42 protein-coding genes and 1 tRNA gene (1 of these 43 running past the window's edge) are annotated in these 57,671 nt (G+C 37.7%); 22 read left to right on the top strand and 21 right to left on the bottom strand.

All coding sequences use genetic code 11. The annotated features are described in order from the left end of the window. Nucleotides 1-411: the 5' portion of a zf-HC2 domain-containing protein gene (locus tag OM074_RS00215; RefSeq protein ID WP_301197248.1), read on the bottom strand. Its footprint begins 39 nt before the window's first position; the window shows 411 of its 450 coding nt (coding positions 1-411); the start codon lies at nucleotides 409-411; its stop codon lies off the left edge, out of view. Between the two features lie 185 nt (nucleotides 412-596). Next, nucleotides 597-1,202: an RNA polymerase sigma factor gene (locus OM074_RS00210; protein WP_301197247.1), complete on the bottom strand. Its 606-nt coding sequence runs from the start codon at nucleotides 1,200-1,202 to the stop codon at nucleotides 597-599. Between the two features lie 218 nt (nucleotides 1,203-1,420). Between OM074_RS00210 and OM074_RS00205 the strand changes: the two genes are divergently transcribed. The 4 genes from OM074_RS00205 to OM074_RS00190 all read left to right on the top strand — a co-directional run bounded on the left by OM074_RS00205 (nucleotide 1,421) and on the right by OM074_RS00190 (nucleotide 8,057). Then, nucleotides 1,421-1,996, top strand: a complete 576-nt coding sequence (locus tag OM074_RS00205) for a hypothetical protein (RefSeq protein WP_301197246.1) — start codon at nucleotides 1,421-1,423, stop codon at nucleotides 1,994-1,996. A 188-nt stretch (nucleotides 1,997-2,184) separates the two neighbouring features. After that, nucleotides 2,185-3,993, top strand: coding sequence for a methyl-accepting chemotaxis protein (locus OM074_RS00200; protein WP_301197245.1), 1,809 nt, complete (start codon nucleotides 2,185-2,187; stop codon nucleotides 3,991-3,993). Nucleotides 3,994-4,524: 531 nt separating this feature from the next. Next, nucleotides 4,525-5,562 (top strand): PAS domain-containing protein, encoded by a 1,038-nt coding sequence (locus OM074_RS00195; RefSeq protein ID WP_301197244.1) that lies wholly within the window; start codon nucleotides 4,525-4,527, stop codon nucleotides 5,560-5,562. A gap of 260 nt (nucleotides 5,563-5,822) precedes the next feature. Next, nucleotides 5,823-8,057: a RagB/SusD family nutrient uptake outer membrane protein gene (locus tag OM074_RS00190; RefSeq protein ID WP_301197243.1), complete on the top strand. Its 2,235-nt coding sequence runs from the start codon at nucleotides 5,823-5,825 to the stop codon at nucleotides 8,055-8,057. A 159-nt stretch (nucleotides 8,058-8,216) separates the two neighbouring features. On the opposite strand, the gene OM074_RS00185 is transcribed toward OM074_RS00190, so the two are convergent. The 8 genes from OM074_RS00185 to OM074_RS00150 form a co-directional block, all read right to left on the bottom strand. Next, on the bottom strand, nucleotides 8,217-8,876 hold the full coding sequence (locus OM074_RS00185; protein WP_301197242.1) for a hypothetical protein: 660 nt from the start codon (nucleotides 8,874-8,876) through the stop codon (nucleotides 8,217-8,219). 342 nt (nucleotides 8,877-9,218) lie between these two features. Next, the gene (locus tag OM074_RS00180) at nucleotides 9,219-11,639 is read right to left on the bottom strand and encodes a zinc-dependent metalloprotease (RefSeq protein ID WP_301197241.1); all 2,421 of its coding nucleotides are present in this window, start codon (nucleotides 11,637-11,639) and stop codon (nucleotides 9,219-9,221) included. 70 nt (nucleotides 11,640-11,709) lie between these two features. Further along, entirely contained in the window at nucleotides 11,710-13,206 is a 1,497-nt protein-coding gene (locus OM074_RS00175) for a hypothetical protein (protein WP_301197240.1), read from the bottom strand. Beyond that, nucleotides 13,190-14,659, bottom strand: coding sequence for a RagB/SusD family nutrient uptake outer membrane protein (locus OM074_RS00170; RefSeq protein ID WP_301197239.1), 1,470 nt, complete (start codon nucleotides 14,657-14,659; stop codon nucleotides 13,190-13,192). The genes OM074_RS00175 and OM074_RS00170 overlap by 17 nt, the downstream gene beginning before the upstream one ends. A 15-nt stretch (nucleotides 14,660-14,674) precedes the next feature. After that, nucleotides 14,675-17,749, bottom strand: a complete 3,075-nt coding sequence (locus OM074_RS00165; RefSeq protein ID WP_301197238.1) for a SusC/RagA family TonB-linked outer membrane protein — start codon at nucleotides 17,747-17,749, stop codon at nucleotides 14,675-14,677. A gap of 281 nt (nucleotides 17,750-18,030) precedes the next feature. Beyond that, nucleotides 18,031-19,506 (bottom strand): T9SS type A sorting domain-containing protein, encoded by a 1,476-nt coding sequence (locus OM074_RS00160; protein WP_301197237.1) that lies wholly within the window; start codon nucleotides 19,504-19,506, stop codon nucleotides 18,031-18,033. 142 nt (nucleotides 19,507-19,648) lie between these two features. After that, nucleotides 19,649-21,553, bottom strand: a complete 1,905-nt coding sequence (locus OM074_RS00155; RefSeq protein WP_301197236.1) for a 4Fe-4S binding protein — start codon at nucleotides 21,551-21,553, stop codon at nucleotides 19,649-19,651. Nucleotides 21,554-21,969: 416 nt separating this feature from the next. After that, entirely contained in the window at nucleotides 21,970-23,016 is a 1,047-nt protein-coding gene (locus OM074_RS00150) for a helix-turn-helix domain-containing protein (protein ID WP_301197235.1), read from the bottom strand. 285 nt (nucleotides 23,017-23,301) lie between these two features. Here OM074_RS00150 and OM074_RS00145 point away from each other — a divergent pair, with 285 nt between their 5' ends. The 13 genes from OM074_RS00145 to OM074_RS00085 all read left to right on the top strand — a co-directional run bounded on the left by OM074_RS00145 (nucleotide 23,302) and on the right by OM074_RS00085 (nucleotide 39,254). Beyond that, a complete protein-coding gene (locus OM074_RS00145) occupies nucleotides 23,302-24,855 on the top strand; it encodes a tetratricopeptide repeat protein (protein WP_301197234.1) in 1,554 nt (517 codons plus the stop codon). Nucleotides 24,856-25,102: 247 nt separating this feature from the next. Further along, nucleotides 25,103-26,272, top strand: a complete 1,170-nt coding sequence (locus OM074_RS00140; RefSeq protein WP_301197233.1) for an AIR synthase related protein — start codon at nucleotides 25,103-25,105, stop codon at nucleotides 26,270-26,272. Between the two features lie 271 nt (nucleotides 26,273-26,543). Next, nucleotides 26,544-27,629, top strand: a complete 1,086-nt coding sequence (gene prfA / locus OM074_RS00135) for a peptide chain release factor 1 (protein WP_301197232.1) — start codon at nucleotides 26,544-26,546, stop codon at nucleotides 27,627-27,629. 80 nt (nucleotides 27,630-27,709) lie between these two features. After that, nucleotides 27,710-28,054, top strand: coding sequence for a four helix bundle protein (locus tag OM074_RS00130; protein ID WP_301197231.1), 345 nt, complete (start codon nucleotides 27,710-27,712; stop codon nucleotides 28,052-28,054). Between the two features lie 108 nt (nucleotides 28,055-28,162). After that, nucleotides 28,163-28,990 carry an orotidine-5'-phosphate decarboxylase gene (gene pyrF / locus OM074_RS00125; RefSeq protein ID WP_301197230.1) on the top strand — a complete coding sequence of 276 codons (828 nt, stop codon included), beginning with the start codon at nucleotides 28,163-28,165 and terminating at the stop codon, nucleotides 28,988-28,990. A 468-nt stretch (nucleotides 28,991-29,458) separates the two neighbouring features. Beyond that, nucleotides 29,459-30,736 carry a DUF2851 family protein gene (locus OM074_RS00120; RefSeq protein WP_301197229.1) on the top strand — a complete coding sequence of 426 codons (1,278 nt, stop codon included), beginning with the start codon at nucleotides 29,459-29,461 and terminating at the stop codon, nucleotides 30,734-30,736. Then, nucleotides 30,733-31,761 (top strand): potassium channel family protein, encoded by a 1,029-nt coding sequence (locus OM074_RS00115; protein ID WP_301197228.1) that lies wholly within the window; start codon nucleotides 30,733-30,735, stop codon nucleotides 31,759-31,761. Before OM074_RS00120 ends, OM074_RS00115 begins: the two co-directional genes overlap by 4 nt. Nucleotides 31,762-31,839: 78 nt before the next feature. After that, the gene (locus OM074_RS00110; RefSeq protein WP_301197227.1) at nucleotides 31,840-32,427 is read left to right on the top strand and encodes a hypothetical protein; all 588 of its coding nucleotides are present in this window, start codon (nucleotides 31,840-31,842) and stop codon (nucleotides 32,425-32,427) included. Nucleotides 32,428-32,560: 133 nt separating this feature from the next. Next, a complete protein-coding gene (rpsO, locus tag OM074_RS00105; protein ID WP_301197226.1) occupies nucleotides 32,561-32,830 on the top strand; it encodes a 30S ribosomal protein S15 in 270 nt (89 codons plus the stop codon). A 228-nt stretch (nucleotides 32,831-33,058) separates the two neighbouring features. After that, a complete protein-coding gene (gene pnp, locus OM074_RS00100; RefSeq protein ID WP_301197225.1) occupies nucleotides 33,059-35,194 on the top strand; it encodes a polyribonucleotide nucleotidyltransferase in 2,136 nt (711 codons plus the stop codon). Nucleotides 35,195-35,273: 79 nt separating this feature from the next. Next, complete coding sequence (locus OM074_RS00095) at nucleotides 35,274-35,765, top strand: hypothetical protein (RefSeq protein WP_301197224.1); 492 nt, start codon at nucleotides 35,274-35,276, stop codon at nucleotides 35,763-35,765. Between the two features lie 246 nt (nucleotides 35,766-36,011). Continuing rightward, nucleotides 36,012-37,733, top strand: coding sequence for a tetratricopeptide repeat protein (locus tag OM074_RS00090; RefSeq protein WP_301197223.1), 1,722 nt, complete (start codon nucleotides 36,012-36,014; stop codon nucleotides 37,731-37,733). 108 nt (nucleotides 37,734-37,841) lie between these two features. Next, nucleotides 37,842-39,254, top strand: coding sequence for a C1 family peptidase (locus OM074_RS00085; protein WP_301197222.1), 1,413 nt, complete (start codon nucleotides 37,842-37,844; stop codon nucleotides 39,252-39,254). Nucleotides 39,255-39,389: 135 nt separating this feature from the next. Here OM074_RS00085 and OM074_RS00080 read toward each other — a convergent pair whose 3' ends face one another. After that, nucleotides 39,390-39,926, bottom strand: a complete 537-nt coding sequence (locus OM074_RS00080; protein ID WP_301197221.1) for an RNA methyltransferase — start codon at nucleotides 39,924-39,926, stop codon at nucleotides 39,390-39,392. A gap of 171 nt (nucleotides 39,927-40,097) precedes the next feature. Here OM074_RS00080 and sucC point away from each other — a divergent pair, with 171 nt between their 5' ends. Then, complete coding sequence (sucC, locus tag OM074_RS00075) at nucleotides 40,098-41,291, top strand: ADP-forming succinate--CoA ligase subunit beta (RefSeq protein ID WP_301197220.1); 1,194 nt, start codon at nucleotides 40,098-40,100, stop codon at nucleotides 41,289-41,291. A 117-nt stretch (nucleotides 41,292-41,408) separates the two neighbouring features. On the opposite strand, the gene OM074_RS00070 is transcribed toward sucC, so the two are convergent. Beyond that, nucleotides 41,409-42,374 carry a GDP-mannose 4,6-dehydratase gene (locus OM074_RS00070; RefSeq protein ID WP_301197219.1) on the bottom strand — a complete coding sequence of 322 codons (966 nt, stop codon included), beginning with the start codon at nucleotides 42,372-42,374 and terminating at the stop codon, nucleotides 41,409-41,411. 283 nt (nucleotides 42,375-42,657) lie between these two features. On the opposite strand from OM074_RS00070, the gene lepA reads away from it, so the two are divergent. Beyond that, a complete protein-coding gene (lepA, locus tag OM074_RS00065) occupies nucleotides 42,658-44,445 on the top strand; it encodes a translation elongation factor 4 (RefSeq protein ID WP_301197218.1) in 1,788 nt (595 codons plus the stop codon). A gap of 92 nt (nucleotides 44,446-44,537) precedes the next feature. Here lepA and rprY read toward each other — a convergent pair whose 3' ends face one another. From rprY to OM074_RS00040, 5 genes are all read right to left on the bottom strand, one after another. Next, nucleotides 44,538-45,221: a response regulator transcription factor RprY gene (gene rprY, locus OM074_RS00060; RefSeq protein ID WP_301197217.1), complete on the bottom strand. Its 684-nt coding sequence runs from the start codon at nucleotides 45,219-45,221 to the stop codon at nucleotides 44,538-44,540. Beyond that, entirely contained in the window at nucleotides 45,194-46,801 is a 1,608-nt protein-coding gene (locus tag OM074_RS00055) for a sensor histidine kinase (protein WP_301197216.1), read from the bottom strand. Before OM074_RS00055 ends, rprY begins: the two co-directional genes overlap by 28 nt. 90 nt (nucleotides 46,802-46,891) lie before the next feature. Further along, a complete protein-coding gene (rnc, locus tag OM074_RS00050; RefSeq protein ID WP_301197446.1) occupies nucleotides 46,892-47,635 on the bottom strand; it encodes a ribonuclease III in 744 nt (247 codons plus the stop codon). 6 nt (nucleotides 47,636-47,641) lie between these two features. Next, a complete protein-coding gene (gene fabF / locus OM074_RS00045) occupies nucleotides 47,642-48,889 on the bottom strand; it encodes a beta-ketoacyl-ACP synthase II (RefSeq protein WP_301197215.1) in 1,248 nt (415 codons plus the stop codon). 35 nt (nucleotides 48,890-48,924) lie between these two features. Beyond that, on the bottom strand, nucleotides 48,925-49,161 hold the full coding sequence (locus OM074_RS00040) for an acyl carrier protein (RefSeq protein WP_301190098.1): 237 nt from the start codon (nucleotides 49,159-49,161) through the stop codon (nucleotides 48,925-48,927). Between the two features lie 172 nt (nucleotides 49,162-49,333). Here OM074_RS00040 and purN point away from each other — a divergent pair, with 172 nt between their 5' ends. Next, on the top strand, nucleotides 49,334-49,906 hold the full coding sequence (gene purN / locus OM074_RS00035) for a phosphoribosylglycinamide formyltransferase (protein ID WP_301197214.1): 573 nt from the start codon (nucleotides 49,334-49,336) through the stop codon (nucleotides 49,904-49,906). A 112-nt stretch (nucleotides 49,907-50,018) separates the two neighbouring features. Further along, the gene (locus tag OM074_RS00030; RefSeq protein WP_301197213.1) at nucleotides 50,019-50,744 is read left to right on the top strand and encodes a DUF169 domain-containing protein; all 726 of its coding nucleotides are present in this window, start codon (nucleotides 50,019-50,021) and stop codon (nucleotides 50,742-50,744) included. A 65-nt stretch (nucleotides 50,745-50,809) separates the two neighbouring features. Here the strand turns inward: OM074_RS00030 and OM074_RS00025 are convergent, their stop codons facing one another. The 4 genes from OM074_RS00025 to leuS all read right to left on the bottom strand — a co-directional run bounded on the left by OM074_RS00025 (nucleotide 50,810) and on the right by leuS (nucleotide 57,139). Continuing rightward, nucleotides 50,810-52,081 (bottom strand): M23 family metallopeptidase, encoded by a 1,272-nt coding sequence (locus OM074_RS00025; protein WP_301197212.1) that lies wholly within the window; start codon nucleotides 52,079-52,081, stop codon nucleotides 50,810-50,812. Between the two features lie 90 nt (nucleotides 52,082-52,171). Next, nucleotides 52,172-53,032: a YitT family protein gene (locus OM074_RS00020; RefSeq protein WP_301197211.1), complete on the bottom strand. Its 861-nt coding sequence runs from the start codon at nucleotides 53,030-53,032 to the stop codon at nucleotides 52,172-52,174. Between the two features lie 21 nt (nucleotides 53,033-53,053). Beyond that, nucleotides 53,054-53,914, bottom strand: a complete 861-nt coding sequence (locus OM074_RS00015) for a YitT family protein (RefSeq protein ID WP_301197210.1) — start codon at nucleotides 53,912-53,914, stop codon at nucleotides 53,054-53,056. Between the two features lie 438 nt (nucleotides 53,915-54,352). Then, the gene (gene leuS / locus OM074_RS00010) at nucleotides 54,353-57,139 is read right to left on the bottom strand and encodes a leucine--tRNA ligase (protein ID WP_301197209.1); all 2,787 of its coding nucleotides are present in this window, start codon (nucleotides 57,137-57,139) and stop codon (nucleotides 54,353-54,355) included. A gap of 299 nt (nucleotides 57,140-57,438) precedes the next feature. Between leuS and OM074_RS00005 the strand changes: the two genes are divergently transcribed. Beyond that, nucleotides 57,439-57,510: transfer RNA gene (locus tag OM074_RS00005), tRNA-Arg, on the top strand. The last annotated feature ends 161 nt before the right edge of the window (nucleotides 57,511-57,671 follow it).

Here is a 57,671-nt window from a genome sequence, read left to right as displayed (position 1 = left end):
ATTTAAAGACTCCATGGATGCATCATCCATTAGCATAAGTTCTTCAGGAACTCTGTTTTGGGCTGTTGTTGTTGGTAAACTATTGCCGGCATATATCCCAATAAACAAAGCCAAAACAATTGATGCGGTTAATGCCGCAGGTTGCAATAGGCGAAAAATGCTATATCCGGGAGTGGCATAAAAACCTTCATCCTTCAATTCAATCTGATTCATTACTCTTGTTGCAAGAAATGGATTGGATTGTAAAACTTTCTCCTGGTTGATAATTTTTTCCGCCATAAGTATAGTAGCATATGTTTTGTGGCATTGATGGCACTCTTTAAGATGAGTCCTGACACTTTTTTTTACATCCCCTGGCAAATTTCCTGAGATGTATAAATCCAATTTTTTTTGACATGATGCACAATTCATTTTTAAGCGTTTTTTTATTAGACTATATTGAATAGATATAGTTTAAAACCAATTGATTTTATAAGTTAGACACTAGTTGGAAAGATTTCCTACGGGTAGGGTGATGTTTTTTTTTAAAAAAAAGTAGTGTGGCTGTAGTTGGTTGAAAGATAGGAGATAATGGAAGGGTGTTGTGTGTTAATAAATTAAAAACACATTAAAATCATCTGTAGGGTGGTATCGTTACTTTGGTTTATTTTGTTTTTTAACCGCTTTTGTAAATTAGTTTTTGCCCGCTGTATTAATGATTCCACTGCACCTTCGGTAATTTGCATAATTTCAGCAATCTCCTTTTGAGGTAGTTCATCATACTTACTTAAAATAAAAGCAGTTTTTTGCTTTGGTGAAAGCCTGTCAATTTCAATAAAAATAACCTTCTTATGTTCTTCGGTAATTAAAATTTCTTCCGGATTTGAGTAATCTGGAATCTGTAATTTGTGGTTAGAGGTGACAGAATCTATTGCATTTTCAATCCGGTCAATGATATTCCCTTTTTTCTTTCTGATATAATTTAGGCAAATATTAACAGCAATACGGTAAATCCATGTTGCAAAGGACGATTTGAATTTAAATGTGTTTAAACTCAGGTAGGCTTTAATAAAAGTCTCCTGAGTTAAGTCATTGGCATCATCCTCATTGTGAACATATCCCATGCAAACATGAAAAACCCGGTCTTGATATTTCTGTACAAGTACACGGTATTTATCAGTATTTCCGTTGATAATTAGCTTTATAATGTCAGAGTCGAGCATAGGGTATGCTTTTAAACCATTCTAAATGTAATAAAATTGTAGGTAAACGCCATTGATGTGTTGAGTACATATATTTAGATAAAATTGTTAGATAATGGAAAATAGGTAAGGAATTGATTTGAGAGATGTTTATATTTATTAAATCATCATTGGGTGATGTTTAATATTCTTGAATAAAGAATCTCAGCAAAGTACTAACAATATAATTTAGTTTAAAAATGGGTGCACTTATATTAAAACAGTTGATGGCAGCAAAAGAAAATAATGAACTGGTTGCCATAAGATCCGGGGATAAAGGGTCTGGTCGTTATAGTGTTGGGTATATTTTAATGTGTACCGATGTGGTTGTGAGTATTAAGGCGATAAATCCCAAAGGTTTGGTTGATGGAATTTTTACAATTAAAACAGATGATATCTTTGGTTTGGATATGGACGACAAATACATCAATAGGCTTCAGGACAAAATGGAATTTGCGGATCAGATTTATGAGCCCGTTGAAGTACCTGTGTTTTTCAGTAATGAAGAAACCGATGTGAAAGCTTTCCTGGAAATGGCAAAGGATGAAGAGCAACTAATCCATATTAGTCTTTATAAAAAAATAGGAATGTTTGGTTATGTGCAGGACGTATCTGACGAAGAATTTCAGCTTATGGTTTATAACGATGCCGGGGAGTATGATGGTGTATCGGTTTACTATATCGATGATATAAAAAATATTTCGTGGGACGATGAAGATATTCGCCTGGTTGAAGTGTTGATCCAAAGAAGTAATTTAATTGGGGGAGTAAATTGATTCTCTGTAAGGTGTAAAAATGAGTATTGTTTTTGATTGATGAAGGTTTAGTAGTTTTTATTTGAATTATATCAAACAAAAAGTGATTTTCATCGTAGTAGCTGTATCATCTGTCAAAATAAAGTAAAATAATTTTGATAGGTGATTTTTTGTTCTATAGATTGGGAAATAGTAAAAACAAAACTGCAATGAAAATTAAAAGTATTCGACTCAAATTGCTTGGGGCTTTTGGGATTTTAATTATTGTTGGTATCGCTGTACTTAGTGTTACCATTTTTTATTCTGTGAGCTCAACACTTAAAAGGGATATAAGGGAAAAGCAACTTTTTGCCTTTATTGAATCATCGCAGAGTGATTTAAGGAATGAATTTGAAAATGCCATTGAAACTTCTGTAAGTTTGGCGTCAGATCCAACTTTGATAAAGTGGTTTGTGAGTGGGGAAGAAGAGACTCTTACGCAGCTGGCGTTAGATAAGCTTGATATGATTGTGAAAGAATTTGGGTATTTCACTATTTTTGCCGTAAACGATGTAACAAAAAACTACTGGGCTCATGAGCATAAGCTGGTTGATGTTGTGTCGGAGAGCGATCCTGATGATAGTTGGTATTTTGGTTCAATCAAATCCGGTGTTAAAGTGCAAACCAACTTTGATTATAATCAGTCGTTAAAGCAAACGGCTTTGTTTGTTAATGTGTTAATGGGTGAAGTAAATAATCCTGTAGGTGTTGCCGGTGTAGGGTTGAGGCCTGATGATTTGGTGAAGAGCTTGAGCGAGAAGAAGTATAGTGAAAACAGCTATATGTGTATCGTGGATAATAGTGAAACGATTAAAATCTCTCAAAAAGAGGAGGATATTACCGCTCATTTAAAAGACGTATTTCCAGAATATGTGGCAAAGCACGTAATGGCAGATAGTAAAGGGTTGCTAAGTAATGTAGAGATTGATGGTGAGGGTTATGAAGTGGCCTATATGGATATTGGAAAAACAAAACATAAAATTATTATGGCAGTTCCAACCGGTGAGTTGGTTAGTTTGTTGAGTCCAATACGCTATGTAACATTTTTAATTGGAACTTTGATTTTGGTTGTGTCGCTTATATTGTCGTATTTTCTTTCTCGCAGTCTGGCTAATCCTTTGGTGGGTTTAAATAAAGTGGCAACTCAATTGTCGATGGGGCATTTGGGTGTTGAAATTTCGCCAGATTTAATAAGTAGGGAAGATGAAGTGGGGCAATTTGCTGCTACTTTTGAGTATATGAAAAAACGGATCTCGGAAGTGATACAGCAGGTGAAGCAAACAGGTAATGAAATATTAAATGGTGGTGTGCAGTTGAATGAATCTGCCAATGAGTTGTCTTCAAGGTCTATGCAGCAGGCCAGTTCAACTGAAGAGGTTTCTGCATCTATGGAAGAGATGGGGGCAAATATTAGTCAGAATGCACAAAACTCAAAGCAATCAGAGGCTATAATGAAGCAGGCCTATCAGGATACTTACGAAGGAGGAGAGATCGTGGCAGAGGCTGTGGAGGCCATCAAAACAATTTCTGAGCAGGTTCGGATTATTGAGGATATTGCTTTTCAAACCAACATTTTGGCTTTAAATGCCGCTGTAGAAGCTGCCAGGGCAGGAGAGGAAGGGAAAGGATTTGCTGTAGTGGCAGCTGAAGTTCGTAAGCTAGCAGAGCGGAGCCGCGTTTCGGCAAACGAAATTAGTGAACAGGCGCAGAAAACGGTTAATGTGGCTGAAAGGGCTGGTGATATTTTTACTAAACTGGTGCCTGATATTCAGAAGGCATTTAATTTGGTGACTGAAATTTCTGCAGCCTCAGAAGAACAAAATGCCGGAGCAGGGCAGGTTAATAAGGCAATTCTTGAATTGGATTCTGTTTCGCAGGGAAATGCTTCGGCGGCTGACCATATTTCTGAACTTACAAAGGCATTCTCTGAAGAGGTTGAAAAATTGAATAGGGTGATCTCGTTTTTCAAGACAAGATAACAAATGAGCTGGTTTTTGTTCTTTAATGTTTTTTAACAATCTCGTAAAGTACAGGTAGTCAATTGATAATTGAAGAGAGGTGGTTGATGTGGTGATTTTGACCAAACAAAACAGGGCATTTGTCGTATCAGAATATGTGTTCGTCAAAATAAAACAAAATCACTTGTATTATATTTAGAACACATTTGTGAGGTAGATAGTGAATGGTTGATTTAAAAAGTAAAGTTATGAAATTTTGGGTGTTGTAAAAGGATATAAGTGTAGTTGATTGGAAATGATAGGTTAGAGTGGTTTATGCTTATATTCTAAGTGAAGAGAGACTTTGAAAAAAAACGGGTGCATTTAATGTTACCCGTTTTTTTTATGGCAATACCTATAGTAATATGGTTATGAATTCAACCTGGACACCAAAAAATTAAATTGCATATTTACTTCTAGGATATTTTTTTATAACTTGATATAGAGTTCGGATTAGAATAGGGATTGATTTGATAATTCATATTTTGGTTTAATATATACCTAATTTAAGTTATGAGGGATACTACATTTATTAAAGTTCGTTATATAATTCAAGCAATCATTTTTGCAATTCTGATTTGGGTAGTTGATTCCGCGATTGATTATGTGTTTTTTTATGAAAAGAGTTTTGGGGATGTTTTAATATTTGATGTTTCAAATATTGATATCTACCATCGACTGGTCATTGTTTTTTTTATGGTGCTTTATGTAATAATGCATGGATGGGCTGTATTAAAATTAAAATACAAGAGTGATGAACTTAAAGCAGTGAACAGCGACCTCAAAGAAAAAGAGAAACAAATGTTGAGTACAAATAATATACTATTGTCCAACAGTAAAAGGTTTCAAAGTTATTTAGAGAATGCCCCATATGGTATAATGGCCATTGGTGATGGAGGCAAGATCATAGAGGCGAATGCCGAGCTGGGCAATCTTACCTTTTATTCAAAAGATGAATTGGCTGAGATGGCTTTTCTTGATTTTATACCTGGTTATGCAAAAAAAATTGGGGCAGACCTGTTGGCTTCAATAAAAAATAAAGGGAGGGGGAGCGCAGACTTACCTTTTGTTACAAGTAAAAATGATACCCGTTTTTGGAAAGTGAAGGCTGTGAATTTGAATGATGGGGAATTGTTGATTTTTGTGAAAGATATTACAGAAAACCTGGAAGCAGATAAAAATTTAAAAGAAACGGAAAACAGGTTTTGCCAAATGTTAAATGATATTGAAAATGTTGCGGTTCAAGGGTACGATAAGAACCGAAAAGTAACATATTGGAATAAGGCCAGCGAAAAACTATATGGTTTTTCATCGGAAGAAGCTGTTGGTCGTAAATTAGAGGATTTGATCATCCCGGAAGAGATGCGTGAAGGCGTAGTTGCAGGTATTGATAACTGGCATGAGAATAATGAGCCTATACCACATGGGCCGCTTAGGCTAATAACCAAAAGCGGTAGTTATATAAATGTATTTTCTAATCATGTGATGATTAAAAAGCAAAATGGATCAAAAGAGATGTTTTGTATGGATATAGAATTGCCTCAAAGTTAATTGTTTACTTTATTTCTGATGTTTGGGTTAGGGTTAGGGTTTAGCCTTGTATTTATATACAGGGTTAAACCCTTTTTTTGTTGGTTAAACAAAGAAAAAAGTTGGTTGAAGTTAAAAGAAGGTAAAGTTGATTTGATCAATGATATTTTTAGGTTTGTCAAATATGAGTGTGTTAATAATTGTACAAAAAGTTAGAAGAGTATAAAACTACTTATATTTGAACGCAAAATAAAAAGAGTATAACAGACTAAAATTAAATTATGCGAAAAGTACATTTACTATTGATTACGGTTTTTATAACCGCATTTTTAAAAGCACAGAGCTTTCAGGAGATGGATGCTTTGTATCAACACCTTGGTAGGTCCGACCAGTTTGGGAAAGTAATTTGGGCCATTGGGGATGCCTGCTCAGATGATAGCGAAATTGGTGCATCAGAAACGGCATTGCAGAACTGGACCACATTTACACACAACAGTTGTGATGATTATTTGTATAGTTTTTGGCTTACCTCATACAAAGCCATCAATTTATGTAATCAAATAATTTCAACTGATACCATTTCTCCACAGCGTAAGGCAGAAGCCCGTTTTATCAGGTCGTTGGAATATTATTACCTGGCAAATATTTTCAATAATGTGCCTGTTTTTACCGACGAATTTGATCCGGAATTGAATCAGGGTGCGTTTTCAAGTAAGACAGAGGTGTTGGCTTCAATTGATAATGATCTTCAGTTGGCATTGAGCGACCTTCCTGATCAATATGTGACCGGCGAAAAGTACCGGGCAACCAAAGGCGCTGCGTTAACCTTATTGGCAAAGGTAGCCCTGATAAACCAAAATTGGGCACAGGTTAAAAGTTATTGCGACCAGATAATCAATTCAGGTGTATATAGTTTAGAAGCTGATTTTGCAGATAACTTTTCAGTTACCAATAAACATGGTGTTGAATCTATATTTGAAATAGAACAGTTCGATGTATCAACAAGCAGTTCTATCTATGCACATGATGGATTAAACTACCATAACTTCTTGCAAAGTCCTAAAGGATCTAAGCTTAATTGTCCTACATTGAATTTGAAGAACGAGTTCGAATCTGGGGATATAAGGTTAGAAGCTACGATATTTCAAAATGGAGACTCATTGGGTGATTCATTAACGATTGATAGTATTAGAAGTTCAACTGGTTTTTATGCAAAAAAATATTTTGTGGCTGCATCAGGGCATAATGGTGATGCGTTTATACCTAATAATATAAAGGTTTTTCGCTATGCGGATGTGTTGTTGATGGCAGCAGAGGCTAGTTGCAATATAGGCGATATGGCTATGGCTACTCAATATATTGATATGGTTAGAGCCAGGGCTGGTCTTGCTGCTTCTATGCTTGCAGGTGATGCAGCTTCGGCATTGGCTGCAATTCGTCATGAAAGAAGAGTTGAGTTTGCAATGGAGGGACAGCGCTTTTTTGATTTGCAAAGGTATAATGACCTGGGGATAGATATGAGACAGACTTTGATTGACAGTGGTGTTGAAGGGGCTTCAAATTTTATGTCAGATATTCATGTGGTATTCCCTATACCATCGCATGTATTGTACACCAATGCTAATGCTATGCAGAATCCGGGTTACGGATATTTTGATTGCGTTTCTGTGGAAAATCCTTATCGTGAGCTAACGGTTTCAGTGAATGTTTCTGAATCGGTACTTGATATTATGAATGCCTTTTGTGGTTCGCCTATAGTTACAGGTTATAGCAATAGTGATTTGCTTTCTGCTTCGGTAGAGGATTCGGTTATTGTTCTTAGTTATGGTTCAGGCCAGGCAGGCGAAGCTACAGTTACCCTTAAAGATTATTGTGGCATATTCCCGGTACAGGAAACCATACATGTTAACATTGTTGCAGCAGAACCGGTAGCAGAAACAAGTGTTACAGTATCAGAAACCGAAGAAAAAACTACTTCTTTTGTTATTTCTGCTGAGGTATTTAATAACTCTGACCTTGGTGCAGGGGTGACTTATACTGCAACTCTTGCTGATGGAAGCCCGCTTCCTGAATGGATTACTTTTGATCCGGAGACCCTGACTTTTACTATTGACGATAGTGCAGCACAGGCAGCTTTAGTAACGCAGAATTCACTTAAAGTGAGTAGCATGGTTACTGCTCTTGATTTGTTGATTGTTGCTTCGGATGAAGAGGGAAAAACAGCAGCGGTTGAATATACAGCTGAAATAAAAGGGGCTCCGACTCCTGTTTTTGGCCCAGAGGCTGATGATGAAGTTTTTGTTTATCCCAACCCAAATAATGGAGAGTTTTGCATTAATACAGCAGGACAGGATGGGGATCTGAAAATATTTAGTGTTTCAGGTAAGTTGGTGTATGAAAAACCAAGTATATCTTCTGGCGAAATTGTTTCATTATTGAATCTGCCAAAAGGTTTGTACTTGTATCAGTTCGAAACCCAGGATACAATCCATAAGGGTAGGATTATGATTAAATAGTTAAAAGTGTTTATATACTCACCAGATGACTAGCTCATCACTCACCAGATGACTATATACTCACCAGGTGACTATGAGCATCATGCACATAGTCACCTGGTGAGTATAATAACTACTTGCTTTTCTTCTGGCAACAGTTTTCTTTACCGCAGCCCACACCTATTTTCGAGGATCAACTTCGCCATGTTCTTTTAGGTAAGCTTCGCGTTGTCTTTTGCGCCCGGCTACCATTTTTTCGTAATCGGCAATGTGTTGAGGGTTTTTTTGCATAGCAAATGTTAATAAATCTTTCCGGTTAAGTTTTTCAAAACCAGATAGATTATTTTTTATTAATTTATTCTTTAGATCAACATAGAAATTAATAATCTTTTGATCATCATTATTATCATCCATTAATAGTAGCTTCATTCTCCAAGGATGTGAGATTCCAAATTCCTGAGCAAAATTTCTTGCCTCATCAGGAGTTTGCCATGTGTGATACCCCAGACGCAACCATGAATATGAGATATCCCTTTTTGCAATTTTTGCTTTAGGCCAATCGTCAAATTGTATCATTAGTACTACAATTAATGAATCTTTATAAGTCAGGATCTTTTCTGGATAGAAATGATATTTTTCTACTCCCGATGAAAAAGTCGTTGAGTCAATTTGTATTTTAAACTCATTGTTTAAGAATTTGTAATCCATACTTAGAAAATCAAGTTTTTTTAAACTGTCAATTCTCATATCATATTTAGCTAATTCAATTTGGCCAATTTGGTTTTGGCTATACAGGCAAAATGGTAGCGCAATAAAAATTAATGTGAAAATTTTATACATATTCTTTTTTTAATAAAGGTAACACTCTAAATCTGTTAAGATTACTACATCTGAGCATGGATAAGAAACACACAATAGACAATATCCTTCCCTTTTTTGGTCATCATTTATAAAAAGTTTAAAATTTTGGTTTTTTACCCGGGTAAGAGAAAACCGTTAAGGCAAATGTAGTTATTGGTGTGGGTTTCAAAGACCCATATCTTATAAGTAAGACCCAAAAAATATATGGGTCGTCCTATGGGAATAGTATCAGTATGTTAAAAATGAAAATAAAAAGTATGTAAAATGCGTAAATGTGATATGTCACGCTTTTGTCACGCCAAATATTTGTGTGAATAAGTATTATTTATTAACCATTATGGCTTTATAAAGCAATGCATAATGCGCTTTGTTGGTTCCTTTCATTTTGCTTTTAACAAACTTCTCAGCCTTGTTTAGTTCTGTTAATGAAGCCATCACAATAAAATGATCTACGTAATTAATTTTGGCTGCATTACCCGAGGTAAGCGCATCTGATCCATCAAAATTATCACCAAACAAATTGTCTGAGCCGGGTTGTGTCAGGTGGTGTTTCGACGAATAGGTCATGCTAATCAGGTTATGCACATAAGCTTGTTGAAGGATCATTTCGGTATTGGTTAGTTTACCGTCATTGTTAAGGCCCCAGATCAGTTCGCTCATATCCGATAAATATTCTTCAGAGGAATACTCCGGGCGATAAGTTTCAATGCGCTGAAAGAAAAAGCCACTCATCATTCTGTCGAACGACTCTGCTATTTGTTTGTAGTAATCGTTACGTAAAGAACCCAGGCGGTCCTCAATATCTTTGTTTGCAAGCCATTGGCTGTTTGCCAATTCATTTACAACCCATGCAATGGCTTCTTGTTGTTTGGCCTTGGGGACAGGAGTAAATAAAGGCACACCTTCTCTCTCTACACCAAAATACTGATAAGCACCTCCAATGTACGACATGCAATGTTCCAGATAACGGGAATGTTGTTTGGTTACTTCCTTGTATATCTGGCGAAGATAATCGTACTCCTGATTGGGTTCTGTGCACCATTCAATTAAATGGTGCATAATAAACTTCAGGTTTTTCATGCCATAAGCACCTGCCTTTACCGCATCATCGCCCAAAGCCTCTGCCTGGGCAGCAGGGTCGCCGGAAATGCCCATGGCAAACTGTGGTGTAAAACGGTACATTGGGTCATCAGCTTTTTCAAGGAACCAGTTGTTTAGTGTTTCGTACTCATCAGCAGGTTTTTTGATATTGGGCAGCCATTTGTAACCGTATTGGATTGCGAAAATATCAAAAACACCCAAGGGGGGCGGGGTTAGTTCAACTCCTTTATCTTCGGGCTGGGCTATATAGTTGTAACGTGCATAATCCATAATTGATGGGGTAGTGCCGTATTTTTTTGTAAAGGTAACTGAGCGCAACGAATCAACCGGGTAGGCATAGGATGCCCTCATGTTGTGTTCAAATCCTAAGGTGTGGCCCATTTCATGGGCTGCAGCATATCGGATCAATCGTCCCATCAATTCATCTGAAAACATTTTTTGGCGGGCTTCTTCTTCAACCTGGCCACATTGAACCAGACGCCAGTCGTGCAGCTTCTGAATCACATCACCATACCAGATTATATCCCCTTTTATAATTTCTCCTGATCGCGGATCAGTCCATCTTGTTCCCTGAGCGTTGATGGTGGTATTGGGTACATACCTAAAGGTAGTGTTCATCAGGTTATCGGGATTAAAATCCGGATCGTTGGGGAATGGTTTGGCCATAATGGCATTTTTAAAACCGATGGCTTCAAAGGCAAGCTGCCAGTCTTCAATTCCCTGCTTTACATATTTGAACCACCGCTGGGGTAAACCGTTGTCAATATAAACAACAATTGGTTTTTGGGGTTCTACTAATTTTCCTGCCAGGTAATCTTGTATATCTTCTTTTTTAGGTTCTAACCTATACCTGTGTATGTACGATTCTTTTCTTGAGGTTGAGCCGTTGTCTTCGTAATAGGTTTTGCCGCTATTAAAATAGTTGATCCTCCTGTCGCTTAGTCGCGGTATCATGGGTTTTTTGGGGAGCAAAACCAATGAACGGTTTACCATGGTAAGGTAAGGTGTTGAGTTGGTGCTCCAGTTAAAATAGGATTGCAACTCTATGTTGTTTTCAAATATCTGAACTTTTGCCAAAAACGAAGCTTCCTTGTCTAGTTTTCCGGGTTTCCCTTTGCTGGCAAAAGGAGTAATAATGGGGAGTTCTTTGGCAAAAAAATCGGTGACATCAATAACCAAAGCACTGTCTTTTCCAATAGTTTTAATCGGGAATGTTTGCAATACAGGGGTCAGGTAGTTTCTGTCAAATGCATTTTTAATATTCTTGCTTTTATCTCCCAGTTCGTCTTTTACATTGGGTACTAACAAGTAAACGTTTTTATCGTCGTGTGAAAATTGGAAAACGGTAGGGCTTCGCCTGAGTTCGCCGGCGTATCCTTTCCCTTTTGAGGGGTTGCTTACTTTAGCTATACGTGAGGCCATTAAAAACTCACGCATGAAAATAGAATCCGGAATCTCAAAATATAGTTTGTCTTCGCTTTTATGTACGGTAAACATGCCCGATTGTGTGGTAAAGTCATTGGTAATTACCTTTTCGTAGGGCTTAATTTTGCCGTTGCCGTTAGTTTTTTTTTCGTCCTCGGCTTTGGTTGAAATAGAGCCTAAAATCAACAGGCTCATCAATAGATAGAATATTTTCATTGTTTCTTTTTATTTTAAATAGAAACCCGGAGCTCTTTTAAAGTGGCACCCCGGGTAAAATCATGTGTTTCTACAGGTCAATCACGTCAATACAGCCTTCGTTCAACGGTTCAGGATCGCCTCCGTAGCTACTGTTGTTATACATACGGTAATACGAGATCTGGGTTCCGCCAAATAGCTCCTCATTGTAGGCTTTAAAGGTTAATATGATCTCAAATAAGCCTGAAGAAATCTCGCTGTATGTGCCATTGCCGGAGATAGCGATTTCATATTTTTTACCATCCAGGTTTCTTATGATTATATTTTGCGAAATAACCAGCACTGTTCCTTCTGTTTCGCTTACCCCGTCTTTGGGATAAAATTCCATGGCTTTTGTGATGTTAAAGCCAGGTGAGTTCCCTGGATTACTTGATTCGTTATTAAACCATCTTCTTAAATTAAATGAATTTATAATGGTTCGTTCAGGCTCCCTGCTGTTGAACCCAACCTGGAAGGCATGGTGGTAAATATCATCATCTTCTTCAGGAGTGCCATTGTTGCTGTATAATACAGCATTAGGATGGCTTTTGTCAACAACTACAGGATATGCAAAGGCATTCCATGCTACCCATTTGCAAATCTGGTCTGCGGAATGCCACATCCAGTTTTCGCCATATATCCTGTAATAAGGATCGTTTAGGTTGTAAAAGTTAGAGGCCGTAAAAACTGCATTGTCTCTTGGTATGTTTAAAGGCTTAACTATCTGTATGGTGCTGTTGCCTGTTGGGTGATATGGTGTTTCTTCGTTGATTTTTAAAGTGGAAATATACTCAACATCATCGTTTTGTATATCCTCGGTCAGGGTCATTATGTATTTGATGCTTTCGTAATTGCCATCTTCAATAACTTTTTCCAGTGTATATTCAAAGCCTTTGGCTTCATTAAATAAATTCAGTCCTTCAATTTCTTCAGGGAGAAAGCCGTTGTCTAACAACACTTCAAACTCAACCTGCTCACCTGCCTTGCCAGTAATTTCTATACGATTGGAGGAGAAGGTAGCCGTTGTATATACATCGCCTAACGATACAGCAAGCGTTTTGTTTTGGGTTAAGTTATTTAAGTGCCCTATTGAAACTGTGTTGTCGCTGCATGTTGCCAATTCAAAATTTATAGTAGTTTCTGTTCCGGCTTCCCACCTTTGGTTAAAGTACACTGTAATGGTGTCGTACAGGTTACTGGCACTAAAATTCAGTTTGCTTGTGGGCTCAATGGTAAAATCGCTGAAATCGCCGGCTGTTTTGTATGTATAATCAGCGCTGATATCTTTGTTTAAACCCGGATATGTAAGTGATACCGGTATTTTTAATGGTTTTAGTGAGTGATACACCAATTCTTCGCTGGGCTCTTTGCCTATTTGCCTGTCGCCCTCTCCAATAGGTTCACCATTGCTGTTGGTGATCAGGTAAAAGCGCAGGAATGGGGGACCGTTATAAATGGTTTCCCCAATAATCTTGTCAGAGTCTTCGCATCCCCAAATTATAGCAATGAGCAAAAACAGCGGGGTTGTTATTTTAGTTATAGCCTTCATTTTGTTCTAAATTTGAGTTTAAATCAGTGTTGCTTTTAGGGATCGGGAGGATGAAATAATATGATGGATAGTTGAGGTTGCATGTAGTGGCTATGCAACCAGAATACCTTTCTGCATTTTTATGGAACCTGGCAATATCAAAGAATAAATGACCTTCGAAACAAAGTTCTTTTCTTCGCTCTGTAAATATTTCATCTAAAATGTTGTCTGTGTTTGTGGCAGGCAATGCACCTCTTTCTGCCCTTAATGTATTTAACACAGTTAATGCACTCTCAGTTTCGTTTAAACGGGCATATGCTTCTGCCCGTATCAAGTACATCTCACTCATCCTTAATACAGGGTTTCCCGGATTGTCCTGAAATTTATTGGTGAAAAAATAAGATGGAAACGCTGTTTCAGTTTCTCCTTCCACAATGGTTTCTATGGAAGCTTCAGTGTACATTCCTTTGCCCCTGATGTCGTTTTCGTCAAACAGGTTTAACAGGTCGGGGCTTGCGCAATAGTCTTTAAATTCATCGTTATCAGGCAATACCCCAAAATGGGCGGCAAGGGTATTCGTTGTTTTTACACTGCCTTGGTTATCTTTTTTTGCCGATAGTTCAAAAATGATTTCAGAAACCGGGGTGTTGGGTTTTTCCCATTCCTGAATATAATCGTCTTTTCCCAGCAGGGCAATGCCACTGTTTTCAATAACATCGCTGGCATAATCAAGTGCCAGCTGGTAGTTTTGTGCATACAGTGCCACTCTGGCCAGCAAAGCTTTGCATGAGTTGTTGTTAAAATAGGAATACACAGGCCCGGCTAATATGTTTTCCGGGGTAAAGCTGTTCAATGCAGTTTGCAGGTCTGTAATGATAATGTCGTAAGTTTCTTTTACTGTTTTTCTTGCTGGATAATCTTTTCCGGCCTGTTGTACTTTTGTGTTGCATATAATTCCGGGGTGGGAAGCATCTGCGGTATATGAATAGTTTTGGGCATAATAGCGAGCCAGGTAAAAGTGACATATTGCCCTGATGCATAAAACCTCTGCCTTTAGTTGTGATACCTGATCGTCTGTTGCATCCGTAAGGCCCGGGATTCTGTCCAGAATAATATTGGCGGCATTAATGATGCCATAAAAATCATCATAAACCAAATCCATATCGCTGTCATCGGCCAAATCGGCAAACGAATATATGTTTTCAATAAATGTAGGTACAGAAATGCCATAGTTGGTTTTTGATGGTGTAAATGCTATATTCCCTCCAAGGGCGTCGGCATAAACAGCGTTGCGCACGCCGGTGAGCAGCTCTTCCAAACTGTAATAGCAGCCGTTTAACGCCATCTTATACCCAGTGTACGAGGAAAAAATTTCATCGGTGGACGTTTGTGTACCGGGTTCCTGTTCCAAAAAGTTATCACATGCCGGACAGGTGATCATTAATGTGATAAAATATATGATAATCCTTCTCATCGTTCTGAAATTTTATTAAAATGAAGCCTTTAAACCCAAAGTCCAGGTTCTGGCCTGTGGGTAGGTGTACATAAATTCTTTAATGCCGTTTTTCCCTTTGGGACTTTTTACCTTATAAAATACTGCAGGGTTTGTAACGTTGCAGTTTACGCTTAGGCTTTTAAATCCTATATTGAAATTTTGAACCGGCACATTGTACGATAGGCTGACATTGCTGATTTTAATATGTGATGTATCGTACAGGTATTTACTCGAATTGAATAATATCTGTTCGTTGTTGGTAGGAGCCTGTTGTGTGGCAATGTCGCCCGGACCTCTCCAGTAATCATATGCGTTAACACTAAGGTTTCTGTTGGTTGTAATGCGGTAGTTTGAAATCAAATCGCGGTTAACCATTTTGTCGGCGCCATATTTATACGATCCCCTGATGCTAAGACGTAGTTTGTTTTTATACGAAAAAGTAGATCCAAAACCGCCATAAAAATCAGATTGGGTATTGCCAATGGGTTCGGCTTCTGATGTTTCATAGTTTTCATAATAGGTTCTTGCATCCATTATTTGTCCGTTCTTTAAAACCAGATCGCGACCTGTTGCAGGATCGATTCCTACCCAATTAACTCCCCAGATGGTTGAGGTGCTGTAGCCTTGTTTTATGGCAGTAGCCCTGCTTGCTGCTGAAAAATCGTCGCCAAAATTCTTTACCGATGTAATTTCGTTTGTAAGGGTGGCGATATTAAAATTCAGGTTCCATTTAAAAGGGTTTGTGTCTATAACCCTTGCTGTTAATGCAATTTCAACGCCTTTGTTTACCATGTTTGTACCATTGATCTGAACAGAAGTAAAGCCCGTTCCCGAAGGTACATCGCGATTTGAGATCATATCTTTTATGTCATCATAAAAATATTCGGCTGTTAAGGTAAACCTCGATAAAAAGTTAAAGTCGATGCCAAGGTTGTACTTAATATTAGTTTCCCAGCTTAGCTTGCTATTGGGGGCTGTGCCAGGGTTTGCATATGGTAATTGGTTGTAACCTTCCGGGTCTTCGTTAAAAGAGTACAGGCCTTTAGAACGGTAGGAACCAATGCGGGAGTTTCCTGTTGATCCCAGACTTGCTTTCAGCTTCAGGAAATCAATCCAGCTAATATCTTTTAGCATGTTTTCCTTAGATATAACCCAGCCTATCCCGACACCCCCATTGTAGGCAACGTCAGAATCGTCTCCAAAAACTGAACTCTCATCTCGTCTGAAATTGGCCAGTAAGAAATATTTCTTTTTAAAATTGTAATTGAACTGGGCCAAAAACGAAACCCGGGATTTGCTGTCTTTGTCAGAATTGTAACTTTGGTTACTGTAAGTGTCATCTTCTGCAGTATCCGGGTCATCATCCTGTAAGGCGGCCGACACCGGATTAACTGTGTTTGGATTGATAAACCCGGTACCCATATGGCGCGCTACATCTATGGTTTCTTCCCTTAATTCCATGCCAACTGTCAGATCAAAATAATGGAATTCGGTAAGTTGTTTGGTGAATGAGGTGGTTCCGGTCCAGTTCCATCCCAATGACTCCCTGTAATTAATAAGGCGGCGTCCCCATTTAGGGTAAGTTATTCCATTAAGATCAAAAGTCCCGTTTAGTTGTCCGCTTTCGTTTTCTCCTGAGTAATAGCGGTCTTGCTCTTTGTCGGTGTAATCCAGTCCAAAACTTGTTTGGGCTTTCCAGTGGGGTGTAATATCAAATTCTGCATTCAGGTTTGAAAGGATGCCCTTTGTGTGCGTTTTGTTCCTGTTTTGTTCAAGAGCTGCCAAAGGGTTTGCCATTCCGGTAACTCCAACGGGAGCAAAAGAGCCATCCTGGTTGTATGCAGGGAGGTTGGGAGCAAAAGCATACGAATAATATATGTTTGGATTAATTTTTTCGGTAATGCTCGGGTTAAAGCTAAGTCCCACCCGTAGTTTATTGTTTTTGTAATTAAACGCAGAACTTATGCGGTACTGGTTCGAATAGTTTCCATCCTGAGGTTCGTTGTTCTTTAGGTAGTTAACGCCAATTCTAAATGTAAGGTGGTCAGACCCTCCGGAAGCAGAAACGTAATACTTGTGGAAAGACCCGTTTCTGTTCAGCAAATCATACCAGTCTGTATCAATTCCGTTGTATGCTATGGGATCGGCTCCTGTGTTTGAAAGGTAGGCATTTCTAACCTCGGTATATTGTTCTCCGCTAAGATATTTAATCCGGTTTACGGCTTCAGAAACACCGTGCTGTGTTGATGCCTGGAAACTAACTTTTCCGGTTTTCCCTTTCTTGGTTTCGATAAGGATTACCCCGTTGGCACCGTCGGCACCATAAATACTAACTGCAGCAGCATCTTTGAGTACATTAATAGATGCAATATCCTCAGGCGCAATGTTGGCAATGGGGTTCTGGTAATCTTCTGAATAGGTTCCGCTGCCATCAAACATGGTGTTGTCGATACCTTTTTGTTCAGTTAAGATAACGCCATCAACAATGATAAGGGGCTGAGATGAAGTGGTCAATACGGCGTTGCTGGTAGGGGTTAGAGTTCCCTGTCCCCGGATATCTATTTTAACAGGATCGAGGGGTGAGGTACCTACTTCAATGTTTACCCCGGCAATTTGTCCTTCCAGCATTTTGTCAACGCTCTCAAAAGCTTGTTCTACCTGTATGTCTTTGGCCTGTATGTTAGTAATACTTCCTACCACATCTTCTTTCAGTTTTTTTGTTCCATATGATGAGGTAACAATTACCTGTTGCAGCTCGTTAACTGAAGATTTCAGTTTGATCTCATAATAGTTTTCTGAAGTGATAGGTACTTTTACTGTGTTGAAACCAATAAAGGTAGCCATCAGTTCATGTTTTTGAGCTTCGGGATTTTTAATAACCAGAACAAATTCTCCATTCATGTCTGAAATAGTTCCTTTGTATGATGGGAGTATTACAACATTGGCACCAGGCAGGGGAGTGTTATCGGAAGAGTCCAGTATCCTCCCTTTGATAATTCTTCCTTCTTGTGCCATAAGGTTAGAGGCAAGAAGTAGTGCTGTAAATAGTATGCTTATGAATATCTTCATGAATTATTAGTTTTCTTTAATTGACTACCGGATGAATGGTGTGTTCATCAACGGCCAATCATAAAGTTTGTTTATACTAGAGCAAAGCACAAAGGCTTTTGGTACTTTGGGAAGGATTGAAGATAATAAGGTAGGAAAGGAAACGGAAGGCATCCTGGGTAACCAATCAGGGTTATCCCTTTTATTATAGAACTTTTTTGTTATAGATGCCTATTAGTGTCAAATCATGCATGATCCGGAAGTTCATACCTGACTTGACACTAGCTTAATATACACAATTATTATTTAACCTGAACTTTATGTGTGGTTGTATAATTACCGTCTTTAACTTCAAGTATATAGATGCCTGTTGCTACATCCAAAGTGATTTGGCTTGTAGTAATGCCTGTTTGTACAGTTCTTCCTGCAATATCGTATAAAGTATACTCAGCCTCTACGGTTTCTAAGCCTGCAATGTTGATAACACCATCTGTTGGGTTAGGGTAGATGCTTAAGCTTTTAGCGTATAGCTCTTCTTCAATGCCGGTAACTATGTCGTTAACAGTGATTGTAGCAGGGTCTAGTTTGTAAAGTTCCTTACCAACAGAACCATCGGTTGCTTCAAAGTATAATACGCCATTCATAGCCACTACGTCATCAAAGCTGTTAAAAGGTTCTGAACCATAAAGTTCCTGAACCAAAGTTCCGTCAGTTCTGTATAACAAAACTGTTCCTGCCGCATTTTTTCCGGTGTAATACAGGTATCCGTCACCTGGGGCTGCGTAATGAATCGGGTCGTGATCGCCGGTGATATTGCTTAATTGGGTTAATGTTCCCATCGATGGGTCATATGAGTATAGTTGGTCGCCATCAGTTCCGTTGTCACCTTCAAAGTATAATACTTCATTCCAAACATAAAAGCTTCCTGTACCAGCAATAGCAGAAATGTCATTTACCTGTGTAGTGCCTTCAGTTGTACCATCAGATTCCCATACAAAACCTAAAGCTTCAAAATAGAGTTTTTCTCCAAGAATTGTGAAGTTGGATATATCACCATGTGCCACAACAGCAGGGTCACTTGTTGAATCATCTTCTCCAATATTTTTTATTAGTTCCCATGAGTCATTTTCCAGATCATAGGCATATAGTTCTTTTCCTATAACATTTAAATCATCGCCCCAATACATATAAGCGTATATTTTGTTGTTGAATCCAATTGATGAATATATGTATTCTTCTGGAGTACCTGCTGCTAAAGCTACTGCTGAGTTATTGGTTCCGTCGTATTGGAAAAGTTCATTTTTAATACCGTCAGCAGTATAAGTATGCCTGTAATAGCACAGGTCATTTAATAATGTTGGACCTACAATGCCAAATCCATTGGTTGTGGTGGCTTCGCTTACAGTAGAACCATCTGTTTTAAGTGCTCCATAAGTTCCTGGATTGGCATTGAAATATAAATAGTCGCCATATACAAAAAAGCCATTTGGAGAAGAATTGCCGCTTAGTTCCTTTAGGTCTTTTAATAACACCGTTCCGTCTTTTGTTCCGTCCGACTTTACTACTTCAATCCCAAAATCTTCTTCGGTATCTATTACATCATTGCCATTTGCATCGAATGCGTAATCTGCTTTAAAATAAATATTGCCATCAAAAACGGTTAGTTCAGTTGGGCCAGATCCTGCGGTTCCATGTTCAATGTCTTTTACCAAAGTAATCTGTGCAAATCCTGCTGTAGCTATCATCAATGCTACCATTAAAGAGTAAAATTTTTTCATCTTTAAAAAATTAAAAGGTTATAATAAATAATATTGAGAATTATTTCCCTTCAGGGAGCAAAGCTAGATTTATATCGAACCACCTACAATCACTAAAAGTGGGGAAAGGATAGTGGTTTGATATAAACCAGCTTGAAAAATCTTATTTAAAAGTGTAAGGATTGTCCATTTGATCCATTACGCCATTGTCGTATGTAATGGTAAATTTTTCTGCAGTGATCAGGTCTGCAATTTCCTGGGGTGCAGTTTTGTCTTTTACATAAAACACCCGTAATGTTGGTGCATCCTTAAAGAAAGTTACCATACCTACAACAGCAGTGTCTTTTTTTGCCACATGGTTAATCATGTATTGCATCATTTGTTCGTTGCGCGGGTATGTATCAAAAGTCATTTCAAAGTATGAGATCTGATCTTTTGGATAACTCTTGTAGTTGTTACATGTGCGTTTATAGCTTAGGAACATGCCTTTCTTCAGGTCAATGCCAGAGGTGTATTCCTTTGTTTTTGTTATTTTCTCAACCTCAAAGTTTAAACTTTGCTGGTATTCCTTGCCTCCGCTGTTTAATGTGATGTATTTGCGTTCAATGCTGTTCTTTAGCGAGTCGGTGTTGATGTTGTAATCGGCATAGAAACGGATTTTTACAGGTTCACCGAACGAAGATTCAAAGGCAAGTATGTTGCCATCGGCTCTTACAATATGATCCAGGTAAAATACATCCATCTGATCAAAGAAATTGTATACCCTGGCATCAATGATGGCCACTTTTAATGAGTCGCTTACAGCATCTCTGACATGTACACGAACCGGACTGAATAATGCTTTTTTTACAGCAGCCGAGGTGGTTGCAGTAGTGTCGTACCAAACTTTTACGCTATGTGAGTTGACATAGGTTGCAGCTCCAATCACTCCGGGAACGCTTTTCATTTGTCCTACAAACGACATGCTGCTACCGTAGCATTTTACGTTTTTTAATCCGGAATATTCAACTACATTGCTTCGTTCTTGTTGCTCTTCGGTTCCCCAGTTGATGTTAACGGTGGGTATTTCGAGTTTGCTGCCCAGGTATAACCCACCAAGCACAAATATTGCAAGGGCAATTATTGGCATCCACCTAAAGCTGTTTTTGTTGTTGATGAGCAGGGTGTTGCTTACCGGACAGTTGCTGACACAGTCGCCGCAAAGGTTACAGTCTGCATGGTTTACCACTTCAAGCGAAGCCACATCAATACCCTGTGGGCATTTTTGAGAACAAAGGCCGCAATCAATACAGGAGTGTGTATTTCTGGTAATCTTCAACATTTGTAAACTCTTACTCTTCTCCGGCAATATGGCTTCAAAAAAGTAGCCGGTAACAAATAGTGCAATCAGTGGATAAATCCAGCTTATTTCTATTTCAAAAATGTGTATAACAAAATACACAATTACTAAACCAATTACCACATAAATATGTTTGAACAAAGTAGACATGGCTCCCAGCGGACAGGCATATCTACACCAAAACATTGGGATGATGGTGGAACCAATGGCCAAAATGGCAATGGTAACAATAGCCATCCAGGGTATTACATCATGACCAAATCGTGATACAATGGCAAAAAATGGATCATACGATTTACAGAACAATTCGTTACTGGATAATGTAAAATAAAAGGTAACAGCTAATAATATGTATTTAAATAAGCGCAATACTTTATCGGCTGTTGGAGGTATGCTTAATTGTAGTTTATATTTGCGACCTATTTTGCCAAACCATTCAGAAAGGGTTCCCAGCGGACAAATGTAGCTACAGAATAGTTTGCTGAAAAGCAATACGCAAATCATTAAAACAATGCCCAAAACCAATTGCATTCCGGCCATGGAACAGGCAAGAGCCCCGTTTTCTAAAAATGTAAATAATGATTGTATCCCGCCCATTGGACAATAGGCTTCAAAATCTACATATAAATTAGGATCTAATAAAACCCTTATTAACCAAAAAATGGCTGTTCCTAAAATACCTAATTGTATTAATGTCCTTACGCCATTTTTATTAAAAAACTTCTTCATAAATATGCTTTCTTCATCGTTCGAATGTAAAGGTGTGGAATTAAGCAATGTGCGTCGCCCCATAATTAAAATATGGTACCTTTTTGTAAAGACCCAAAAATTATGGGACGTCCTATGGTTTGAAAAAGAGGAGGATAGGATAAAATGGTTTTGTTGATAAAAATCAAGAAATTTTTTTTGAATGAGAGCAAAATGAAAAGATAGAATATAAAAACGCCGAAAAGAACATGAAAAATATGAGGTTGTAAATAAAAGAGGTGTTTGATGGTGTTGGAGGTGTGATTAAGGGTGGTGTTGGTGTTTTTAAATGGGTATTTTAAAGCGGCGATTGTGTTTTGTAGGGGGTGTTTGAAAAGGAAGATGTTTTCAACTGTTTATTGTCTCATTGTTCATTGCTCATTGTTCACTGATAACAGTCACCCCATTCCCTGTTTGATGTTTCGATATTCAGTAGGGGTAATTCCTGTGTGGTGTTTAAAAATCCGGTTTAAGCTCGATTTGGATGCAAAACCGCAATCCAGAGCAATGGACAGGATTGTGAAGCTGTCATTGGCAGGGTTGTCCAGTTTTTCTTTTAAAGCCTGAACCCTGAACTCATTGATGTAGTCGGCGTAGTATTTATTGCTCTTGGTTTGAATGATCTGGGAAATTTCGATTTGAGGAATCTGTATGCTGTCAGAAAGTTCTCTTACGGTAAATTGTCCTTTTAGGTATGGTTTTTCCTGGATCAGGTACTTCTCAATGAGTTTAAATTTTTGGTCAATATTGTCAATGTTTAAGTCATCGCCGGTTTGAGAGCTAAGTGTTTCAATTGATTTCTTGCCCTTGTCAAGGTCAACGCCTTTGCCTTGGTATGGGGCAACAAAAATATAAGCATATGAATTGCCCATATATAAAAATACCAGAATAAAGAAAGAAACCATCAGGTTGATAACGGTTACATCATTGCCTAAAATATCAAACCCTAACCTGTGCAGCACTTTGTAGCCAGACGAGAAAAAGAAAATAATCATTACCCCAATGGATACATTTTTAATCCAGTTAGCCCTGATTTTTTCCAGGGTATCTTTCCCTTTTTTGTGCACTGTTTTGTCATGAACTGCATGCCACCCAAGGAATAAGTATATCCCGATAAAACCGAATTTTAAAAACGAAAGTAAATCAACATATTCATTGCCCTCATGGAGGCATCCGGCTCCGTAGCAATCCATCACGCCCAATACCTTATTAAAATAAAGTTTGAGCCCAAAAATCAGAATAAAGGGCAATAAGTTTATTGTATGCCGGTATTTAAACTTAAAATCCGCATGGGTAAAGCTTTTAGCATAAAAATAAAATAAGGTTCCGTGTACAACGTGGGTGTCGCAGATAAATGCAAAAAGCAGTGTGTAGTCCCTGAATAGCCCAATGGAGTTTAAGAAGAAGGAGAGTTCGGTAATGGCAAGCAGATAAATCCAGGCCACAAAAATCTTTTCTGATAAAGTTTTGTGAGCCTTAGTAATCAGTGAAAATGAAAAAAATATGATTAAAGCTAAGCAAATAATAAAAATATACTCCATGCCTTTCCCCTCTATTAGAGGTACAAATATATATTATACCAATTATAAATCAAATTGGTGGGTGTAAGTAATGTTCGTTCACTAAAGCAACCGTTGTTATTGATGGCAAAATAAAATAAACTGCACAATACTGCGTTTTTTTAGCAGTTGAATAAATATTACTTTTACAGCTCGATTATATAAATAACCATGAGAAGATTGTTTGATACAAAAATATTACTGCTGTTGTTGCTTATAATTTTATCTGCATGTTCAGGAAAAAAGAAAGTGTCATTAGCTTTAAAGTCATACGAAATAGGTGAGTACACCAGGGCTGCAGAATTGTTTAAAAGGGCCTACTCCGGCGAGAAGAATAAATACATAAAAGGAGAGTACTCTTATTATATGGGGGAGTGTTATCGTATTACCAATAAACCAACCAAAGCCGCATCTGCCTATTCAAAGGCCATACGCTATAAATATCCGGAGCGTCAGGCCCGTTTCTATATGGCAGAAAGTTACAGGAAGGCAGGGAAACTTGAAAAAGCCATCCCGGAGTATGAAACCTACCTGGAAGAGGTTCCTGCAGATGTCAGGGCACAAAAAGGACTGGCGTCGTGTATGATGCTTCAGAAACAACCAAAGGAAGGACGCTATCAGATAGAGAAAATTAAAAGGCTTAACAGTAAGTTTAGTGATTTTTCACCTGCCTTTGTTGGTGATTCTTATGATTATGTGGTTTTTTCATCCATGCGAACCGAAAGCAAAAAGAAAAGGAAAAACAGAATTACCGGACAGGGCGTTTCTTCGCTGTATTTTTCAAAAATAGATGCCAAGGATGAGTGGTCCGAACCAGAGGCGTTTGAAGATCCGATAAACCTGCCACAGGTTGACGATGGGGCTCCTAATGTGAGTTCTGATGGCAAGGAGCTGTATTATACCAGGTGTAAATATGATAATACAAAGCCAATGGGGGCTGAAATTGTGGTGTGTTCCCGTAGTGGAGGGCGCTGGGGAGAACCCGTAGCCATTCAAATTGGGTTGGATAGCCTTGTGGTGGCCCACCCGGCCATTTCACCAGATGGCAATACTTTGTATTTTGTGAGTGACAGGGAAGGTGGTTACGGAGGAAAAGATATTTGGAAAACCAATAAATCGGGAGAAGGATGGGGTGAGCCCGAAAACCTGGGGTCTGCTATTAATACTCCTGGAGATGAAATGTTCCCGTATGTCAGGGAAGATGGATCGCTGTATTTTAGTTCGGATACCCATGTGGGTTTTGGAGGCCAGGATATTTTTAAAGGGGAGATAGATGAAGAGGGATTATGGCAAGTTACTAATATGGGTGCTCCCATAAACAGTGAGTCTGATGATTTTGGCATTGCCTTTAAAGGGAAAAGTGAGGAAGGAATATTTTCTTCGTCGAGGGGTAGCGCCAAAGGTGTTGATAACTTGTATAGCTTTATTCTGCCAAAATTAAAATTTGAGCTGTCGGGTAGCATTATGAACAATAATGAAGAGGTTGTTTTGGGTGCTTATCTCCGGTTGATAGGCAGCGATGGAACTACATTGAAAATTAATGCCCCTGCCGATGGAACCTTTAAGGTAAAATTAAAACCAGATACTGATTATGTGTTTTTAGTGGCTGCAGAAGGTTACTTAAACCAAAAAGTTAAATTCTCAACGTCGGGCGAGATAGATGATAAGGATTTTGAGTACGATATTGTACTTGAAAAACCGATGCAGAAGATCAGTGATCAGTGATTGGATCTGGCTTTACTGGTCAATAATTGTTTGCTGTTGAGGTTATGTGAAGATTCTGATAAATGCAGTTTTCTTGCCAACACTAAATATGTATGCTCAGATTCTGTCAGAGGAGCTTATCGTACTATTTTCAATCACAAATAAATAACTGCTGACTATTAACCAATGACCAATGACCAGTTTTGATAATTGTTAACTGACAAAAAAGTATTACTTTTGTCCTCCGAAAATTGTAAAAGTAATTCTTGTGAGCTCAGATTCAAGGTATAATCAAAGAGGTGTTTCAGCATCTAAAGAAGATGTACATAATGCCATTAAAAACATCGATAAAGGACTTTATCCCAAGGCTTTTTGTAAAATTATCCCTGATATTCTTTGTGGAGATGAAGAGTATTGTAACATCATGCATGCCGATGGTGCCGGAACAAAGTCATCATTAGCCTATATGTACTGGAAAGAAACAGGCGATGTTTCTGTGTGGAAGGGAATAGCACAAGATGCTTTGATTATGAACCTGGATGATTTGCTTTGCGTTGGAGCTACCGATAATATTTTGCTTTCGTCAACCATTGGGCGTAATAAAAACCTGGTTCCGGGCGAAGTAATCTCTGCAATTATCAATGGTACTGAAGAACTGCTTGCCGAGTTAAGGGAGATGGGCGTTATGATCTATTCAACAGGTGGTGAAACTGCTGATGTGGGTGATCTGGTCCGTACCATCATTGTTGATTCAACAGTTACCTGCCGAATGAAGCGTTCTGATGTTATCGATAACAAAAATATACAACCAGGTGATGTAATCGTAGGCTTGTCTTCGTCAGGAAAAGCAAGCTACGAAAAAGAGTATAACGGAGGAATGGGTAGTAATGGGTTGACTTCAGCCCGCCATGATGTGTTTGCAAAATACCTTGCCGGGAAGTATCCGGAGAGTTTTGATCCATCAGTTCCATTGGATTTGGTTTACTCCGGAGGACTTAAGTTGACAGATGCTGTTGAGGGAGTAGAAATTGATGCCGGGAAACTGGTTCTTTCCGCAACACGTACTTATGCTCCGGTAATAAAAGCCATGTTAGATAAATACCGTTCACAAATTCATGGTATGGTTCACTGTTCGGGTGGAGCTCAGACAAAAATATTGCATTTCGTAGATAACCTTCATGTAATCAAGGATAACTTGTTTCCAGTACCTCCATTGTTTAAAACCATCCAGGAGCAGTCAGGTACAGAATGGGATGAGATGTATAAAGTATTTAATATGGGGCACAGGATGGAGTTGTATGTTCCTGAAGAAATAGCAGCCGACCTGATCGAAATTAGTAAATCTTTCAATATTGATGCTCAGATTGTGGGCAGATGCGAGGCGAGTGATAAAAAAGAGTTGACAATCGAAAGTGAGTTCGGTACATTTAGGTACTAATTCTTAGTTCCGGAGCTGTAATTTTCGTGAATTTATGGCAAAATATTAGGGAGTATAAGAAGTAAGTCATGATACTCGTTAGGTTTATCCGGGTTAGGGAGTAGAGCTAAGTGTTTATATGTGTAAAGTTTAAGTTTTAGAATATAGAGTTTATTTGCATAAGAGATAGAATGTCACAATCTGGTTTTATATAAGTTGTTTGGTTTTTTTAAGACGGTTTGTTGTCGTCTTATATCTCTAATCTCTTATCTAAAAATATAAATAAAAACAAATGGCCGAAAATAAATTATTAGAAATGCTGGGTGGCGTTGTAATCAAGTTTCAGGAAATTTCTGATCAAATTACAGATCCTGGAGTGATTGCCGACACAAAGAAATATATCAAGCTGAATAAAGAGTATAAAGAACTTGAGAGAGTTGTTAAAGCTCATAATGAATATAAGTCAGCCCTTGAAACCATTGCCGAAGCAAAAATGATCCTTAAAGAAGAGGATGATGCTGAAATGAGGGAAATGGCAAAAATGGAGATGGATGAGTTGGAAGATAAGCTTCCTGCTATGGAAGAAGAAATTAAGCTCCTTCTGATTCCTGCCGATCCTGAAGATGGAAAAAACGCGGTAGTTGAAGTTCGTGCGGGTACCGGTGGCGATGAAGCCAGTATCTTTGCCGGAGACTTGTTCCGTATGTATACCAAATACTGTGAAAAACACGGTTGGAAAGTAGATGTGACCAGTGTGAGCGAAGGTACCTCAGGAGGTTACAAAGAAGTTGTTTTCAATGTAACCGGCGAAGGGGTTTATGGAATCCTGAAGTATGAATCAGGGGTGCACCGTGTGCAACGTGTCCCTCAAACAGAAACTCAGGGTCGTGTGCATACCTCTGCTGCTTCGGTGGCTGTGTTGCCCGAAGCTGAAGAGTTTGATATTGAATTAAGGAACGAAGACATCCGAAGGGATGAGTTCTGTTCATCAGGACCGGGAGGACAGTCGGTAAATACCACCTATTCTGCCATCCGTTTAACCCACATCCCATCAGGTATTGTGGTGCAGTGTCAGGATCAAAAGTCGAAGCTTAAAAACCTTGATAAGGCAATGGCCGAATTGAGAACAAGGCTTTATAACCTGGAGTACCAAAAGTATTTGGATGAAATATCCTCAAAAAGAAAAACAATGGTGTCAACCGGCGACCGTTCGGCAAAAATCCGTACATATAACTACCCGCAAGGTAGGGTAACCGACCACCGTGTTAATTTTACTATATACAACCTTCCGGCAGTAATGGATGGTGATCTGCAAGGAGTAATTGACCGTTTAATTGTAGAAGAAAACGCCGAAAGACTAAAAGAGAGTGAATTGTAGGGAGTAGAAAGTTCTTAAAGTTTATAAAGTAGAAAGTATATTAAGTAAAATGTAGTTTAGTTATTAATGCCAAATATTGTATGAAGATCGATAAGTTTGAAGATATTTTGGCATGGCAGAAAGCTAAATGTTTAACAGTTGAAATCTACCAAGAGATTAAAGGTATAAATGATCATTCTTTTAAGGATCAGTTGCAAAGGGCTTCTGTATCCATTATGAATAATATAGCAGAGGGTTTTGAGCGAAAAAGCAATAAAGAATTTAAATATTTCTTATTTGTAGCTAAAGGATCCTGTGCAGAGGTGCGTTCAATGTTGCATCTGGCTTCAGAGCTAAAGATTATTCAATCAGATAAATCGGATCAATTATTATTAAAATCAATTGAGATTTCAAAAATGTTATCGGGTTTTATTAAAAAGCTTTAAATTGCTTTACAATCTTTAAAACTTTATAAACTTTAAACTTTACAATCTTTAAAACTTTATAAACTTTAAACTTTATAAACTTTATAAACTTTATAAACTATAAATAGCATGACTTCTCAGGAACTATTTGAAAACATAAAGAAAAAAGAGAGCTTTTTGTGTGTTGGTTTAGATACGGACATCAATAAAATTCCTCGTTTTTTATTGGAGACTACGGATCCTATTTTTGCATTCAACAAAGAAATTATTGATGCAACGCAAGAATTTACTGTGGCATATAAGCCAAATCTGGCATTTTATGAGAGTATGGGTGTTGCAGGATGGAATAGTTTAGAGAAGACAGTAAACTATATCCGCTACAATTATCCTGATGTTTTTATTATTGCTGATGCAAAGCGTGGTGATATCGGGAATACATCAAATATGTATGCCAAAGCATTTTTCGATACCATGGATTTTGACTCGGTAACAGTAGCGCCATATATGGGTGAAGATTCCGTGAAGCCTTTTATGACACATGTAGATAAATGGGTGATTCTTCTGGCGTTGACATCTAATAAGGGTGCTGCAGATTTTCAGTATGTAACCGAAAATGATGAAAAACTATTCGAAAAAGTGATTAAAACATCGAAGGAATGGGGTACTGAAGAAAACCTGATGTATGTGGTTGGTGCCACAAAAGCTGAGAAGTTAAAAGAAATCAGGGATATTATTCCAAACCATTTCTTGTTGGTTCCTGGAGTAGGAGCTCAGGGTGGTAGCTTAAAAGAAGTGGCTGAAAATGGCTTAAACGAAAAATGTGGCCTGTTGGTGAATTCTTCTCGTGGAATTATTTACTCAAGCTCAGAAAAGGATTTCGCAGAAAAAGCAGGAGTTGCAGCCAAAGAAGTTCAACAGGAAATGAGTGGGTTGCTAAAAGAAAAAGGATTGATTTAAGATATTTTATCGTTATAGTAAAAGCCTCCGGATTCGGGGGCTTTTTTTTTATAAAGCTGCCGGTAAATATGTGATTTCCTGATTTCAATTGTAAAGTCTTATTGGTTATTTTGAGTGTTTCGTCAGCTTTGCGTAAAAGGTGTGGTCGTGGGTTTGTGCCTGTCCGGTTCTGTTCCAAGACAACTCCGTACCAACTTCTGGTTTTTATCGGTTGCTAATCGCCTTCTGTTCGGGTGTATATGACGAGCCGTAGCCGAAGCCGACCCGAACACTTCCCGAACACATCCCGACTACTTCCCGAAGCCGACCCGAAGAAGTGTGGGAAAAAATTCGAAAACATCCCGAATTTGGATAAGTTTTTGTATTTTAAAAAATTAATAGCTGGCTCAATGTCCTGGATCTTATAATTGATAGTCCGTATATTGATTAGCAGGGTAACAATCTGTTGAGAACTTAACTTTTTAAAATATGACAGAAGAATTCTTGCACTATATCTGGAAACATAAACTGTACAACCAGAAAAATCTCACAACTATATGTAATCAAAGCATAGAAGTTATTAGTCCGGGTGAATCTAACGCAGATGCCGGCCCTGATTTTTTTAACTCTAAAATAAAAATTAATGGTACGCTTTGGGCAGGGAATGTGGAAGTGCATACCGATTTAATGGATTGGCATGTACATAAGCATGATGTTGATAAAGCCTATGATAGCGTGATATTGCATGTAGTGGTAAATGGAACTGGCGAAACAAAAAGGACAAATGGCGAACATATCCCGGTGTTGAAGATTAGTTGGTCAGATACTATCTGGCAAAAATATGTGTCCTTAACCCAAAAAACAGACTGGCTTGCCTGTTGTGGGAAGCTTGCAGGGATAAGTCTGTTCGAAAAATCAATGTGGATGCAACGGATGTTGATTGAAAGGCTGGAGCAAAGAGCTTTGCAGATACAGGCTATGTTAAAGCAAACAACCTCTAATTGGGACGAAACCTTTTATCGTTTGCTGTTTCGTAGTTTTGGTTTTGGGGTCAATAGCGATCCGTTTGAGCTACTGGCAAGTTCTATCCCTCTTACGGTACTGTTGAAATATACTGATGACCTGAATAAAATAGAGGCCTTGTTATTGGGACAGGCAGGTTTTTTAAATCAGGAATTTTCGGATGATGTTTTGGTTCATCTTCAAAATGAATATCATTTTATTAGCAGAAAACATTGTCTGAAAAGTGTTGATAACCATCTCTGGCGATTTTTACGACTTCGGCCATCTAATTTTCCCACCATACGTATTGCACAGCTTGCGGCTTTGTTGTTTAAAATCAAGGGTCTGTTTGGTGAACTGATCAACGAGAAAGACCTGAATATCGTTATTCATAAGCTCAGTGTAGAAACTTCACCATATTGGGAAACGCATTACCTGTTGGATAAGAAAAGTGAAAAAAGTAGTAGAAAACTAGGCGAAAGCTCAAAAAATCTGATTATAATTAATACCCTGATTCCATTTTTGTTTGCCTATGGTAAAGTGACTCAAAATCATGAGTTTGAAGAGCGGGCTTTTGAGTGGCTAAATCGTATGAAACCGGAGCGAAATGCCATCGTTGATAAATGGAAAGACAATGAAATGTTGGTGAAAAATGCCGGAGATTCTCAGGCTTTAATATATTTGTCGAAGAATTACTGTAAAAAAAATAAATGCCTGTTGTGTAATATTGGGCATAAGGTGTTATCCATTAAAGATATAGAGTGAAAAAAAGAGTGCCATATTTAGATAATTTCAGAACCATTATATATGGTGTGGGTGCTTTGTTCTTTATTATTGTGGTAGGAGGGGTAGGTTTTGCCCTGATAGAAGGCTATTCCTTTGTGGATGCTCTTTATATGACTACAATTACCGTTTCCACGGTAGGTTTTAGGGAGGTGTACCCGTTGTCGGAAGGAGGGAAGATATTTACAGTTCTTCTTATTATATTTAGCTTCGGAATTTTTGGTTATGTAATTACCTCTATTACCCGTTTGGTAGTAGAAGGTGCTTTGCAGCAATCCTATAAACTTTATCAGGTGAAAAAGAAGATTGTTAAACTGGAAGATCATATCATTGTTTGTGGATATGGTCGTAATGGTTATCAGGCATGTGTGGAACTGAAGGAGCATGGTGAAAAATTTGTTATCCTGGAAAAACGGGATAATGTGGTTAGCCGCATCCTTGAAGATCCAACATTGTTGTATGTTCAGGGTGATGCAAGTTCTGAAGAGGTTTTGGACGTGGCGCAGATCCGTAAGGCCAAAGCATTGATTACAGCCTTGCCAAATGATGCCGATAATATTTTTGTGGTGCTTACCGCGCGGGAGATGAATCCCAAATTAAAGATTATCAGCAGGGCCAGTGACTTTCGGTCGGATGTTAAGTTGAAACATGCCGGGGCAACAAATGTAATAATGCCTGACAGGATAGGGGGACAAAGGATGGCAAAGCTGGTTACCCAACCTGATGTAGTGGAGTTTGTCGAAAATATCCTGCTTCAGCGTAGTCGGGAAGTGAAGTTGACGGAAATAGAATGTAGTTGTTTGAGTGACCAAAGTGCCTCGAAAACCATCCAGGAATTAAATCTGCGCAAAAGGACCGGCGCTAATTTAATGGGATTAAAAACTCCGGAAGGTACCTATATATTTAACCCCTCACCTCAAATTAAAATATCACAAGAAGATAAATTGTTTGTTTTAGGTACAGATGAGCAAATATCTTTGTTTAAGGAAGTTTTAAAGGAGAGTTAAAACAATAATTTTATATATTTACTTTGGCTTGCTTTTTGACTGAAAAGCAAATAGTTTTATTAACCAAAAACATTCATTATGAAATTGAAACAAACTATTGGACTTGGTGCCTTGGCTTTATGCCTTACATTTGGTGCTTATAGCTGTAAATCTAAAAAAGCTGTAACTTCAAACAGTGAAGTAGGACAGATATTAGAGGACTTGCCATGTGAAAAGAATGGAAAGTCAGATAAAAATTATTTCAGAGCATTTTCTATGGCAACAAGTAGTGACTTAAGTTTGTCGAAAGAGAAAGCATTGTTATTAGCAAAGCAAAGGTTGGTAACCTTGATTAAATCAAATACAAAGTCGGTAACAGACCGTTATGTTAATGAAAGGGAAATGGGATCGGCTGCAGAGTTTGAGCAAAAATTTGAAAACCTTACTCGCGAAGTTGCAGATGAAACCATTAGTAATATTGTTGTGGCTTGTGAAAAATCGAGTGTGCTGCCTGATAAAAAATACCGTTCATTTGTAGCTATTGAAGTTGAAAAAGAAGATTTATTAAACTCAATGAATAATAAAATTTCGAGTAATTCAAAACTTCAGATAGACTATGATAAGAAGAAGTACGAAGAGATTTTTAGGGAAGAAATGGAAAAAATGGCCGAAGAAAAAGGTTATTAATTCTTCTTTTTAAGATATTAGAGTAAAGAAGCCGGCAAAAAGTCGGCTTTTTTTATTATATTTTTGATATGCGGGTTGTAACTTGTAATTTATTGATTATCTTTGCACCGCAAATTTTTTAAATATAAGCTTTATGTACTTGACAAAAGAAAAAAAGCAAGAAATCTTCGAGAAGTACGGGAAGTCGAATTCTGATACTGGTTCTGCTGAAGGCCAGATAGCATTATTTTCATACCGTATCTCGCATTTAACCGAACACTTAAAGGTTAATAAAAAGGATTATAGTACAGAACACGCCCTAGTTAAATTAGTAGGTAAGCGTCGTAATTTACTTGATTACATCAAGAATAAAGATATTGAGCGATACCGTGCTATTATTAAAGAATTAGGGATTCGTAAGTAATCTTGCTAAGGAAATTAAAAAGGCAATCCATATGGGTTGCCTTTTTTCGTTTAACCCGGATGTTTATATTGAGAAAAAAAGTTGTGAGTTGATTGGCTTTGTATTAGTATATCAAAAACAAATGAAACTCAAAGAAAATTTAAACACATGAAAATAAATGCCTGAATAATAATATAATCTCATGATATTACATATATTTGGGGCGACAAAAGAGATAAAGAAAATAATATGATTACTCCAATTGAAAAAACAATTGATTTAGGTGATGGAAGGTCCATTACCATTGAAACAGGAAAGTTAGCTAAGCAAGCCGACGGTTCTGTTGTTGTGAAAATGAACAACACTTATTTATTGGCAACCGTTGTATCTGCTAAAGATGCAGTTCCGGGTACTGACTTTATGCCCTTATCAGTAGAGTATAGAGAAAAATTTTCGGCTATTGGCCGTTTCCCTGGTGGATTTATGAAAAGGGAGGCTCGTCCTTCGGATAATGAAATATTAGTGTGTCGTTTAGTCGATAGGGCTTTACGTCCGCTTTTTCCAGAGGATTATCATGCAGAAACGTTTGTTACCATTAACCTGATTTCAGGTGATAAAGAGGATTTGCCAGATGCTTTGGCAGGTTTGGCTGCATCAGCAGCTTTGGCTGTTTCTGATATTCCATTTAACGGACCTATTTCTGAGGTTCGTGTTGCCCGTGTAAATGGGGAGCTGGTTGTAAATCCTACCCGTACTCAGATGGCGAATGCTGACATGGAGTTGGTTGTGGGTGCAACTATGGAAAACATCCTTATGGTTGAAGGTGAGATGGACGAAGTGTCGGAGCAGGAAATGCTTGAGGCTATGAAAGTGGCTCACGATGCTATCAAAGTTCAGTGTCAGGCTCAGATTGAATTGGCTGAAATGGTTGGCTCAACAGAAAAACGTGCCTATTGTCACGAAGAGAATGATGAAGAGTTGAGAGCTCACATTAAAGCTGCTACTTACGATAAAGTATATGAAGTTGCCAAAGCAGGTTTGCCAAAGCATGAAAGAGCTGATAGGTTTGCTGCTATAAAAGAAGAGTATGTTGCAGCTAATTATGCAGAAGCTGAAGATGGTGATATTCCAACAGAATTGATTGGTAAGTACTATCATGATGTGGAAAAAGATGCGGTACGTCGTTGTGTGCTTGATGAGAGAGTACGTTTAGATGGTCGTAAAACTGATGAGATCAGACCTATCTGGAGTGAGGTTGATTACTTGCCGGGTCCTCATGGTTCTTCTATTTTTACACGTGGTGAAACTCAGTCGTTATCAACTGTAACCTTAGGAACCAAGCTTGATGAGAAAATTGTTGATGATGTTTTAAACAAAACAATTGAGCGTTTCTTATTGCATTATAATTTCCCTCCATTTTCAACAGGAGATGCAAGGGCTTCAAGAGGAACCAGCCGTCGTGAGATTGGGCATGGTAACCTTGCTTTCAGGGCGTTGAAAAGGATGTTGCCTAAAGATTATCCTTATACAGTACGTATTATGTCTGATATTTTGGAATCAAATGGTTCTTCGTCAATGGCAACTGTATGTGCTGGAACATTGGCTTTGATGGATGCTGGTGTGCCTATTAAAAAGCCGGTTACAGGTATTGCAATGGGATTGATTACCGATGAGGATAAGAATTTTGCAGTTCTTTCAGATATCTTAGGAGATGAAGATCACTTAGGAGATATGGACTTTAAAGTAACAGGAACCAGAGATGGTATCACTGCTACTCAAATGGATATCAAGGTTGATGGTCTTTCATACGAAGTTTTAGAAAAGGCATTGTTGCAGGCTCGTGATGGTCGTTTGCATATCATGGATAAGATTATGGAAACTATGTCTGAGCCACGTGAAGACTTGAAACCACACGCTCCACGCATTGAAACAATTACTATTCCAAAAGATATGATTGGTGCAGTTATCGGACCGGGAGGAAAAATTATCCAGGAAATCCAGGCTTCAACTGAATCGACTATTACTATTGAAGAGGATGGTAATGTAGGTAAAGTATGTGTTTCTGCCGACAATGCAGCATCAATTAATGCCGCAATGGCCAAGATTAAAGGAATTGTTGCAGTGCCGGAAATTGGTGAGATATATCAAGGTAAAGTTAAATCCATTGTTCCATTTGGTGCTTTTGTGGAAGTTTTACCAGGTAAGGATGGTTTACTTCATATTTCAGAAATTGAATGGAAACGACTTGAAAAAGTTGAGGATGTGTTGAAAGAAGGTGATGAAGTAGAGGTGAAATTAATTGAAATTGATCAAAGATCAGGTAAATTAAAATTATCTAGAAAAGCCTTGTTGCCACGTCCGGAACGCAAACCTAAAAAAGAATAGTTTTTTATTCTATTATATTTTAAGAAAGGTCCGGCAGGGCCTTTTTTTGTATATTGGGGTTCATGTAAAATAAATGAATATGGCTGAAGTAATGGGGTATGAGGAGTGGATTCAATCTCTTGAAGAAAAGGCAGAACGGTTGCCAAAAGTTCAGGCTGCGTTATCAAATTTCCAGGTTTTGCCCCGTTTGGGTAAGTTGTTGGAAAGTAAGTCTTCTGCATGTCCGGATTGTTTAATGTACTGGGGTAAATTGCAAGAGGCAACGCTCCATCTGGATCAATTTTTTGAGGATGGAAATAGCTATTCTTTAGAGTTTGATAATCAGGTTGAAAAGATAATGAAACATTTGAAAGTGCAGCATTCCATTAAGCCTAAAGGATTGGTGTTGTCTGTTAATGCACTAAAGGGTATGGCTTTGGGAGTTGTTTTTGGGATCGTCGTTTCGTTTTTAATACCTGTTTTTCCAATGAAAGGTGGAATTATTCTGGGATGGGTGTTGGGAACTCTTGGTGGTTGGTTTTTTGGGAAATATAAAGAGGAACGATTACGGAAGTCTGATTTGTTATTCTAAGTGCTGTAGAGAGGTTGATTTTATATGAAGTCTTGTGTTTTTTTATCAAAAAAAATAATAATCACTAGCGTTATTCGTTCCCATTGTTAAAAAACATATCATATTATTGTCAGGTACTTGATATAATCCCAAGAGATTATCTATATTTGCAAATATTGTACTAGGATCTTTTATTTTTTAAAAACATTCTTAAATTTGTACAAGCTAATCGAAAGTTAATTGAAAACACATAATTAGGTTAATATTATGAAAAAATCAAGAATCAATGTTTTTGCTTCATTAGCCCTTGCAGCATTATTAGCAAGCTGTGCCGGGTTAAATAAAATGAAAACTGGAGCACAAGATGTAACATATACTGTTACCCCGGAGGTTTTAGAAGCCCATGCAGGTAAAGTTGATGTTACTGTAAAAGTTAAAGTACCAGAGAAATACATGGATAAAAAAGCCATTGTAGAGTTAACTCCGGTATTAAAGTATGATGGTGGAGAAACAGCTTTCCCTTCTAAAACAGTTCAAGGGGAGTCTGTAGAAGGAAATAACCAAGTGATCTCTTACCTAAATGGTGGTCAGTATTCTTATACAGGATCTGTTCCTTACAATGAAAATATGAAAGTTTCTGATTTAGTTGTTCGTATTAAAGCAACAAAAGGAACTTCTTCAATTGATTTTGATGATTATAAAATTGCTGATGGTGTTATAGCTACTTCAGATCTTGTTAAAGATAAAGGCGCTATGGCTGCATTAGGAAAAGATAAATTTCAAAGAATTGTACCTGAAAGCCAGGGAGCTGATATTTTCTTCTTAATCCAACAAGCTGCCCTTCGTGGAACAGAATTGAGAAAAGAAGAAGTAAAAGCACTTAAAGATTACATCAAAGAAGCTGAGGCTGCAGAGAACAAAAAATTCACAGGTGTTTCTATTTCGGCTTATGCATCTCCTGATGGTCCAACAGATTTGAACACTTCTTTATCAGAAAAAAGACAAAAAGCTGCTGAAAAATATTTAGCAAAAGAATTAAAAAGAGCTAAAGTTGATCAGTCTGCTGAAGGTTTCTTCGACTTAAAAAATACTCCTGAAGATTGGGAAGGTTTTAAATCTTTAATGGAAGCTTCAAGCATCCAGGATAAAGAATTAATCTTAAGAGTTCTTTCAATGTATTCAGATCCTGAAGTACGTGAGAAAGAAATCAAAAATATGTCTGAGACTTACAAGGTAATTGCTGATGATATCTTACCTCAATTACGTCGTTCTAAAATCGCTGTTAATGTTGAGTTAATTGGTAAGTCTGACGAAGAAATTGCTGAGTTAGCTGCTTCTAATCCATCAGAATTAAATGTAGAGGAGCTTCTTTATGCTGCTACATTAACAGATGATATGAGCAAACAATTGTCTATCTATACAAGCGTAACTAAAGTATATCCTAAATGTTGGAGAGGTTATAACGATATAGCTTATATCTTAGTTAAGCAAGATAAATTAGACGATGCTAAAGCAAAATTAGAAAAAGCTGCTGAGTTGAGCACTGGTAACCCAGTAATCAACAACAACCTTGGTGTTATTGCTTTACGTAAAGGTGATTTAGCAAAAGCAGAAGAGTATTTCGGTGCTGCTGCTGGAGTTGGTGCTGAGTTAGATAACAACTTAGGAATTGTTTCAATCCATAAAGGAGATTATGATGCTGCTATGCGTTATTTTGGAAACAGCACTAGCTGTAACGCTGCATTAGCTAAAATTTTAGCTGAGAAGTATGATGCAGCTTTATCTACTTTAAATGCAAACACAATGGAAGTAGGTTTCAAATATTACTTAAAAGCTATCTGTGGTGCAAGAACTGCTGATAACGATTTAATGTTTGAAAGTCTTCGTAAAGCTGTTGAGCTTGACGGTTCATTGAAAGAAGTAGCTGCAAAAGATATGGAGTTTGGTAAATTCCTTGAAGATGCTACATTTAAGTCTATTGTACAGTAATTATACTGCATTAAGATAAAAGTAAGGCCGGTCGTTGACCGGCCTTTTTTTATTTAGGTAACTTATATTCTCAATATGTTTTTTTATTGAGCAAAATATTAATTGATTATGAAAATATTAATTGGTTTTTCAGTGCTTTTGTTATCAATAGGAGTGCAGGCACAGATATTAACTCCGGAAATAATTGAAAAGTGTGAAAGCGGAATAGATAATTCCCCATCAGAAAAAGCTATAATAAGTGCTATTTCAGGTAATGATCTTAAAAGTATAGCCCTTAATAGGGAAAATATTGCTACCAACGATCATAAGTTTAAATACAGGGTTGATGTTAGTGGTATTACCGATCAAAAGAGTTCGGGACGGTGTTGGATGTTTACCAGTTTAAATGTACTTAGGCCTAAGGTGATGGAGAAGTATAGTTTGCCTAATTTTACTTTTTCTACGAATTACCTGTATTTTTATGATTTGCTTGAAAAATCAAACTTGTTTTTGGAGCAGGTCATTTTAACAAGAAAGCTTGGTATGAACGAAGATATGGGTCCTCTGGTTGCAAAAGTAGGTAAAAAAGAAAGTGGGCAGACAGTATCATGGTTATTTAAAAGTTGTATTGGAGATGGCGGTGTATGGAATAGTTTTGTGAATTTAGCTGAAAAATATGGCGTTGTTCCTGCAAGCGCTATGCCTGAAACATATCATAGTGAAAATACAGGTATGCTCAATCGGCTTTTGCGTCGGAAACTGCGAGAAGAAGGTCTTAAATTAAGGGAGGCAAAAAGCGAGACTGTGGCAAGGGAAATAAAAACGGAATCATTGAAGGAAATCTACCGTATTTTGGTGTTGACCTTAGGTCAGCCTCCAAAAACATTCCAGTGGCGTTATACAGATAAGGAAGATAAACTAAGCCTCTTTAAAGAATATTCTCCAAAAGAATTCTATGACGAGTTTGTCGGAGTCAATCTTGAAGAATATGTGATGTTGATGAATGATCCAACCCGCCCTTATTATAAATTATATGAAATATCGTATGATAGGAATGTATTGGAAGGAAAAAACTGGAAATACGTTAATCTTCCTGCTAATGAATTGAAAAATATAGCAAAAGAGTCCATAAAGAATAATGAGGCACTATATGCTTCGTGTGATGTAGGGAAACAGCTTAATTCCAAAGAGGGACTTTGTGCTGTAGATAACTATTTGTATGGTGATTTATTGGGAGTTGAGTTTGGGATGGATAAGAGTAAACGAATTCTAACAGGAGAAAGTGGATCTTCTCATGGAATGGCTTTGGTGGCAGTGGATGTTGATTCTAATGAAAATACTGTTATGTGGCAGTTCGAAAATAGTTGGGGGAGTAATTCCGGTCATAATGGCTATCTAACATTTACCGACGATTGGTTTAGTGAGTATATGTTTAGAATTGTGCCAAACAAAAGGTTTGTAAGTGAGGCGATATTAAAAATATTCGATACGGAAGCCATTGTGTTGCCTCCATGGGATCCTATGTTTCAAGCCGATGAATAGAGTATTGTTTTTAAGAGATACAAGGGGAAGTTGCCGGAATGGTGGCTTTCCCTCTTTTTGAAAAAGCAATTGTTCTGTGGTTTGATTGCTTGTTTTGATTATAGAAATGATTATAAAGGTAAGGGCAGGTCTTTGCTAACCTAAGCCCTTGATGCTCTTTGTGGCTTCCCAAAGTACAATTCCTGCACTGACACTAATGTTAAATGAGTGCTTAGTTCCAAATTGAGGTATCTCTATGCAACCGTCACATTGGTTAACTACTGTCTGTTGAACACCTTTTACTTCGTTTCCAAAAACAAGAGCTATTTTCTCGTCAACTGATGGCTTAAAGTCTATGAGGGATGTGCTGCCCTCTGCTTGTTCCACTGCAAATACTTTGTAACCTTTTTCCTGAAGTTTAATAACTGCATTCAACGTGTCTTCATGATAACTCCAATTCATAGAATCCTCAGCTCCAAGGGCAGTTTTGTGTATGTCGTTATGGGGTGGGGTTGGGGTAATGCCGCAAAGGATTATTTCTTCCAGGCAAAGGGCATCGGAAGTTCGGAAAACTGATCCGACATTATTGAGGCTTCTTACATTATCGAGGATGGTAACAATGCTGTTCTTTTTTACCTCTTTGAACTCTTTTATGGTTAATCTGTTTAATTCTTTGTTACGTAATTTTCTCATTTGATGTTTTTAATTTTTCAGGATTGCAAAAATAAGCAAAACTATCTTTTATTTTTAAAATCAAAGTAGTACATTAATAAAATTGAATAAAAATACTATTTATGAACCTATATAAGGTTATGTTTTAAATCGGGTTTAATATCAGAGTTAATCATCTATAAAAATTCTACAATGAACATACACGAATACCAGGGACAACAAATACTAAAGAGTTTTGGAGTTAGAGTTTCGGAGGGCATCGTTGCAAATACTCCTGACGAGGCTGTTGACGCTGCAAAAGAGTTACAGCAAACAACAGGTACAGATAAATGGGTTGTTAAAGCGCAGATTCATGCCGGAGGAAGGGGTAAAGGTGGAGGCGTAAAGGTTGCTCAAACCCTTGATGAGGTTAAAATGTTGGCAGATCAAATATTGGGAATGCAATTGGTTACCCATCAAACCGGTCCGGAAGGAAAAAGGGTTAATAAGGTTTTGATTGCCCAAAATGTATTTTATCCAGGCGATTCAGAGCCTAAGGAATTTTATATGAGTGTTCTGTTAAACAGGGCCACTGGGCGAAATATTATAATGTACTCCACCGAAGGGGGGATGGACATTGAGACTGTAGCGGCTCAAACGCCTCATTTGATATTTAAGGAAGAGGTAGACCCTTCAGCAGGTGTGCTGCCATTTCAGGCAAGGAGAATAGCCTTTAATTTAGGTCTTTCCGGTAAAGCTTTTAAGGAAATGGTAAAGTTTGTTACTGCGTTGTATATGGCATATGAAGGTTCCGATGCTTCTTTGGTTGAGATTAATCCTGTTTTGAAGACTTCTGATGATTTGATTATGGCTATAGATGCCAAACTTAACCTGGATGATAATGCACTATACAGGCATCCGGATTATATGGCTATGAGGGATCTGTCAGAAGAAGATCCTGCTGAAATAGAGGCTTCAAAACACCATCTTAATTTTGTAAAATTAGATGGCAATGTGGGATGTATGGTGAATGGTGCTGGGTTGGCTATGGCAACCATGGATATTATAAAACTTTCAGGGGGAGATCCTGCAAACTTTCTGGATGTTGGAGGGGGGGCAAATGCTCTAACTGTTGAAGCTGGGTTAAAGATTATCCTTGAAGACTCCAATGTGGAAGCTATCTTGATTAATATATTTGGTGGGATAGTGCGATGCGACAGGGTAGCAAGTGGAGTAGTAGAAGCTTATAAAAAGATTGGAAAGATCCGTGTGCCTGTTATTGTTCGCCTTCAGGGAACCAATGCAGAAGGTGGTAAAAAGATTATTGATGAATCAGGGTTGGAAGTGTATTCTGCTGTTACACTGAAAGAAGCTTCTGATTTAGTGCAGGAAATGATTGGGAAATAATTTTTGGTATATAACATTGATAGCAAGAGGGATTTTATTATAAAGTCCCTCTTTTTTTGCCTTAATGTAAAAGTGTTTTCCAGTTTATTTCCGTTTGCCAATACGGAGTCTGTAATTTTATTCTTTTTCAGTTTGTAGATACCAGTTGTTAAAAGCTTCCAGTCCGCCTTTTAACGATGTTTCAGGGTGGTAGCCAATTAGTTTTTCAGCCTTTGAAATGTCAGCACAAGTATTGCTGACATCGCCGGGTTGCATTGGTAGTTGATCAATTTTTAGTTGTTTTCCGGTGATATTTGCTATCTCATGAATCAAGTCAAGTAGTTTTACCGGGGTTTTATTTCCAAGGTTTATATTTTCAAATACCTTGTTGTTTTTCTTAAGGTATTCAATAGATTTAATAATTCCGGAAACAATGTCTTGAATAAATGTATAATCTCTTGCCGTCGAGCCATCGCCAAACATTGGAATGGGTTTGTTTTGATACAGTAATCGGGTGAATTTATTAATGGCAAGATCAGGTCTCTGCCTAGGTCCGAATACGGTAAAAAATCTGACGTTGATTATATCAAGGTTGTATAGGTGGTGGTAGGTGTGATTTAGGAGTTCACATGCTTTCTTCGAAAAAGCATATGGAGATATAGGTTGCGAAACATCCAGGGTTTCTTTCCATGGTGTATCTTTCAAATTTCCATATATTGATGATGAACTCGAAAATACCATTTTGTTGGTACCGGAATTCTTCATTAAGTCTAAAAGAGTTCTTGTGGCAGAAATATTTGTGTCAATATAACTCTGGGGATCTTCAATAGATGGTCGGACACCTGCTTTTGCAGCTAAATGTACAATGCAATCATAGTGGTCTTTTAGTAGGTTGTTTACCAGCTCTTCATTGCAAAGGTCTATTTCGTGAAAGGTAAAATTTGGGTGATTTATAAAACCGGCCAGGTTTCTTTCTTTTGTCTTCCGGCAATAAAAAGGATCAAAATTATCTACACCAACAACAATATAATTTTCACTAAGCAATCTCTCGGTAAGGTGAGACCCTATAAAACCAGCACAACCTGTGACTAAAATTTTTTGCATCGATAGTTTATTTTGAAGCAAAGATATACATATAGTTTTTCCCGTGAATTAAGTTTGTGCAAAACAACTCTAAAATTCATATTAAATATCTGGTAGAATAACGGTGATAAAATCTAAATATTTTCTTTTTAGGAAGTTAATATTGATTCTTATAATTTAAAGGATTTGAATATCTTTGCAAATTCGATAGGGAGTGTTTGTTAAAGATGTTCCGTTCAGTTGTTGTTTAGGTAATGGCAATGAACATATCGGCATCATGAAGATAACAGGATATTATTAGCGCATGAAAAATATAAGGAATTTTTGTATTATAGCTCACATTGACCACGGGAAAAGTACCTTGGCAGACAGGTTGCTGGAATTTACATCTACGGTTTCAGAAAGAGACGCTCAGGAGCAGGTACTGGACAATATGGATCTCGAAAGGGAAAGAGGGATTACCATTAAGAGTCATGCTATACAGATGGATTATGAATTGGATGGAGAAAAATATGTTCTTAATTTGATTGATACTCCCGGGCACGTTGATTTTTCGTATGAGGTTTCCCGGTCGATAGCAGCTTGTGAGGGGGCATTGTTAATTGTTGATTCTACACAGGGTATCCAGGCTCAAACCATTTCAAATTTGTATCAGGCTATTGAACATGATTTGCATATTATACCTGTAATGAATAAGATGGATCTGCCCAATGCCATGCCTGATGAGGTTGAAGATCAGATTTTAGATCTGATAGGAGGAGAACGGGAGGATATTATCCGGGCTAGCGGTAAAACAGGTCAGGGAGTTGAGGATATATTAAGAGCGATTATTGAGAAGGTTCCGGCTCCGGTGGGAGAGGCTGAAGAACCATTGCAATGCCTTATTTTTGATTCCGTATTTAATTCATTTCGTGGTATTATTGCATATTTCAAGGTTGTAAACGGTGAAATACGCAAAGGTGACCATGTGAAGTTTATGGCTACAGGCAAAGAATATTATGCTGATGAAATTGGTGTACTTCGTTTGGATATGGAACCAAGGAAGGTTTTAAAAACAGGTGATGTAGGCTATATTATTTCGGGAATAAAAACCAGCAAGGAAGTTAAGGTGGGTGACACCATTACTCATGTTAAAGAAGGTTGTAAGCAAAGGATTGAAGGTTTTGAGGAAGTAAAACCTATGGTGTTTGCCGGAGTGTATCCTATTGAAAGTGACGATTATGAGGATTTAAGAGCTTCTATGGAAAAATTGCAGCTCAACGATGCTTCGTTAACTTTTGAACCTGAATCATCAGCGGCTTTGGGGTTTGGGTTTCGTTGTGGATTCCTGGGGATGTTACATATGGAAATTATACAGGAGCGTCTGGATAGGGAATTTGACATGAATGTTATTACAACTGTTCCTAATGTTCCCTACATAGTACATACTAAAAAGGGAGAGGAGTTAGAGGTGCATAACCCTTCAGGCTTGCCAGAGCCTACTGTTGTAGACCGGATAGATGAACCTTACATACATGCCCAGATCATTACAAAGAGTGAATTTATCGGTCAGATAATGACACTATGCCTGAGTAAGCGTGGAGAATTGATAAAGCAGCATTATTTAACAGCAGATAGGGTAGAATTGAATTACAATATGCCCCTTGCCGAAATTGTATTTGATTTTTACGATAAGTTAAAGAGTATATCAAAAGGTTATGCTTCGTTTGATTATTATTCAACGGGGTTTAAGGCCGCAAAATTGATAAAGCTAGATATTCTTCTTAACGGTGAAAGTGTGGATGCCTTATCAACGTTGATACACTTTGACAATGCATATACTCTTGGAAGAAGGATGTGTGAAAAGCTGAAAGAGTTAATTCCTCGTCAGCAGTTTGATATTGCAATACAGGCTGCCATAGGAACTAAAATTATTGCCAGAGAAACAGTAAAGGCGGTTCGTAAGGATGTAACAGCAAAATGTTATGGTGGTGATATAAGCCGTAAACGAAAACTTCTTGAGAAGCAGAAAAAAGGTAAGAAGCGGATGAAGCAAGTAGGTAACGTTGAAGTTCCTCAAAAGGCTTTTCTGGCTGTACTTAAGTTGGATTAAGCTAAAGATAAATATAATACAAAGCCCCAATAAATTGTTTTTATTGGGGCTTTGTTATATGAAGATTCAAAGAAAATCTCTTGAGGAGGAGTTTACATTACTAATTTGTAACCTTTTCCGTGAACATTTATGATTTCAACAGAAGTTTCATCTTTTAGGTGTTTCCTTAGTTTTGTAATATAAACATCCATACTTCTGGCGTTGAAGTAATTGTCGTCTACCCAAATTGTTTTCAGAGCAAAATTACGTTCAAGTACTTTATTGGCATTGTTACAAAGAAGCTTTAATAATTCAGATTCTTTTGTTGTAAGTTTTACAACATTTTCACCATCTATTAGCTGCTGCTTTTGTGTATCAAATTTATATTTTCCAAGTTGGTATACGTCCTGAATAACACTTGACCCTTTTGTCCTTCTGATAATTGCTTCTAATCTGAAAAGCAACTCTTCCATACTAAAGGGTTTGGTAATGTAATCATCAGCACCAATTTTAAATCCCTGGAAAACATCTTCCTTCATCGACTTTGCCGTTAAGAAGATAATTGGAATTTCAGTGTTGATTAACCTGATGTCTTTTGCAAGTGTAAAGCCATCTTTTTTTGGCATCATTACATCCAGCACGCATAGGTCGTAAGTGTTGCTTGTAAAAGCTTTGTAAGCCTCTTCACCATCAGGGAAAAGATCTGTTTCGTAACCTTTTGCTTCAAGATATTCTCTTAAAAGCATACCAAGATTTTCGTCATCTTCTGCTAAAAGCAGTTTGTATTCTTTTTCCATTCCTTAGTACTTTTTATAGGTAGAAAAATTTTAAATTTTGTTCCAACATTAACTTCGCTTTCCGCTGTAATTGTGCCTCCATGGTCATCTACAATTTTCTTAACGTAAGCAAGTCCTAGTCCAAAGCCTTTTACGTTATGTACATTTCCTGTTGGTACGCGGTAAAACTTCTCAAAGATACGAGTTAAATTCTCTTTTGAGATACCCATGCCATTGTCTTTTACTGAAATCATCACTCCATTATCCTGATTCCACGTTTTAACCTGTAAAATAGGGGTGCCTTTGCGGTATTTAAAGGCGTTATCAAACAGGTTGTATATTACATTGGTAAAGTGTACCTCGTCAACATAAACTGTGTTGTTTTTTGCATCCAGGCTCTCAATGATTTTTCCGTTTTTATTTTCAACTTTTAGTTTAAAATTGGTAGAAACATTGTGAATTAACTGGTTGATATCTAATTTTTTTATTTTTAATCCGGCTTTACCCTTTTCAAAGATAGCCATTTGTAGGACTTTTTCAACTTGAAAACTTAATCTTTTGCTTTCATCCTGTATTACACTCGAGATATGCTGTAATGTTTTTGGTGTTTTTGCAACGCTGGGGTCTTTTAACATTTGCGAAGCAAGTGATATTGTTGAAATAGGTGTTTTAAATTCGTGCGTCATATTGTTGATGAAGTCGTTTTTGATTTCATCTAATCTCTTCTGTCTGAAAATGATTATGATAGTGATGATTGAAGTAAGTATCATCATTAATGTAAAAGTAGCAGAAGGGATGACCATGCCAATAGACTGCATCATGAAATTTGGACGGTCGGGGAAATATAAATTTATATTATGGGCTTTGGGGTGGAGGTCGTTGGGGAAAAGATATTTTTGATAAACAGTTTTAGAACCATTATGTTTGTATCCGGGTGTTGCCATGGCCATCTTACCTTTTTCGTCAAAAATGGCAAACTCAAACTGCAACGTTATACCTTTTTCTGCAAAATGGTTCATCAGCATTACATCTACATTTTCCCTGTCGATTCTTTCTGATATAGATCTTTTGGGGAATAATGCATTTAAGAGCATTTCGCTTTTGTCTTCAACCTTTGTTTTAAGTTCATCCTGAATAGTTAGTAAAGCACTTGTCAGGGGGCCAAACTTACTTGTTCTTGTTGATATAGGCGAACGCTTGTCTAAGCTAAAAATTAATGAATCTTCATTAAAGGTTAGCATTGTTGTATTAATAAACTGATCCTGTAATTGGAATTTAAATTCAATGTCAATGCTTTCTTTATCCAGAAGGTTTTCATCCTTTCTTTTGCTGTCAAAATATTTTGGGGTTCTCTGAAGGTTTTCCGGTAGTTTTTTTGAGCCTTGTTTTTTTAATTGCGATGTTAAAAGAGAGGCTTGTTCTTTACCCTCTATGCGTTCCAGTTTATCTATTACTTCAAATATAGCCTGTTTAACCAGCTTGTCAAATTCGGCTTCTTTTTGATCACTGGCACTTTGCATCCAAAGTGTTTGAATGTAAATTATACCTGCCAAACTTGCGGCAATGATAATAGATAAAAGATATATGAATTTTTTGTTCATTCTTATTAAGGTTCTTAAGAAAGTAAAACGTGGCTGTTTATTGCTATCGCTTTCATGTTTTTAAGAAAGCAACAATATAGTAAAAATGTTTTAAGTTAGGTCTTCTTTTCGCAAGGAAACATTTTGTAAAGCTTCCATGGCAGCATTTTGCTGAGACTCTTTTTTTGAAGTTCCTTCACCCCTGCCAAATACTTTGTTGTCTATTTCTACAGAAGAAACGAAGACAGGGGCGTGTTCGCAGTTGTCAGGTATTTCATCGGTGATAAACTGAATGTCATGCTTGAATTTTTGCCCCCATTCTATCAACATTGATTTAAAATTAGTATCAAGTTTAGTTATCTCATTGAGGTTGACATAAGGGATGAGAATTTTACGTGTAATGAATGTTCTGCATGCCTGGTATCCTTTGTCAACGAATATTGCTCCGATCAATGCTTCCAGAGCATCACCCATGATGTTTGTTTTTTCAAGGGCTATTTTTGATTGGGAGCTGATGATGTTTTTTATCCCTAATTTTAAGGCAGTTTCGTTAAGGAATGCGCGGTTAACAATTTTTGAACGTGTTTTGGTTAAAAAACCTTCGTTTACATTGGGATATTTGTTGTATAATTCCTGGGCAACAACAGCTCCAAGGATTGCATCGCCTAAAAACTCTAGGCGTTCATTGTTGATAATTTCCCCGTCAGGTTTTTTGATCATAGCAGATTTGTGAACCAAAGATAATTCATAAACCTCAATATCAGAGGGGAAGCTACCTGTAATTTTTTTTAGTAAAAAATAAAGCTTTCTCCTGTCTGGAGAAAGCTTTATTATTTGAGATAATATTTTAATCACAATCAATTAAATCGCTTTAAATATAACTGATGCATTATGACCCCCAAAACCAAATGTATTTGATAAAGCAGCTTTTACTTCGCGCTTCTCGGCTTTGTGGTACGTCATGTTTAATTTTGGATCAATTTCAGGATCATCAGTAAAGTGGTTGATAGTAGGAGGTACAATTCCTTCTTTAATAGCCATAATACAGGCAATAGACTCAATTGCTCCCGCAGCCCCTAATAGGTGACCTGTCATTGATTTTGTGGAACTGATGTTTAGCTTATAAGCGTGTTCTCCAAATACTTCTTTTATAGCTAAAGTCTCAGCAATATCTCCACGAGGCGTAGCTGTACCATGAACATTAATATAATCAATGTCCTCAGCTTTTGTGTCATTATCCTTTAATGCCATTAGCATCACATTTTTAGCGCCTAATCCTTCAGGATGTGGAGCTGTTAAGTGATGGGCATCTGCTGTCATTCCCGAACCGATAACTTCGCAGTATATTTTAGCACCGCGAGCTACTGCATGTTCATATTCTTCCAGAATTAAAGCAGCTCCACCTTCACCCATTACAAAACCGTCACGGTCTTTATCGAATGGACGAGAGGCTGTTGTAGGATCGTCGTTTCTGGTTGACAAAGCTTGCATGGAGTTGAAACCTCCCATACCTGCTTCGCAAATTGCAGCTTCAGATCCTCCGGTAACAAATACTTTTGCTTTACCCAATCTTATTAGATTATAAGCATCACCAATTGCATTTGTTGATGAAGCACATGCAGAAACCGTATTGTAATTTGGTCCTCTGAATCCGTACTTCATAGAAATATGACCAGCGGCAATGTCGCCAATCATTTTTGGTATAAAAAATGGGTTGAAACGTGGATTTCCATCGTTATTAACAAACCCTTTGATTTCTTCTGTAAATGTTTGAATTCCACCAATACCGGCTCCCCAAATTACACCAACCTGATCATGGTCAATGCTTTCAGTATCAATGCCGGAATCTTGAACCGCTTGCTCAGATGCAATTAATGCAAACTGAGCAAACATATCAAGTTTTCTTGCCTCTTTACGATCAAAATAATCGTTAGAGTTGTAATTTTTTACTTCACAAGCAAATTTTGTCTTGAAATTGGTGGTGTCAAATCGAGTAATGGGTGCAGCACCACTTACTCCATTTACAAGGTTGTTCCAAAGTTCGTCGATGGAATTACCTAGTGGAGTGATTGCTCCTAATCCCGTTACTACTACTCTTTTTAACTCCATAACTTCTTTTAAAGTATAATACTACTTTTATTTACTTATTTAGCGTTCTCCTCTATATAAGAGATGGCATCACCTACGGTGCCAATGTTTTCGGCTTGATCATCAGGAATAGCGATGTTGAATTCCTTTTCAAACTCCATGATCAACTCAACAGTGTCAAGAGAGTCAGCACCCAAATCATTTGTGAAGCTTGCTTCAGGTGTAACTTCAGTTTCGTCAACTCCTAGTTTGTCTACGATGATTGCCTTTACTCTTGATGCAATGTCAGACATAGCTTTTAATTTTAAGTTAATAATTAAAATTTATTGATTTAAATAACTTTGCAAAGGAAAAAAAATCAGGATAATTATTCAAATTAAATTGAAATAAAATGATGATAGATGCTTTTTTTTCTATTTTTGACACTCTTAATATTAGTTCAGTTAATTGTATAAAACACAGAAAATGAGTAAGGTTGCCATCTTTGCGTCAGGGTCGGGATCTAATGCAGAAAATATTGTAAATTTTTTTAAAGGGAAGTCATTTAACACCGAATTTCGCTTTTTTACCAATAAAAAAGATGCCTTCGTCAACCAAAGGGCGAAGAAATTGGGAATAAATATTACAGTCTTTGATAAAAATGAGTTTTATAATACGGATAAAGTCTTAAATGAACTTATTGTTGGGGAGTATGATATTGTTGTATTGGCCGGCTTTTTATGGCTTATTCCCGAAGGTTTGGTTAAAGCCTTTAAGGGACGTATCGTAAATATCCATCCTGCTTTACTTCCTAAGTATGGCGGAAAGGGTATGTATGGGAAAAAGGTTCATGAGGCTGTAGTGGCTAATAGTGATTCGGAAACCGGTATTACCATCCATATGGTGGATGAAAGGTATGATGAAGGAAAAGTTTTGTTTCAGAAGGCCTGTAAAGTAGATAAAGGTGATTCTGCCGAAGATGTTGAACAAAAGGTGCATGCGTTGGAATATAAATATTATCCGGTTGTGATAGAAAAGTTATTGAACGATTTGCTTTAGCTCTTTTATATAGAGGGTGGTTTTGTATTGTTTGGGTTAGGAAATAACATATATATTGAGTTTATTTATAATTGATAAATTGCCCTATAAACCTTTATAAACAATAATTGGCATGGCTACATTGTTAGATGCAAACTATTTGATGGATAAGCTTGGGATTGATATCCCATTAATTGCTGTGTATGATGCTCCTCATGATGCCCCCTTTGATAATGTAATAGAACCGGTTAGTTTTAAGCGGATTTGTATGTTTGCATATTATAATGCCTGGTTGCGGGGACAAACATTAAAGCTTACTTCTACAAATTATGGATGTGGAGGCTGTGGATATTGGATATTTGGCAAGGAATCCAGAGAGCCTCATGAATTTGTGGAATTTTTGTGTGATGAAGAGGGGTTGAAATGTTCGCATGAAGTTACTAAAAATTGGTTGGATGTGTGCTTGCCTTATAAATCAAAGCATAAGTGTATTTATATAGGGACCATTAAAAATTCGATGGCAGCGTATCTTAAGTCTGTAACTTTTTTTGTAAATGCTGACCAGTTGAGTGCTTTGGTGATTGGAGCTAATTATTTTAGTGATTCTGTCAAAAGCACTGTTAGTGTTCCGTTTGGCTCCGGGTGTATGCAGATTTTAACCTTGGTAAACCAGAGTGAAGAGCCTATGGCGTTGATTGGGGCAACAGATTTGGCTATGCGAAAATATTTGCCAAAAAATATTATGGCTTTTACTGTAAACCCGGCTATGTTTGAAAAATTATGCTCTCTGGATGATGAAAGCTTTTTAACTAAGCCGTTTTTGAAGGATTTATTGGATTTTAGGAAATCGACAAAATGATCGAATCAGTTATCTGATTTTAAATAAAAAAAGGCTGTCCTTGTATTGAAGACAGCCTCTGTTTTTTATTTAGTGCTATGTGGCAATATTAGTTCGTCCACTTGTGTTTTTAAAGGTTTATAAAAATCCTTAAATCTTTTCATGTCTTCTTTCTTTACTGGCTCTACAGGAGGTGCTTTTACTTTTAAAGGATCTATTGGTTTTCCATTTTTAAACACCCTGTAATCAAGGTGTGGTCCGGTTGATAGGCCTGTGGATCCTACATATCCGATCAATTGCCCTTGTTTTACTTTGTCGCCCTGATTGAGTCCTTTGGCAAAGCCATTTAAATGCATATAAACAGTAGTGTAAACGCTGTTGTGTTTAATTTTTAGATAGTTTCCTCCACCTCGAGCCTGAAATCCTTTGGCAATAATACGTCCATCCCCGATTGAAAAAACATGTGTTCCTTTAGGTGCAGCATAATCTATTCCGTGGTGTGGTCTTCTGATTTTTAAAACAGGATGGTACCTGCTATGGGAGAACCGACTGCTGATGCGAGAGAATTTTAGCGGGGCTTTTAAGAAAGCTTTTCGAAGGCTTTTCCCTTTTTCATCAAAGTAATTGTATGTAGCACTGTCTTCCTGAAAGTGAAACGAATAATAATCATCTCCTCTGTGGTGAAATAGGGCTGCTTCAATTGAGCTGATTCCAACAGAGGTGGAATCTACATAGTCTTCGGTGTATAAAACCTTAAAATAATCACCTTTTTCAATTCCAAAGAAATCAACTGTCCAGGCGTATATGTCCGATAATTGCAAAGCTAACACAGGGCTGGTGCCATTTTCTGTCATAGCGTTCCATAATGAGGAGGTTATGATACCGGAAGCAGTTTTTTTTACTTTCCTGATTTCTTTTTGCCCGGTTGTTACAGTGATTGAATCCTGTAAGTTATAGACAACATAGTTTACTTTGTCTATTTCATATACAAAATAGCGGGGCGTATGCAGGCTGTCGTGATCGAGGAAAACAAAGTAAGGATTGCCTACTTTTATTTTTCGAACATCAAAGGTGTTCTTGCTTTGTTTTGCCAGTTTATCTATTTGGTTATAAGGAATGTCGTATTTTAACAAAATAGAGGCTAAAAACTCATTCCTTTTTACGTTGTTGTTTTCAATTACAAAAGAGTCAACGGGTAAACCAAACAATAGGTTAGGGGGGGCAACAGCAACCGTATCTATCGGGTTGGTGATTGTTTGTTTGTCTTTTTGTTCTTTTGTGGAGCAGCCTGTTATTGCGTAAAGTATAATGGCTAGTAAGATAAATCTACCAGAAAAATTGAATAGAAACTTTAACATGATATAATTTTATTATTGCGGTGTTGTGTATAATATTTTCCGCAAGTTATTATAACCTGTTTAGAAATCAAGGATATTTTGGTAGATATTTTAAGCTTTAATTTTATCAAAGCCTTGCCCGTATACGCCGGAAACAGTTCCCATGGTAATAAAAGCTTTGGGATCAATATCTTTGATGATTTTAAATAAGATGGAAGAAGTCCTTTTTCTGGATATTACCATAAGGATTTTTTTGTGCTCTCTTGTGTATCCACCTATCCCATCAATTATAGTAACGCCTTTATCTCCATCGGTCAGAATTCTATCAACCAGTTCTTCGTATTTATCACTAATGATAAATAATTGTACAGTTTGCTTGTTTCCGGATATTACCATGTCGATACAGTAGCTAAATATAGCCATGGTGATTAATCCATAAACAATCTTCTCAATATCGTGGAATACAATATAGCTGGTAGATATTATAACTATATCAAAGGTAAGCAATAAGCGGCCCAGGCTGACGTTTTTAAATTTATTGATGATCATGGCGATGATTTCAGTGCCGCCTGTGCTTCCGCCATTTATAAACAATAAACCTGTACCGGTACCTCCAAGCGCTGCTCCAAGTAGTGTGGCAATAAATATGTCGCTAACGATTGGAGAGGTAAAATGTTTGGTTAAATATGAAAGCAGCAATGAAAAGATAACTGTGCAATATACTGTTTTGATGCCATATGATAGGCCTAATATTTTTATGGCCAGTAGTATTAAGCCAATGTTTATTGCTAATGAAGTAAAACCAACATCCCAACCAAATAAAAAGTAAAATGTGCTGGACAAGCCGGTTATCCCTCCCCCAATTATACCGGAAGGGATTAGGAAGCCGGCCCAGCCTAAGCTTGAAAGGCAGACTGCAATTGTGATTGTTGCATATGATTTTGTTTCCTGTAGTATCTTACTAAAAGTCATTTTGTCCTTACTTGTTTTAACTTACACTTTAATCTGGTCAAACCCCTTACCGTATACGCCGGAAACGGTTCCCATGGTTACAAATGCTTCAGGATCTATATCTTTAATGATCCTGAACAGTACCGCAGAAGTTCTTTTTTTTGAGATTACCATCAATACTTTTTTTGACTCTCCGGTATATGCCCCAACGCCATCCAGGATGGTACAGCCCTTTTCTGTTCTTGAAATGATATTCTCTGAAATCTCTTTGTATTTGGTGCTAATGATAAATAGTTGTACGGTTTGTTTGTTTCCTGTAATTACCATGTCAACAGCGTAGCCAAAAATAGCCATGGTGATAAAACCATACATTACTATTTCAATGTTGTGAAACACAATATATCCGGTGGAGATTATAAAAATATCACATAGTAATAATAGTCTGCCCAGGCTGATGTTTTTGTATTTGTTTATGATCATGGCGATTATGTCAGTACCGCCAGTGCTCCCGCCGCTTACAAATATGATTCCAGCACCGGTTCCTGCCAGAGTGGAGCCAATGAGGGTTGCCATAAACGTGTCGTCGGTAAGTGGTTTTGGGAAGGAGTGGGTAAATGCTGACAGCAGGATACCAAATAGGATAATACAATAAACACTTTTTACACCAAACGAAAAACCAAGCAGTTTAATGGCCAGGAGAACAAGGAGTGCATTGATTGAGATAGAAACCAAACCAACATCCCATCCCCATAAAAAATGGAATGTACTGGCTAAGCCGGTTATTCCTCCACCAACAATTCCAGCAGGGATGATAAAGGCAGCCCAACCTAATGTCGCCACACAAAGGGCAAAAGTCAGCATTAAATATGACTTTGCCTCACGAATAAAGACTTGTTTAGTCATGACTATAAAAAATAATAAAAAATAAGGCTTTTAATCCTCTTGTATAATGCGTTATAAATTTTTGCAAAGAAAGTGAAGGTTAGTTGTTTAAAACAATAATAAAGTCATGTTTTAAAAATATATAGGCTGATTTTTGTCATGGAAAGTTTGGTGGGATTTTATTCTCTGTGTTGGAGGCCGACTTTATGGATGTAAGGTTTAGTTACCCATACATGATGCTTTGCTCAGCAATAACTTTGATTTTATCCCAACCCGCACAGTACGAGAGGCTTCCCCAGTCAGGGACGAGGGGTGAGTGGTGGGAGTTACTATTAAACAGGAGTTTTCTTGCAGAGACTGGTTAGATCAGTACTGCTCTTCTCGTAATTTTGACCGCGAAAGATGCAGGTTAAAAAAAGGCCATCCCAAATGAGATGGCCTTGTATAATACGATTTGTTTTATCCAACCACTACGTTGATGATTTTTTTAGGAACGATGATGATTTTTCTAATAGTTTTTCCTTCGATCCATTTTTGAGCTGATTCGTGGTTTTTTACTGCCTCTTCAATCTCGCTATTTGGGGCATCAACAGGCATTTCTAATTTGAAACGCATTTTGCCATTAAATGATACCGGGTAGGAGAAGGTAGACTCTACTAAATGTGAGGCTACAAATTCGGGCCATTCAGCATCGCAAACAGTGCCGGTTTTTCCAAGTAAGCTCCATAGTTCTTCAGATAAGTGAGGTGCAAATGGAGCTAGTAAGGCAGTGAGTGGTTCAAGGATTTCCCTTTTGTTGCATTTTAGGGCTCCCAGTTCGTTAACACATATCATAAAGGCACTAACACAGGTGTTAAATGAAAATTTCTCAATATCGTCAGTGATCTTCCTGATGGCTTTATGTAGCGTTTTTAATTCATCTTTGCTTGCCTTATCATCAGAAACTTCAAACTCATCATTGTTGTTAAAGAACAAACGCCATGTTTTACGAAGGAACTTGTGTACCCCGTCAATACCATTGGTATCCCAAGGTTTGCTTTGTTCTAGTGGTCCAAGGAACATTTCATATAAACGAAGTGTGTCTGCACCATAATCTTCGATAATGTCATCCGGGTTAACCACATTAAACATCGACTTCGACATTTTTTCAACAGCCCATCCGCAAACATATTTACCATCTTCAAGGATAAATTCGGCATCTTTATATTCGGGATTCCAGTTTTGGAATTTTTCTATATCCAACACATCGTTACTTACAATGTTTACATCAACATGGATGGCAGTTGTTTCATAATCACCTTTAAGGTTTAGAGAAACAAATTTGTTGGTTCCATTGATTCTGTATACAAAGTTCGAACGTCCCTGGATCATACCCTGGTTAATCAGCTTTTTGTATGGTTCATCTTTAACAATGTATCCATAATCAAACAGGAATTTATTCCAGAAGCGTGAATAGATCAAGTGACCGGTTGCGTGCTCTGTTCCTCCGATATACAGGTCAACATCCTGCCAGTACTCATTGGCTTCTTTACCAACTAAAGCCTTGTCGTTTTTAGGGTCCATATAGCGTAAGTAGTAGGCCGAGGAACCTGCAAAACCTGGCATGGTATTTAATTCCAATGGGTAAGCATCTTTGTATACCCAGTTTTTAGCACGACCCAATGGGGGTTCGCCGCTTTCTGTTGGTAAAAACTTGTCAATCTCCGGCAATTGAAGAGGAAGATCTGCTTCATCAACCATATGAGGCATGTTATCCTTATAATAAACAGGGAATGGCTCTCCCCAATAGCGTTGACGGCTGAAAATGGCATCGCGTAAGCGGTAATTGACTTTTACGTCGCCTACTTTTTTCTCGCGGATATATTCTTTTGTTTGGGCAATAGCTTCGGGAACACTTAATCCGTTTAAGAATCCGGAGTTGATCATGGTTCCTGCCTTGGAATCTTTTGAGTCTTCCCAGGTTGCAGGATCTGTAGCCTCTTCGCCTTCGGGAATTACTACCTGTAAAATTGGCAAGTTAAAGTGTCTTGCAAAGGCAAAGTCGCGCGAATCGTGACCAGGAACGGCCATGATCGCACCAGTGCCATATCCGGCTAACACATAATCGCCAACCCAGATTGGAATTTCTTCTCCTGATAAAGGATTGATGGCATAAGCACCTGAGAAAACACCTGATACCTTTTTAACTTCAGATTGACGCTCTCTTTCGGTTCTCTTTTTAGTTTCTTCAAGATAAGCCTCTACGGCTTCCTTTTGTTCAGGAGTGGTTAATTGCTGTACTAGTTCGCTTTCGGGAGCCAGTACCATAAAAGTTACCCCGAAAACAGTATCGGCACGGGTGGTAAAGATGTCCATTTCGATATCAGAATCTTTTACCTTAAACTTCATCTCGGCTCCTTCGCTTTTGCCAATCCAGTTGCGCTGTATTTCTTTTAAGGAGTCTGTCCAGTCAACATTATCCAATCCTTCTAGCAATCTTTCGGAGTAAGCAGAAACACGCAATAGCCATTGGCGCATTATTTTCTGTTCAACCGGGTGACCACCCCTGACTGAGATCCCTTCTTTAACTTCATCGTTCGCTAAAACCGTTCCTAGTGCAGGACACCAGTTTACCATGGTATCGGCTAAATAGGCCAAGCGGTAGTTTAATAATATTTCATCCTGTTCTTTTGCCGATTTTGCTTTCCACTCCCCGGCGGTAAATTCTAAATCTTCGGTGCCGGCCAAGTCGAGTCCATTTGTTCCAACCGAGCAAAAAGCCTCTTTGAGTTCACAGATAGGTCGGGCTTGTTTGGCCTGGTTGCAATAATAGCTGTCAAACATTTTCATAAAAGCCCACTGTGTCCAGTGATAGTAATCTGGTTCACAAGTTCTTATTTCCCTGTCCCAATCGTAACAGAAACCAATTTTGTCTAACTGTTCGCGGTATCGGTTCAGGTTTTTTTCGGTAGTGATTGCCGGGTGTTGTCCTGTTTGAATAGCGTATTGCTCCGCAGGAAGTCCATATGCATCGTAGCCCATGGGGTGCAATACATTAAAGCCATTTGAACGTTTGTAACGACTGTAAATGTCAGAAGCAATATAACCTAGTGGGTGACCAACGTGTAAGCCGGCTCCCGAAGGATAAGGAAACATATCTAACACATAAAACTTTGGACGGTTTTTATCAATGTCCACTTTGTAAGTCTTGTCTTTTACCCATTGCTTCTGCCATTTTTCTTCAATGGCTTTAAAGTTGTATTCCATATTGTTATTGTATCAAAAATTCGCATGAATGAACTCAAAATAATGAGTTCGTATAGAAAGTGCGAAATTAAAAAATCTTTTAGAAAATGTGGGTGAAATAGGTCATGGAAACAAATATCTATGAAAAAAAAACAGTAAGATTATAGTGCTTAGTTATGGCACAGGTACTTGTTTTTGCTGCTGAAATAGCGAGTAAAGGGAGATTGTGAACAGTAACTTTCTATATTTTTAATAATAATTCAAAAGTTTTTATAAATTTGCGCGTCCTTAGTAATAAGGAATGTGTCCACCACATTAACGGCCCCTTAGTTCAATGGATAGAATGCTGGATTCCGGTTCCAGTGATATGAGTTCGAATCTCGTAGGGGTCACACGATACAATATGTCAATTGTGTTAAAAGCGCTTGGGGCTGTGGTTCCAGGCGCTTTTTTTGGTTGATAGAATTAAAAACTATGGAGGAAAGAGAAGAAATATGGTTTGTTTATTTACTACAGAGTGAGAAGGATGGTTCCTATTATGTTGGAATGACTA

This window comes from Plebeiibacterium marinum (assembly GCF_026013615.1).
GTDB lineage: Bacteria > Bacteroidota > Bacteroidia > Bacteroidales > Marinilabiliaceae > Saccharicrinis > Saccharicrinis marinus_A.
The sequence above is the reverse complement of the archived record's forward strand: the minus strand, read 5'-3'. Positions and strand labels throughout refer to the sequence as shown.

Bases quoted from the DNA above. Each gene is read 5' to 3' on its own strand.
- OM074_RS00185 (WP_301197242.1), bottom strand. From the start codon at position 8,876: ATGTATAAAATTTTCACATTAATTTTTATTGCGCTACCATTTTGCCTG.
- OM074_RS00025 (WP_301197212.1), bottom strand. From the start codon at position 52,081: ATGTTAAAGTTTCTATTCAATTTTTCTGGTAGATTTATCTTACTAGCC.
- OM074_RS00145 (WP_301197234.1), top strand. From the start codon at position 23,302: ATGAGAAGATTGTTTGATACAAAAATATTACTGCTGTTGTTGCTTATA.
- rprY (WP_301197217.1), bottom strand. From the start codon at position 45,221: ATGGAAAAAGAATACAAACTGCTTTTAGCAGAAGATGACGAAAATCTT.
- OM074_RS00165 (WP_301197238.1), bottom strand. From the start codon at position 17,749: ATGAAGATATTCATAAGCATACTATTTACAGCACTACTTCTTGCCTCT.
- OM074_RS00195 (WP_301197244.1), top strand. From the start codon at position 4,525: ATGAGGGATACTACATTTATTAAAGTTCGTTATATAATTCAAGCAATC.
- leuS (WP_301197209.1), bottom strand. From the start codon at position 57,139: ATGGAATACAACTTTAAAGCCATTGAAGAAAAATGGCAGAAGCAATGG.
- purN (WP_301197214.1), top strand. From the start codon at position 49,334: ATGAGTAAGGTTGCCATCTTTGCGTCAGGGTCGGGATCTAATGCAGAA.
- OM074_RS00155 (WP_301197236.1), bottom strand. From the start codon at position 21,553: ATGAAGAAGTTTTTTAATAAAAATGGCGTAAGGACATTAATACAATTA.
- OM074_RS00070 (WP_301197219.1), bottom strand. From the start codon at position 42,374: ATGCAAAAAATTTTAGTCACAGGTTGTGCTGGTTTTATAGGGTCTCAC.
- OM074_RS00175 (WP_301197240.1), bottom strand. From the start codon at position 13,206: ATGAAGGCTATAACTAAAATAACAACCCCGCTGTTTTTGCTCATTGCT.
- OM074_RS00080 (WP_301197221.1), bottom strand. From the start codon at position 39,926: ATGAGAAAATTACGTAACAAAGAATTAAACAGATTAACCATAAAAGAG.
- OM074_RS00015 (WP_301197210.1), bottom strand. From the start codon at position 53,914: ATGACTAAACAAGTCTTTATTCGTGAGGCAAAGTCATATTTAATGCTG.
- lepA (WP_301197218.1), top strand. From the start codon at position 42,658: ATGAAAAATATAAGGAATTTTTGTATTATAGCTCACATTGACCACGGG.
- OM074_RS00090 (WP_301197223.1), top strand. From the start codon at position 36,012: ATGAAAAAATCAAGAATCAATGTTTTTGCTTCATTAGCCCTTGCAGCA.
- prfA (WP_301197232.1), top strand. From the start codon at position 26,544: ATGGCCGAAAATAAATTATTAGAAATGCTGGGTGGCGTTGTAATCAAG.
- OM074_RS00205 (WP_301197246.1), top strand. From the start codon at position 1,421: ATGGGTGCACTTATATTAAAACAGTTGATGGCAGCAAAAGAAAATAAT.
- OM074_RS00095 (WP_301197224.1), top strand. From the start codon at position 35,274: ATGGCTGAAGTAATGGGGTATGAGGAGTGGATTCAATCTCTTGAAGAA.
- OM074_RS00085 (WP_301197222.1), top strand. From the start codon at position 37,842: ATGAAAATATTAATTGGTTTTTCAGTGCTTTTGTTATCAATAGGAGTG.
- rpsO (WP_301197226.1), top strand. From the start codon at position 32,561: ATGTACTTGACAAAAGAAAAAAAGCAAGAAATCTTCGAGAAGTACGGG.
- OM074_RS00030 (WP_301197213.1), top strand. From the start codon at position 50,019: ATGGCTACATTGTTAGATGCAAACTATTTGATGGATAAGCTTGGGATT.
- OM074_RS00040 (WP_301190098.1), bottom strand. From the start codon at position 49,161: ATGTCTGACATTGCATCAAGAGTAAAGGCAATCATCGTAGACAAACTA.
- sucC (WP_301197220.1), top strand. From the start codon at position 40,098: ATGAACATACACGAATACCAGGGACAACAAATACTAAAGAGTTTTGGA.
- pyrF (WP_301197230.1), top strand. From the start codon at position 28,163: ATGACTTCTCAGGAACTATTTGAAAACATAAAGAAAAAAGAGAGCTTT.
- OM074_RS00200 (WP_301197245.1), top strand. From the start codon at position 2,185: ATGAAAATTAAAAGTATTCGACTCAAATTGCTTGGGGCTTTTGGGATT.
- OM074_RS00190 (WP_301197243.1), top strand. From the start codon at position 5,823: ATGCGAAAAGTACATTTACTATTGATTACGGTTTTTATAACCGCATTT.
- OM074_RS00020 (WP_301197211.1), bottom strand. From the start codon at position 53,032: ATGACTTTTAGTAAGATACTACAGGAAACAAAATCATATGCAACAATC.
- fabF (WP_301197215.1), bottom strand. From the start codon at position 48,889: ATGGAGTTAAAAAGAGTAGTAGTAACGGGATTAGGAGCAATCACTCCA.
- OM074_RS00170 (WP_301197239.1), bottom strand. From the start codon at position 14,659: ATGAGAAGGATTATCATATATTTTATCACATTAATGATCACCTGTCCG.
- OM074_RS00210 (WP_301197247.1), bottom strand. From the start codon at position 1,202: ATGCTCGACTCTGACATTATAAAGCTAATTATCAACGGAAATACTGAT.
- OM074_RS00180 (WP_301197241.1), bottom strand. From the start codon at position 11,639: ATGAAAATATTCTATCTATTGATGAGCCTGTTGATTTTAGGCTCTATT.
- OM074_RS00160 (WP_301197237.1), bottom strand. From the start codon at position 19,506: ATGAAAAAATTTTACTCTTTAATGGTAGCATTGATGATAGCTACAGCA.
- OM074_RS00055 (WP_301197216.1), bottom strand. From the start codon at position 46,801: ATGAACAAAAAATTCATATATCTTTTATCTATTATCATTGCCGCAAGT.
- OM074_RS00110 (WP_301197227.1), top strand. From the start codon at position 31,840: ATGAAATTGAAACAAACTATTGGACTTGGTGCCTTGGCTTTATGCCTT.
- OM074_RS00120 (WP_301197229.1), top strand. From the start codon at position 29,459: ATGACAGAAGAATTCTTGCACTATATCTGGAAACATAAACTGTACAAC.
- OM074_RS00130 (WP_301197231.1), top strand. From the start codon at position 27,710: ATGAAGATCGATAAGTTTGAAGATATTTTGGCATGGCAGAAAGCTAAA.
- pnp (WP_301197225.1), top strand. From the start codon at position 33,059: ATGATTACTCCAATTGAAAAAACAATTGATTTAGGTGATGGAAGGTCC.